Raw genomic sequence first — 57,671 nt, 5'->3', positions numbered from 1 at the left:
TTTAATGAAACAAAATATTACAAATAGTTTGGTAACTGATATTTCTAATATGAGTGATTTTTTTCTTCCAGTTTTGCAAAAACAATATTGTATTGCAATTAATTATGAGTAATTAGCAACTAAAATTGTTTTTAGGCTAAAACAAATTTTGGATGGAAATAGTAACGATAATGAACAAACAATTGAATTTTTAAATTATGAAATTAAAACTTTTTTAAAATAAATTTATATTTTAAAAAAATGTGTATTATAATCTTAATGGAAAAAATTCCATATCAAAATGTGAAAAATGCCAAAAAAACATATCTTACTGAAATAGAAGCATTAATTCCGTTATTAGGAGGAATTGATAATATTATTTCATATACACATTGTGTGTCTAGGCTTAGATTAGTGTTAAAAGACAATGATAAAGCCGATTCAAAAGGAATTGAGGAATTAGCAAATGTTAAAGGAACAGTCCAGCCAATTGGACAGTATCACGTTGTAATTGGAGCAGATGTTAATAATTATTTTCTTGAATTTCAAAAGTATTTGAAGTCTAAATCAGAAAACTTTAATACAGAACAAGCAAATTCTTCTTCAAAGAAGAAAACAAAATGATATCAACGCTTATTACAACATTTTTCTGAAATTTTTATTCCTTTAATTCCAGCGTTAGTTGCTGGTGGTTTAATTTTAGGGTTCCGAAATATTTTAGAAGCTAATTGAAGCGGACCGGGGACTTCATTAGTTAGTATTTCTGTTTTTGCAAAAGGGTTAAATGAATTTTTATGAATTCCAGCCCAAGCAGTTTTTTGATACATCCCCGCGACAATCTGTTGATCAATTTTTAATAAAATGAGTGGTTCACCAGTAATTGGAATCATTATTGGTTTAACGTTATTATTACCACCACTAGTTGACATTTATTCAGTTGCTGGTGAAGCTGGTAATTCATTGTGAATCTTTAATGTAGCGCCAACATTTGATTTTGGGGCTTGAAAGTTTCCTTGAAAAGTTTAGTATACTGGTCAGGTGATTCCCGCCATTGGAGTATCCTTCTTTGGTGTTTATTTAGAAAAAGGTTTAAACCGGATTATTCCGGCGGTTTTGAAACAAATTTTTGTGCCTTTAATAACTATTTTGTTATCGTTTACCATTGGATTATGTTTAATTGGTCCGGTTGGCTATATTATTGGAAGTGCAATCTAAATTGGGTTAATCTGGACATTAATTAATCCAATTGCCAAATATTTCTTTGATCCCATACTGGTATTGTTATATGCCCCAATTGTTATTACTGGGATTCATACAATGTTTAATGCTGTAATGATTAAAAATACTGCTCAAATTGGTGGATCATTTATTTTTCCAATCTTATGTATGTCAAATATTGCGCAAGGAAGTGCAACTTTAATGTTCACTATTAATAATCGGAAAGATCCAAAAATTAAGGAAGTTGGAATTTCTGCAACAACTTCTGCTTGGTTAGGAGTAACAGAACCAGCAATGTATGGAATTAACTTACGTTTCTTTTATCCGTTTTTAGGCTCAATTATTGGTTCAGCTAGTGGTGCCTTATTATTAATGGTTGCTGGTGTAACTTCGAACGGAATTGGGAATGGAGCATGATTAGGTGTTTTATCAATTCAGCCTTTTAGTCAAGTTAATGGTGTTAAGACATTTATTTTAACAGGATTTACGTGATTTATTATTGGTGGTTTATTAACAATGAGTGTAAGTATGACGCTAAATTGGTTTTTAGAAAAAGTTCCGCGTTTTGCAAAATTACGAAATGAATTATTAAGCATTAAAGGAAAAAGTTTACTTAATTGGTCGTATAAATTATTTTGGGGTCTTAAATTAATATCTTAGAAATTGTGGAATAATATACCACTTACTTATTTAGATTGTATTACTTTTAATTTTATTGTCAATATATTTTTCTATTTTTTTAAATTTTTCCACAACAAAAATACATTTTTATTAAAATTATTTAATTTCTTAGATAAAACTAATAAAAATATAAATTTTTTTGTAAATAATAATTTACAAAATTATTAACTGAATAATTAAATTTATTTTCTTCTAATGATTTATTACTATTAAATAAATCAATTTTATTTTTTAATCCCATCATACTAGCATTTAATTTATTTCTAATAGTTTTTTCACTATAAATGGCTTTTTAATCATAGTGCCTTTTCAATAATGAGAAATGTCACCTTCCATATGACAACCAATATTATTTCATAATGTTTGATTTTCAATTCCTTCTTTATTATTTTTAATTAATCTAATAGTTTTATTTAAAAAATCTAATTTAGCATCACTTATAAAAGATTTACTATCTTCTAAACACTGTAATAATTCTTCATATTTAGCATTAAAAAAATAATCCACTGCTTTATGATATGTTTCTCTATTTTCCTTATTTTTATTTTGATATGGATATAATTTTTTAAATCTACTTGTAAGATGAAATTTATCTATTGTATAGTGAATTTTATTTTTAGGAAAATATTGATGCATAAAAATTTTAGTATTTTTAATTCAAGGAGCACCATCACCTAAAATCATAATTTCAATATTAGGTATCATATTGAAATGAGTTTCAATTAAAGAAAATAATTTTATAAGAACTGGTTTTAAATTTGCTTCTTTTTTAAGATAATCTGGAATATTATCCATTTCAAAAACACCTAATTTATTTGCGATTACAGGCCTTTTTACAGTATATTTTTTTTCATCATATCCAGTGTGTACAGTAGATACTATCGTGTGTTTTTTATCTTTTTTCTTCCTTGTTTTGTTGCATCTAACATTTTCAAATAAGTACCATCCATTTGAATATATAAAGTATGTGGAATATCTATTTTTTATCAGTTTTATTAAGATAATATTCTTTATCAATTTTTGCATTTTTCATAATATTAGATATTGTCATTAAACTAATTTTTATATTTTCCATAGTATCTAAAATATCTTTATATCTTTTTTTCTCGATAATAAATGATAATATTTTTTCTTTAACAGTATTATCTATTCTTTGTCATTTTTCAATTCCTAAAATTTTATCCAAAGGAAAAATATATTCTTCTTTACCTGTTTCTGAATTAATTTTATAATATCTTCTTCTCTTAAAAGTTATTTTTCCATTTAAAATTACTAATGTTCTTTCAATTTTATCTTTTACTTTATAATTTTTAAATTCTTTTAAAGTTTCATCAATTTTATAATTTTTAAAAATTCATTCATCATAATCTTCTAAACTTTGTTGAATAATTTCAATACTCTGTATATATAATAAATTAATAAAATTCTTAAAAAAATTATTATCAACATTTATCATTTTCTTACCCTCTTTCTTAGTTTACGACTTTATCACAAAAATAATAAAAATGCAAAAAAAGGATAGTAATTTTTATTTAGTATGTTATAATTTAAATGTATTTAATAAATTAATTAACTGAAAGTAAAGCAATTTACTTTTTTTTATTTTGATGTAAAATATAGATAATAAAAAAAGAACCGTGTCAAGTTCTCCTGTACATGTTTTTCTCTACTTATATTTAACCATATAAAAGGAGTAAAAATGAAATAATTTAATCCAAATAAAGCAAGTTTGGCAACTTTTTATCGTAAAATAGAGCAATTTTGAGAAAATAAATCATCTAATAAACCATATACTTTGAATGATTTAACCAATGAATTCAACCTTTCTCGCAAGTGAAGATATGATACTTATGCGAGCGAGAAGATAGTTCCTTTACTTGAACGACAAGTTGATAGAATCGAAAGTGAAATAATTAATTTTATGATGAAATCACATGATGGTGCTAAATTATATTGACAACGAGCATTTAATTATAAATATTCACTGCAAGAAAAAGAACTTGAAAAAGAATTAAACTTAAATAATCAGCAACCAATAATAGTTAATTTACAAACTGATATTAGAGATATTAAAAAAGAAAGTGATAATAATGCTTAATCATTTTACTTATTTGTTAGAAACTCCTTATTGGTTATTACAAAATAGTAATGTTGGTAATAAATATCCATTTGCTAAAAAATATGAGTTAGTTAATGAAATTAATCAAATTGGAACACAATATAGTGGTAAAAATATTTCAAATATTAAAATGTTTGGTGAATTATTAAAAATTAGTTTATTAATTAAAGAACCAATTTGTATTATTGCTAGTATGTATTGAAGTAAAGATTTAAAAGATAGTGTCTTTCAAAACACATGAAATATGTTAGATGAAAATCATATTTCTTATACTATTAATTTATCTAATTTTACTTTTACTTTATCAAATGGTAGCAAAATATATTGTAAAGGTTTACATTCACCTAGCATGAAAGAAAAATTAAAAGCTTTTGCTGATTTAAATAAATATAAATTAGTTATTGATTGAAGAGAAGAATGTGATCAATTTCAACAAAAAGATTTAAGTGATTTAGAATTTGCTATTCGTGGTTATCAAAATAAAATAACAATTAATACATGTAATCCTGAAAGTTTAAAAAGATATATTGTTGGTTATTGTAATGAATTAATGCCTTTTGATGAAGAAATAATGCGTAGTAAATATGAACAAATTAAGTATATTGAAAAATGAAATATGAAGATTATTATTCATTATTCTGGTTGAAGACTTAATTATGAATTACCACAAGATAAAGTTAATGAACAATTAAGATTAGAACAATTAGATATTGAACGAGCAAGAGTGTGGAGTTGGGGTTTACCAGGTAATACTAGTGGGTCAATCTTTGCAAGATATATTGATATTATGCAAGCAACCGATATTATTCAACCAACTAAATTATTAGGTGGTGTTGACTTAGAAAACTCTACTAGTCCAAAAGGGCATACAACAGCCGCTAGTTTTTGATTGTATAATTCATTTGATAAAAAAGCATATAAAGTTGCTGAATATACACACTCAAATGCTACTCAACAATTTAAAGGACCATTAGAACAAATAAAAGATATTTTAGAGTTTTACAACAATCAATTAAATAAATATTTTAATTTAATACAGCAAGGTATATCAATCAATGTTGATGATGGTGCTTATGCAACATTAGAAAGTTTAAACCGAGAAAAATATAATTATTCTTTTGGTCAATATATGACATTTAAACCAGCACAAAAGCAGAAATTTAAAATAAGACATCGTGTAGAAGCATTTACAATATTAATAAATACCAATCAATTAAAATGATTATGAGAAAAATGCCCTGTAAGTAAAACTCAATATGAATTAATTCAATGAGAAGATAAACTAGATGCCAGAGAAGAAAGAATGTTAGATTTATATGATGATACATTTGATAGTGATTTTTATGCATTACACTTTGAATTAATACCAATGGTTAAACATAATATTTCAGCAGATTATAAATTATGACAACAAAGGGAGTGAATAAATTAATGAAAAAAGATATTTATGTAATCCATGACGAGCGTGTAATAAATGCAAAAAGACCATATATGTCGGTTTGTGGACAAGTTAAAAAAAGACTTTGTCAAGAATTAAATAAAGATAATATCGCAATGTGTAAATTAAATTTATATAACGAATATATTAAGAAATATCAAAAAATTAAAGTATGTGTACAAGTTTTAGCAAATGAACCAAATTTATTAACAGTAAATATAATTAATTATGCACTTATCTTAAATTTAAAGGAGCAAAATAACCATGAATAATGCTTTTCCTAGTTTACCAAACTTAAATGATATTAATAGTGTTTTAAAATTTTATAATTATGATTGAACAATTAATTTAGCAAATATTATTGCTCGCCATCAAATGCGATTAATAAATGGTAAAGATATTTTATTTAAGTCTCATCGTAAAGACATTTTAGAAAAATTAAATTGATGATATGAAACTTATAAAATAAAAGAAAAATTAGATAAAAATGAATTAACAGCAAGTTTAATGGGTAAAACTATCTTTGGTTTATTAGAAACTAGTGATGGAAATATTGATTTATGAATTAACCCTTTTAACTTTACATCTCGTGTAAGTAAAATAAATGAAATAGAACAAGGTGCTGATACTGATATTTGATTAAATTATCATCAATCAGATAGTGGTTTTATTTTAAATTTAATTTGTACCAAAGATAAAATAGTTATTAAAGGTTGACCTAAAAATAATGAAGTAGTTGTTGGGCAAAGTAAAACACAAATTAAAGATGATGTTAGACCCGTTTTGGTACAAGAATTTAAAAATAAATTAGGCATAGTCCCTTTTTGAGAAATAATAAATGAACCTAATCCTTTATTTTTATCAACATCAACCACTTTAAATCAATGACCAACTATGGCAAATTGTTATAAATTACAATTTGATTTAGAAGATAGTTTTAATATTAAATCAAAAGAACGATGAGCAAACCGTACACATTGATATGGTCAATTAGATGATAGTTTACTTGCTGCTTACAATAAAGGCAATAAAAAAGTATTACAAGATGCTTTTGATGATATTTTTATTCAATCAGGTCAATCAGCTGTAGATGGTCAATTATCCCAATCTTTACAAGTAGTACAAGGGACACCAACCTTAGAAACATATACTGAAGACCAAAAAGCAATTATTGAACAAGTATATATAGCATGTCATTTTTCTAGTCCTTTTGGTGATAAATCAGATAATGACCAAAATAAAACACAGTCATTATTAACTAAAACAAAAGATTTAGAAAAACAAGCATATTTACAAGCATATCGTAAACAATATTATACTAAGATGTTTGATACTGTTTTAAAATATTATGGTTTATGAGATGGCACTAGTGAACGCCCTTATGGATTTGATTTTGTTAGTGCTAGTTTAGTAGACCAAATGCGACAAAATGAATTAATTACTGCTAGATTAGATAATGGTACAATGGAGCCAATAAGAGCAATTGCTGAATATGATAATATTAATGAATTAGAAGCAGCAAAATATTTAGAAAAAATAGAAGCATGACAAGATAAAATGCAAACTAAAGAAATCGAACATAATAATAAATTACTAGAATATGATGAAACTGGTAATAATCAAAATGCTGTACAAGGTAGAACAGAAATAAATGAGAATTAAAAAATGAGTAGAATTAACCCAGGGGTTATAGAAGAATTAAGAAGACAAGCCCACGATACTTTAATAGATATTAGAGAAAACATACGAGATAATAGACATTGAATGGTATTTACTTTTAATGTTTATAGTTCATATATACCTGATACTGAAACGGGATGAAAACCTAATAATGCAAAGCCTAGTGATTATGGTAGTTATTCACGCATATTTGATAATATGGAAAGTACTATTGCTCAATGACAAAATAGTTTAAAAATAGTACAAAAATATAAAGGTGAAGAAATTAATATCTTAACAGTTGATGATTTTAGTAAACAACCAGTTAACTCAACTATATGAGCTAATAATGAAGCACCTTTTGCGATAAAATTAAAAGATGAAAATAATAATGTTTATTGAAAATTAATTGATGGTGAAAATATTCATAATATTAATAGAATGCTAGCATACTTAAAGCAATATAAATTAAGTTATTTTATGAATAATGATAATAAAGCCGATAATTTTTATACAAAAGAAGTCAAAGTTGGTAAATATTGAGATGCTTATATGATTGATGATAGAAGTTCAATTCAATTTGGAGAAGCCAAATTTGAACAAGTATTTACTCAGCAATCAACTGAAAGACAATATACTTTATTAATTTTAGATGAAGATGCTGATAAATTAAATATTAATGATTATTATAATTTTTATACTGTATTTAATGATCGTGGATTAAATATTGGTGGTGGTGATATTAATTCTGCCTCCCAAGATAGATAATGATTATATCCCTCTAATGTTATTAATTATTATTCACCTTATGATGGTAGTTTCTTATGACAAGAAATTACCTTTTCAAGTATTAATGACAAAATTAGTCATAGTGGTTTATCGGTAAGACAATTTATTCAAACCAGTGCTCCAGGAGAGGGTTGTTGTTTTCCTAAAATAACTTATGATGAAAAACTAAATAAAGGTATTGTTGAATTAGATGATATTTTACTAAAAGACCCAAGGGTTAGAGCAATGGCAGTTAAATTTTATGGTAATCCTATCTTTTTTGATATTCCAGTTATTGGCCGACCAATTATTAAAGGTAAATTTAATAAAAAAGTAATGAATTCAAGAGATTTATTAATGTATAATATGTTTCCTACACCACCAGACAAAATAAATACTTATGCATAACCTGAGTTAAGTTGATATAATATTCAAGGTATTCAACCAACAATGATAACTGGTTATGAAGATTGAAAAAAAGATATGGAAAGTAGATATGATTTTTGAAAACAAAAAAATAGTGAAGGTATTGTTATAACCGATCCTAGTACTACATCAGCAACCAATTCTACTGTTGGTAGAAATATTCATAAAGAAGATAAAGATTCTAAGTTTTATTGATCTAAAGATTGAAAAATAACACCACCAGCAAAAATAAAAACAAGCGGTGGGACAGTTGATAATATAATTAGTACACAAGCATCATCTTATTTTAGGAGAAAAGATGAATTTGGTAATACAGTTGGTAGTGTTCAAATTGAGTATAATAAAATGGGTGCATGTAATGTTTGAGATATTTTAAATATGAATAATTTTATTAATCACCAAACTACTGTATTACCTTTAAACTATACGCAAAAATTAGTTTTTAATCCCTTTACGATACCAGGTGGGGTTGGTAAATTCCTAAATTTTATTTCATTTGGTATTCCATGAGGTTGAGTAATTAATCAAAATGAAAAAACTTGACCTAATTTTCAATGACTTAATGGCTTTATGAGGCTAATATTTATAGTTTTTATAATGATGCATTTTGGTCTGAAAACTCAAAAGGTAAAGGTTATTTACCATTTGAAATATTTAGAGAACAAGGTAAGGATAAAGTTGGTGCTATTTTTGGTGCAAATGCTACTAGTTTAGGTTTTACTACTTTATTAACTGATAAATTAAAAGGTACTATTTTAATTAAGGATGGTAAACCAACTAGAAGAATTAGTTTATTAAACTCATAATTTAAAACAATTAAGTTTTAAAACTAACCGAGTTTATTTAATTAATGAACAAACAAAAGCAGTATATGCACAAACACCAGTTAGTGATAGTGAAAAAGATAATGATTGCGAATTCTTACAAACACCTGATGGAACAAATTGTAGTTATATAATTGATATGTTTTCAATCCAAGCATTATATAAAGGTAATTTTGAAATTATCTTTTATGCTGATAACCCATATACAAATAATGAAGAAGATTACTTACGCTTATCAGTATGAAGTTTTCGTGGTAAAACAAAAAGCGTATTAAATAATTATTTACGCGATATGACAACTAATTATAAAACTAGTTTCTTATTACCACATGATTATGAAATACCAACATTTAATTATCCACAGTATGTATTACCACCAGTTCCGTATAATTATAAACCATATACCAAATATATTATGCCTTCTGATGTAGTACTACCATTAAAAACTAAAATTACAGCACCAGCACAATGTAAGAAAAAAAATAATCCTAGAAGTTCTATTAATTTATTTTCTGATAAATTTTATAATGCTTATTATGAAATTGAGATTGATTTAAAACAAATTGACCCAACAATTCAAAGTATAAGTAAATTCCAAGATGCTTATAAAACTATTGAAATAAGTAATATAGGTAATTTACAAGTTGAATGTGGGCCACCAAATATAGAAAATTTTATTCCCAATCTAAATGTTGATTTATTAGAGGGTGACGAAGGATGTACAGAAAATTTTGGTTCATTATCAGATTTAATTTTACAAGAGAGCGGTCGTTCACAAACTGATAAAGTTAATTTTCCAAATACTTTTCCAATAGATACGAAAAAAATAACTAATACTATTCAGACTATTGATACTTTTAAAACTAATGGTTTACCAAGCGGAGACTATCAAAATACTTATGTTAATAGTAAAAAAAATATAAATATTAACTTTTTACTTCAAATAACAAAATTATCTGATACTGATAAAGATAAAATTAAAGAAATATATTTACAAGCATATTATACTAATGATGTAAAATTAAAAATTATATTTACAAAAGTAATGTTTGCTATTTTATCAGCAACACCATCAAAACTTTGAATTAAATGATATTTTGGTAATGATAAAGAAATTGTAATAAATGTTTCTAATCCAAATGTATTAGGAATTAGAAATAAAAGCGATAATCCAGTTAAAATTACAATAAAACCAAGGTAAAAAAACAAAAAAGAGATATAAATCTTTTTCTCTATTTTTACTTAACTTTTATATTACCATTTTCGTCAATATTTAATAAATCAGATATATTAGTATCTAAATTTCAACGATAAACAGATTTAAAATATGTACCATCATCTTTATTTCAATCATAACTTACAAATAAATTTTTATAAATAAATAAATCACCACCAAAATGTGATGTTTTAAGTTCATATTTATCATAATTATCTAAAACTTTTTCTTTTTGTTCAAAATGTTTAAATTTAATAATTCTTCAATTATCATTTTTATCACCACGCCATACTACATAATATCATTTATCATCAATATTCTTAAATGGTTTTTCTTGTGGTGTTATTCATTCTAAGTTGTCTCTAATTTGTTGATTTGTTGTATTTATTTTGTTTTCTTCTTTTAATTTTGCTAATTGTTCTTTGGTATATTCTTGTGGTGTATTACAAGCAACTAAACTTGTTGTACTTGTTCCAATTAAAGCGATTGTTCCTAAAATACTTAATAATTTTTTATGCATTATTTATTTCGCATACAGAAGAATTCAAACTAATAATTCCTGAAATAATTTTACCCAAAAGAGGCAATAAATTTGCGGCAGATGACATTTTTGAAAATAAACTTTTACATTTTTTTTCATTATTTAAGTTTAAAATTGAATTATTTAAATTATTAATATCTGATTTTAAATTTTGAACTGTATTATTTAATTCCTCTATTTTTCATTGATGCTCTATCAATCTTATAATTTGACTAAGATCTCTTATATATCCTTTGATTATTTCTTTTTCTACATTTTTAGCATTTCATTTTTGATTAGATACATATTCTTTTAAACTAGTTATTTTTTTTGGTAAATTCATATTATAGTCTTTTATATGATTTAATCATTCTATAACTAAAGGGTCATTATTTAATTTATCTGATAATTCTTTAAGCTTAATTTCAGTATTAAATGTTATATTATTTTTTATAGGTCCCCGAGAATAATAATCATCACCATTTTTAACTTTAATATTTACAGAAAAACTTTCAGAAAAATGAGAATAATCAGATTTTTTAACTATTTCTATTTTAGAAATATCTAAACCAGGTTTTTTTTCTTTAATTGCATTTAAAATTGTTTCATCGTTATAATCTTTTATTACATTTAAATTAAATATTTTTAAATCATTTTCTAATCTAGAAATATATTTATTATTTTGTGTGCTTCAATCGTCTCTTATATTAACTGATATCAAATGTGATCTAGGATCACAAGTAGAAATTGAAGCATTACAAGTTGAACCAGAACCCACTATTCTTATATGATGTTTTTTTGTCACTTTTCTGTCATTCATCATTTAAAACATTAAAAGAAAAAATTATTGTATCAACAAGACCATAGCTCGAAATCCCATCGTTTTTAAGGTTAAATTTTTTAAGTTTATCACTAATTAAATTAGATAAAACTTGTTTACCATAAGTAGAATGGTAATTTATTCCGAGATTATTATTCATTATAATAGATAATTTCTTCTCAAAGTTCTGGAGAAATAGAACAATAATGTCTAGTACCATTCGAAAAAGATCATCCCGTTTCACAATCACTGCCAACATCTCGTTTGCTTCTTTTTAAATTTTCTAATTATTATTTGTTAGTTGATAATTAATATCATTATTTAACTTTTCTTCTTTTTGATAAGGACTAGCAGCGATTGTTGTTGGCACAGCAGTTCCACTAATAGTTAACACACTTAATAAACTAAGTAATTTTTTCATACTTGTTTTCTCCTTTTCTAATCTTGAAACTTTTTATCAAGATCTAACTTCATTATATATATACATACAAGCAAAATTATCACTTATTTTAATAATTTTATCTTTAAAAATAACTCTTATTACGCGTTTTAAGGGGTAAATTAGGAATGGAATACATTAAGTTTATTTATTTTTTTATTGTATTGATAAAATAGTATAATATTATTATTTCAGTTAAATAAAAAAGAGAATGACCCGACATCATTTTTACTAGCATTATATATTAATAAATAATTATTTCAATTTCATTATAACACTTTTTATCTTATAAGTTTAGTATTTATATATAAAATATATTGTATTAATAAACTATTGGTGTATAATCAAGTCATAGGTTTAATCTTTTTCCGTAAAAAGAGTTTATGCTGACTTGTTAATCGAACAAGGATAAAAAAAGAGGAATTTATAAAATGGCACTTACAAAAGAACAATTAATCGAACAAGGTTTAAGTGAAGAAATTGCAGAAAATATCTTAAATCAGTTTAATAATGAAGCAAAGCAAATTAGAGCAAGTGTGCAAAAACGCGAAGATGTTATATCAAAAGAAGACTTTATTAAATTATCTAATGAATTAAAAGCATTTAAAGATATTCCATCTACTAAAATTGAAGATATTAAAACTAATTTAGATAAAGTTAGTGGTAATTCTTTAACTGAAAAAATGCAAACTTTAAAAGAATTAAAACCTGATTTGTTTGTACAAGAACAACTATCAGTTTCACCAACTAATTTTATTAAATATATGATTGAAAAATATACTGAAAATAAAAATGATGAAATTGAAACTATTAAAGAAAAAGGAGCCTATACTCCAGAAGATATTAAAAAATTAACTGATTATACACTTAAAAACCTTAGATAATAAGGGAGTGAAATTATGGCAACAATTAATTTGCCACAAGTATCTTTTACCTTACAAGGTAATACAACAGGTCAAAAAGCCTATGTTGATATGGTTAATGCTTTATTGCGTGGACCTTTATATAATGAATATGCAAGTATTATGCAGTATGCAACAGCAACCGCAGAACAAGTAGTGTGATTATCAAATGCTGGTCAAGCATTATATAATTTAACTCATCGTGTGGTATGACAAAATGATTATTCATTACCAAATGGCGGGATAACTCAAACGATGGGATTAACAAGAATTCCAGTTCCTATTGATAAAAGATTTAATTTAAAATTAATGAATGAAGCTTTTGACTTAGCATTAATAGAACAAAATATTAAAAATGGCGTTATTGCTGATGCTATTTCTAGTGTTGTCCAGAATAAATTTGTTAATTTAGAATGTGAATTAATTCAGGCTATTTATGATTATTGTTTAGCAGATGGTCAATATGAAGTAATTCAATTTCGTAGTTATACAGCCGAAAATGCAGATGATGCAAATAAAGCATTCTTTACATTAAATGAAACTTTAATTGAATTAACAAATCAAATTAGTAATTTATATTTTGGATTGCCAACCGATAAAATGTTTATGGTTTTAGGGCGAAGAGCCTATTTAGGATTAACACCTGCTTATTTAAAAGTAATTGGTTCACAAGCTCAATTAAAAGCAATGGTTAATGGTGAATTATATGAAAATACTGCAATGGGTATTCCAGTATCAAAAAGTTTTCATTTAGAAAAAACATATACAAAAGGACAAGTTAACCGTGATAAGGTTATAATTTTACTAATGTAAATGGCTTAATATTAATAAACAAGTATGAGCTTATCCAATTAATATGGATACTATTCAACAAGTTTTAGATAATGATACTGCTAACCCTAAATGAATTGGTAAAGTGCAATATGCAACACCAACTATTTTATATCCTAAAACATGTAAAAATTATTTAGAAAAAGAACCAACACAAGATGAAATTAATACTGCTAAAAGTAATCTAAATAAAACATTTAGAGTACCAGTTGATTATGAAATTCAATCATCAAATAAAATTGATTCTTCTAAAATTGATATTAGTAAAATTAATAAATTAGATCAGCCAATCGTTAATTTACCAGACCGAAAGATGTCAGTTATTGATGATTAAAACCAAAATTACAAGATGTTGTTTTAAAATCGGTAAAAGCAGTAAATAGTTCTTTAACTGAAAATGATTTTGATTACTATCCTTAAACCTAAAGGTGAAAACTGACCAATTGATATTACAAATGATAAAATTATTGAAGTTGTAATTGAAGGTAAAAACAAAGCAACTGGTAAAACAAACCCGATTTATGTAATAATTAAAAATTCTTAATAAACAATGAATTTACTAATATTACGAGTTTTAACTTTATTAGCAGAGAACTTAGGTAATAATGCAGTAATAAATAAATTTGTAAATTTAATTAATAAAGTTAATAAATTTGATTCATATTATGCTAATCCATTACAAAAAATTACAAATAAGATTGAAGATATTTATAAATGATTAGATCCGTTTACTTATGTAGATTTAATTAAAAAAGGATATCAAAAAGAAATTCAACAAACATTAAGTAAATTATAAAAAGATAATAATATTAAAAATAGAGAAAAATTTAAAAATGAAAATTATCTAAATACTAATTGACAACCTTTAAATAGTAGTTGACTTGATAGTGGAATGTTTAATATTACAAATAAATTAACTTTAACAGGTAATTTAACTATTTTAATATATACAAAAACAGCAAAACATCCTAAGTTTTATGGGCCTTATGTTTATCCTGGTGTTCCAGTTGAAGTTTGAAAATTATTAAGTAATGCAGTATCTAATGCTGGAACATTGTTTTGGCGTTATTGATTAAGAAAATGATTACCTAGTCATTTAAGAAATTATATTAAAAAAAGATTACCATAGACTGCACCCATTTTAGTAAGTACTAATAAAAAGTATTTACTATTTTTTTATTATATCTTTTTCTTTACGATTTGAATATCATGTATTTCATTTTATAACATCTTGTATATATTCTTCATGTGAATTATATATTTTATTATGGATTGTAGCTTTCTTAAGTATGTTAATGCTGAACCAATACTTTTAGCAGGATAAGTATTTTTACCCGTAAAAGGTCAATAAGTTTTAATTTCTTCTGTTTCTTTACATAAAGTTAATTCCATTTCAAAATATGGGGTATCATTAATTATTTTTAAAGTATCTTTTACATAACTTCAAATATATGTAATATGATGTTTTTTAAATTCTTTTTTAACTAATTCTAATACTTGTGCTTCACCAAAATAGTTATACATTACTCTACCATTCATTTGCGTTGTTTGATTTTTTCTAAATATAATGATAAATCGTGTTGTATTTCACCAATACTTGCTATTAATGTTTTTTTAGTTTTTTGTGGCATTTTCTCATTCCTCTCTTTCTTGTCATATTAAAATGGCTTCTTTAATTTGTTTTAAATTTTGTTTAGTAATATTAACTTTCTCTTTAATTACTATTTTTAATTTTGGATTAATAATTATCATTAATATTTTTTTATTATCTATACAAAAATCTTTTTCTAATAAATAATAAAGTTTTAATTGTCAAATATAGCGTTTAATATCAGTTTCTTCATTAGAACTAGTAATTTTTCAATCACATATTATATATTCATTATCAATAGTTATTCCAATAAAATCAGTTGTACCACACATTAAAGGGTTATAAAGTGTTTTTTCAGTTTCATAATGTTTAAATTTAATATCTTTAAAAGTTTCTTGATATAGTTTTGTAAAATTTTTAAATAATTCACGATGTGATTTTATTTCACAATCAATAAAGTCAATTAATTCATCATCAAAATTATTTTTTAATCAAACATCAATCATATTATGTAAACATATTCCGCGAGTTTGTGCTAATTTTAAAATATTACTATCAATATATGATAAATTTTTTGGCACTAAAATATTAACAATTTGACTTACACTAGGGATTAAAATACTATATTTATGTAATTTATCATTAAAAATATATAAAGGTTTAATCTCATTTAATTGCATCATTATCACCAAATAATTCTTTAATACTTTCTGAATTATAATTTATTTGTTTTTCTGCAATAATTTCATTTGATTTTTCAGATATATCTCTTTTTAATTCATTATTTGTATGTAAAAATTCATAATTAGATACTTGAACTATTCACTGTATTTTATTATCCTTATCTTTAAAAGATTGTAAAATACCAGTAATTGCAATTTGACTACCTTTTTGACAATATTTTTGTAAAGTAATTGCTTGTTTATTTCAAACTTGACAAGGTATAAAATCAGTTTCTTTCTGAGTTGAATAAGGTATTATTACTGCTAATTGAAAGATGCTATATTCTTTACCATTTTGTGTTTTTTTAATTTCAATATCTTTAGTTGTTCTACCAATTCCAATAAATTTATTCATTATTATATTCCTCTAATTCCATTTCTTCAATTAAATTATCAATATATTCATAAGCACTTTCTTCTGAATGACATTCTTCTAATGCTAAATTAAATAAATCTTCTTCAGTATAAACATAACCATTTTCATCTTTTCACATAATTATTTATCTCCTTTTCATGTAATATTGTTATCTTCTAAATCAATAATAGTTGTTAATCACTCTTGTTGATTTTCAACATTAGCGGTAATTTTTGCTTCTTCTAATGTATAAAAGAATTCTGTTTTTAAATCACCGTATTTACTTTTTATTATTAATAAATATTTTTTATTCATAATTTAATTTCTCCTAATTTTGTTTTCCTAATGCTCAATGTTCATCTGTCATATCTTCAAATGAAACTGGATAACTTTTAAGCATTAATTTTTGTAATTTATTTTCTATATTGCATTTAAAGAAATAACCTCAGTATTTTTGTTTAAGACAAATTTTATTTAACTTTTTCATATAAACCTCCTAAATTATTCCTTTAATTTTTTTATCAATTTGTAATATTTTTCATCCATCTGATGCTAAATCTAAAATATCGTTAATTTTGTAATGTTGCATATAAGAAACAATAACATCTCAATTATTTTTAAATAAATTTAAGTACATTTTTGCTCATTCTAAACATTGCAAATCATAATGCTTTTTATGATGTTTAATACTACAATCAACAGGTTGACAATTAACTCAATCAAATGATGTTGTTATTTCATTTCAAGTTTTATTAATATATTTACTTTTATATTCTGTCATTATAATTCCTCCTATTTTTAACTCGCTGGCACTCACTCCCAAGTGAAAGTGCCAAAGCGAGAATTAGTTATATAAGTATTTATCTATTTATTTATTACGCCATCCGCTTCACTGGGGGTGCGCGGTGGCGGTATATTGTTTGTTTAATAATCGACAGTTGTTTTTATAAGGTAATGCCAGAGAGTTTTCTCTCTCTTCATCCGCACAATTTCAGGTCAAAGCGTTCAGTTTTTAAAATAAATTCACTTGCACCTTGAAGAGCCTAATGCTGACTTTGTGGTTTTTATTAAACCGCTGTCACTTCTAAGAAGTAATATCTATCGCAAATTTATTTATAAAGTGACCATCTCAATATTTATTGTCGTTTGATGTTGACCTTGCACTTATCACGACTATCACTTTGTTAAAGCGTCTATTATTTCCGGGCTGATTACCGCTGGGCTAGACCGCCTCATGTGGAATAAAAACACTTAGTTATTTAAAATAACCGTTCCACACTGCATTAAGTTGTAATTTTAATAAATTAATTAACTGAAACAGAGAAAGGACAACACCTTAAATTAGGAGAAAAACAGGTACACTTTGTAAAGATTTCTAAGATATTTATAAATGTGTAAACAACTTAAATGGGGTATCAGAAAGTTGTGTAAAAAGTTTCTATTTTAAGAACTTAAGATGTTGCCCTTTCTCTGAATCAATTAAATTAATTAATAATTTTGGTTTTACAAATAAAAAAACCATTTTAGTAAATGGTTTAATTTATTATTCTTATTCAATTTCCGAGTTTTTTTCCAAAACCCCAATCTTTTTTATACGACCAAATTAAAATATATTATTGCAATTGATCCTGCCGGAATTGGGAAAACTGGGATTATTATTTATAATGTTTTGCAAAAGAAAATAATTAATAATATTACTTTTAATTCTAAAAATGAAGAAGAAGCAATAAATAATATGTATTTAATATTAAACAAATTTAAAAATAAAACTTGTTCTTATTTAAATAAAGTTATTGTAATAATTGAAGATTATCAACTTCATAAGGGTTTAAAAATAAAAAATCCACTATCTACTCCTAAATTTATTGGTGGTTTAAAAGTTTTATGTAAATATCTATTTAATTTAAATTATGTTTTACAATCACCAGTTGTTAAGAAAAATTATGTCTATAAAGGAAATATTAAAATGTCAGAGCATGAACACGATGCTTGGAAACATTTACAATATTTTTTAAAAAAGGAAGTGATAAATAATGACAGAAACAAAAAGTAATTTATCTAAAACAACAGCCACTACCAATAAGTGAAAAACAAAAAATAAAAGGGTTAATAAATTAGAATTAACTGTTAGATTACATGAAAATCCTATTAAAACTAAAATTAAGGCACTTGTTGCTGGTGGTTCTAAATAATCACCGACAATCTTAATACTAATCATTGTCAAATGGTGCTTTGCAGCAACTTGAAAAAAAGCAGTTCCTTCCATATCAACAACATCAATTTTATCTTTAAACTTTGTTTTAATATGGTTAAAATATTCTGCTTTATCAATGAAAATATCACTACTCCCTAAAACAGCTTGTTGACTATCTAATATTTTTGTTTCAGCTAACGTTAACATTGTTTCATTACTATGATAACTACTTACTTCTCCAGGAATTTGTCCAATTGCATATCCAAATGCTTGTGCATCAGCAAAAGTGTAATATGCTTCGGAAATAAGCAAAATAGTTAATGGCGGTAACCGTTTTTTTAAACTCACAACAGTTCCAATATTATAAATTGTTTTAATGGCATAATCATTAATTAAGGTTGTTAAACTCATCGCGGCATTTACTAATCCAATTTTACTAATTGCAAATAATCATGTTCCCTTTTGATATAATTTAATATCATCATACTTAATGATTTCAGTTGGTTGTAAAGCTACTATTGTTGCAGATAATTCAGCTTGCATTGCACTAATAACTAAATTCATCGTATTATTTTCCTCGCTTTCATTCTTTATAAGTTAATTTAAGTTTATTTCCTAACAAAGCAAGACCCGTTTGCATCACAGCACGTTCAAATTGCATTGTTAATAATGCTTGAAATGCTTTCATTAAATCTTGCTCTGCTAAAGCACGATAACTTTCAATACCAGGATAATTTCGTTCCGCACTAATTTTATCAGCAACAAAAATTATCATTTCAAAGGGTGTCATTTGACGATGACCAACAGTATGCCATTTTATTGCTGATAAAATTTCTTTATCAGTAAATAAAAGGTCATATTTTAAATAACAATATCCTGTATATGAATGTCAAGTTTGAATTGGTTCTTTTAAGAAACTTGGCAAATATTTTGTTAAATAAACCTCTTGTTTTTCTTTTGCTCATTGTTTTGTAATATCATGATAAGTTCCCACAATTAACGCTTTGTGAGAATCAAAGCCATGTCGTAATGCCAATTCCTGGGCCTTTTACCAACATTTAAACAATGTTGATAACGCTCAGCATCCATATTTTTAGCTAACCGTTCTGGCAAATATAATAAGTTATTATTGATATAATTTCTAATTGCGGGTAATTGTAAATTAACTTTTTTTCCTTCTCGTAACAACGTTGAAGATAAATGTAAATTATTAGTAAAAGGAATTAAAAGTGCTTGATATTGTCGCAGAACACTTTGTTTAATCTGATCATCTCGTTGAAAAATAATAAATGTCTGCATTTTTATTAGTTCAGCAATATTATTTCATTTCCCTAATTTTTGTAATTGATCAGACCCAATCATAAAGTAAAACTGATGCATAGGAAATTGTTGTTGTAATTTTAAAACAGTATCGTAAGTTGTGCTAGGTTTTGTGTTTTCTAATTCAATTAAATTAATTCTAACATATGATAATTTGCTAATTGCTAATTTAATCATTGCTAATCGATCGTTAGCGGGAGATAGTTTTCGTATTTTAAAAGGGTTTTGATTTGTTGGGATAATTCATACTTCATCAATATCTGTTTTAGTTTTAACCAATTTAATCATTGCTAAATGATCAGTATGAAATGGATCAAAACTACCCCCCAATAACGCTATCTTCATAATCCTTGCCTCCATCACCTAATTATTTTTTAACTTCCCCAAAAATGAAAAAGAAAGAATAATTATTCATCTTTGTTTTTAATTCCTAATTCAACCAAAAACATCTTCAACAGTGTCACGAATAATATGTTGAAATTGTTCAACGGATAAAGTAATTGTAAAATCATTATGTTGTTTTGAAACATAATAATATTCGTGCGATAATTTTTGTTTAATTTTAGTAATTTCTTTTTTATTCCCAGTAATTGCAATATTATCTTTTTTTGTTTGGTTTAACTTTTTATTCTTTTTTGGTTCACCTTTTTGATCTAATTCTAACTTATGATCATCACGATGTGAAATTTTAATTCGATCCATAATATATGCCATTCGATCATTAAAATTACGTTCTTTAATTTGATTTAACATTTGTTGGAATTCATTTGGCTTTAATTGCGAACTATCACGAAGATGTTTTAATCGCTCTAACCGTTCTAATAAATTTTCATGTTCATTAACATTGTTTTCTTCTTTATATTTACTTATTTGACTCCGAGCGTTTTGAACAAGACTATGAATATTATTAACATTTTTTTGATCAACAGTTGGTTTTGTATTAATTTTTAAATTATCATCTTCTATAGCTGATAATGGTGTTTCACTAACAAAATTTTCTCTAAAATCAATGCCACTTGCTGCTTCAATGTCATCATCAAAACTACTAGCTGACGCTAAATTAGCAATTATATCCTGTTTTTTCTTTCTTCTAAATCATTTAAACATATCTTTTCCTCTAACTTATATTATATATTATATAATAAATTATAAAATTTCTTGCAGTTTTTTCTAACAATGTTATGATTATAATGTAATTGACAGAGGTAGCTTATTATTTTTAATAAGTTTGAGAAATACTCTTAGAACCTGATCTAGTTAAAACTAGCGGAGGGAGTTCAAATTGATTATTTATTAATTCAATAAATTTAGTTTGATCCTCATTTTCACAGATGTTAATTATAAAGTTATTTGTGTAAGGAGATTTTTTTATATATGGAGCAAAATCTAATTTTTAAATGTACTGTAAAACAACAACAAATTGTTTTATGATACAATAAATTAACAATTTTTATTCCAATTAGTTTATATTTAGCTTTTTTAATCACTCTTAGTGTTTTACCATTAGCAACACTAAGTACCATTTTGCACTTAGCAAATGATCAAAATTTTAAAAATATATCAATTTTTTTCATTGAAATTTGTGTTTTTGGTTTAATTTTTAGTATTATATATACCATTAGTACTTGATTAACTACTTATGAAGAATATATTAATTATAAAATGCAATTTATTATTTTAAATATTATTAGTCTTAATATTCTTAATTTAATTAGTAATATTATTATTATTTATAGTTATGAAGTCAAAGTTAGTGATGTCCTTTTTTCAAAAGCAAGCAAGAAAAAACGATTCTTAATTAATTTAGGAATTTGAAAATGAAAAACATTTGATTTTGTGATTATTGCAATGTTTGCCGCAGTAACCCTTGTCTTAGCTTTTTTAGAAACACTTATTCCGATTTTACCACATGGTGGAAGTATCGCTTTAAAATATATTCCATTAACAATTATTGCTTTTATTCACTCAGCACTAGCTGGATTTATCACAGGAGCAATTAGCGCATTAATGTCGCTTTTATTTATTTCGTCAGGTTTTATTGTTTCACCGTGATCATATTTATTGGATTACTTTATTCCAATGATTGTGCCTATGATTGCTGGATTTATGCGTTTTAAGGTTAATAATGATAAAAAGTACATTACATATATTAATTATATTATTATTTGTTTTAGTATTATTAGTTTAATTTATGTTTCACAAGTTATAGTTGGCGCTCTAATTTGAACAACGTTATTCCCTGATTCAGTTTGACCAGGCTATACTAATTGATTATATTCAATTGTTTATAACTTTATTCATAATTTTATTTTTACTTATCCAATTATGCAAATTGTGATTTCGCTAGCGTTGCGGGGTTTAACTCCGGTCTTTTGACAACGTTATTTAAAATATGAAGGTTAAAAAACTTAAAAAACTAGGTGTTTTCTTCCCTAGTTTTTTTATTATTATGAAGGTTTATTTTTTTAATAATAATTCTCATCATGTGTCATGCAATTTGACTTTTGTTTGTTGATGATAAATTGGTTTAAATAAATAAATGAGTAACAATCATAACCCAATAATTGGAATTCCTAAAATAAAACTAATTAAGAACTGTCATGGTCGTGCTAAATCTTTTAATCCCAATGCTCAAGCAATATCACCAACAATATAATTCTCACCAAAATATTGGTTAAATAATTCCACTGTGACAATAATAATAATTCCGGTGATAAAACTAGTTTGAATTGTTTTTCGTGAAAACTGATAATTTGTTAAACCATATAAATAAACATACATAAAACCAAATAAAGTAAACGTATGACCAAAATAAAAAAAATAATAACTTCATTCCAATATTGTCGGTTGTTTACTTGGAAAAATTAATGTTAAAATTGGTCCCATAATTCCTAATGGAAAAAAACAATTTAAAAAAATTTTATTTGGGTAAAATAACATTATTAATGCTACTCAAGCGACAATCGTACAAGAATATAAGGTAAAATAATTTGAAAAATGTTGTTATCCGCCATGACTTAACATTTCTCACATCCGATCTGCTTCTACAATGACTAGCCAAATTGCAATTCCAACTCGTAAATAACAATACTTGGTTGTTTTTGCATAAAAATTTGGAAAAATTCATAATGTTGTTCATAACAAAAAAGATAAAATAATTGCTAAAACCCACGAAAAAATAACCATTTAATAAATTCCCCTTTTAGTTTTTTCTATGTCATTAATATTTTATCTTATTATCATGTTAATTGATATAAAACATGTTTTGATAATCAATTAGTTTTTACTAGATTTAGATGATAAAACTCTTGTACTTTTTGCATTCCAAGTTTTTTCATAACATTTTCTGATTGATGATTAAAAACACTGGTAAAACTATAAATCATTTGAAAAGGTAAATTATTTTTAGCATAATTTAAACATCCTTGTGCTGATTCAGTTGCAAAACCTTGTCCTCAAGTTGATTGTTTTAACCTCCATCCAATTTCAACACAGGGGGTAAAATCAGCGGGGAAAGTAACATTATTAAAACCACAAAAACCAAGAAATTCATGTCTTTATTTTGCTTCAACAACATATAAACCATAACCGTTGGTTTTAAAATCAGTTTGAATTTTAGCATAAAAATCAGTTGTTTCTGCAACTGATAAAACCTTTGGAAAATATTTCATTACCATTTTATCAGCATTTAATAATTGAAATGCTGATAAATCAGTAGGTTTTCACATTTTAATTATTAGTCGGGGTGTTTCAAATAAAATCATTTGGTACTCCTATTTCTAATTAAATCATAAATAAAAATTCAATTATCATTATTTTGATAATTGAATTTTTTTACTAATGGCATTAACAATATTTTCAACATTAAAACCAAAATATTCTAACACATCATGGAATGGTCCTGATTGACCAAAAGTATTGATTCCAAAGTTTAATCCCGTATTTGAAGTATAACGTTCTCAACCAAAGGTTGTTCCTAATTCAATCGAAGCAATTAACGCTGTTGGTTCCAACAATTTTGTTTTATAAGTAATATCTTGCTTATCGAATAATTCTCATGATGGCATTGAGACTACTTTTACATTAATCTTTTTATCATGCTCTAAATTTTTTGCAACAGCAATAGCCATACTTACTTCGCTACCTGTTGCAATTAAAACGACATTATTATGATGCTCTGAACCATAAACTTGATATGCTCCCTTTTTGACCATTTCAACGCTAGAATGTTCCAACTCTGGTAAATCTTGACGTGTAATTAAAATAGCACTTGGAGTATGACGAGACTGCAGCGCAAGATGATAAGCTCCTAGTGTTTCATTAAAATCTGCTGGACGAAAAACATTTAAATTTGGTTGACTTCGTAACATTGCTAATTGCTCAATTGGCTGATGTGTTGGTCCATCTTCACCAACAGCAATAGAATCATGTGATAAAACATAAACAACTGGGTTTTCCATTAGTGAACTTAACCGAATTGCTGGTTTCATATAATCAGCAAAAACAAAAAAGCCACTAGCAAATGGTAATAAACCACGATGTAAACATATTCCATTATTAATAGCTGTCATTGCAAATTCACGAACTCCATAGGATAGATTACGTCCCTTGCGATTTTCTGCGCTATAAACACCATCTGCTCCTTTTGCTTTAGTACTCCCACTTAAATCAGCACTACCACCAATTCAATTTGGAATAATGTTTGAAATGCGTTCAATAATAGCACCGCTACTAATGCGGGTTGCTTGCGGTTTCGTTGGTTTTAAGTCAAGAAATTGTTGTGGATCAAAAGTAAAGTTCCCGTGAATTGCTTCATCGACTTCTTTTCCTAAAGCTGGGTTTTCCTGACAAAATGCTTCATACATTTTTAACCATTGTTCATATTTTTTAATTCCACGATTTTTAACATTAACTTCAAAATCATCATAAATTTCACCAGGAATTTCAAATGGTTTTTCGGTTCATCCTAATAAATTACGAACGGTTTCAATATCTGTTCCTAACGGTGCACCATGAACTGCTGGTGTCCCTTGTTTCGTTGCTCCAAATCCAATTATTGTTTTTACTTCAATTAAAGTTGGTTTATCACTATTTTTTGCTTTAATAATAGCTTCGTTAATTGCTTCAACATCATTACCATCTTTAACAAAAAGATAATTTCAATTTGCTGCTTGAAAACGATCGCCAATTTTTTCACTTTGTGCAACATTAACCATATTATCTAATTGAACATCATTTGAATCAAATAGGACAATTAATTTATTTAACTTTCAATGTCCAGCTAAAGAAATCGCTTCTTGAGTTACCCCTTCTTGTAAATCACCATCACCACACAAAACATAAGTATAATGATCAAAAAGCGAATATTTTTTCGTATTATATTTTGCTGCCAAATGTGACTCTGCTAATGCTAAGCCAACTGCCGTTGCAATTCCTTGTCCTAATGGGCCAGTAGTAACATCAACCCCTGGTGTTAAATATGACTCAGGATGACCAGGAGTAATTGAATCAACTTGACGAAAATTTCGTAAATCTTCAATGTTAAGGTCAAATCCTGATAAATGTAATAAAGAATATAATAAAGCACTCCCGTGTCCTGCTGCTAAAACGAACCGATCCCGGTTAGTTCATTTATCAACTTGCGGATTAACATTTAGATGCTTAGTAAATAAAGTATAGGCCATTGGCGCAGCCCCAAGAACAATGCCTGGATGCCCTGAATTAGCTTTATTAATTGCTTCAATTCCTAACATTCTAATTGCATCAATTGATTTTTTCATTCTGTATTCTCCTTTTTTATACACTGTTTAATTAATATTCATATTAACATTGTACAACGAATTAAAAGAAAAATATTTATAATTTGTAAACTAATTATTTAAATCTTACTTTTTTCTAATTATTAATTTATAATAAGAAAAAGTTGGCATTTCAAAATAGAAAAAGAGTGAATTAGAGTGCACCCCAAAAAGTAAGTAAAGTAAAAAAAGACTTTGCTAAACTTTTAAAGGAGGTGCATTTTTATATGGCAAGAAAAGGTCAAAAATATAACAAATATACATCAGAATTTAGAACAAAAATCATTGAGGAAATTAAACAAAAAAGTTGTTGAGTAGTAGCAAAACAATATAATCTAAATGCAAATACAGTAGAATCTTGATGAGCAAATCATAAAAAAGGAAAATTAAACAATCATAAAGGACCTAAAATCTCTTTTGGTAAAAGAGATTTAGAATATTATAAAACAAGGTATGAATTATTAAAAAAGCTCCATGACTTTTACAATTAAGCAAACTAAGAATCGTCTCTTTTATTAAACAAAATTGTCATGAATATTCAATAAAATTATTATTAGAAGTAACGGGGTTAAAACGTAGTTATTGAGATAAATATAAAAATTATGACAGTAGCAAAAAAGATAAAGAAGCAATAAATGATATTGTAAAAGTCTATGAAGAAAATTTAAAACAATTTGGATATCGAAGAATTACTAAATATTTAAAAGAAGATTATGATATAAAATATAATTCAAAAAAAGTTTTAAGGATTATGCGTTATAATCAAATACAACCTGAATATGTAAGAAAAATGAGAAGAAAAATGAAATATAAACAGAATAAAGAAAAAAGTTTATTGCAATATCCTGATTTAATTAATCGTAAATTCAATGATATAAAAACAAGGTTTTCAGTGCTATATACTGATGTAACATATTTAATTTGAAAAAGAGAAAAATATTATCAATCAACAATTATTGATGGATATACTAAAGAAATAGTTGATGTAAAGTGATCTAAATATAATGACAATAAATTAGTAATAGATAATTTAAATGATGCAATTAATAAAATAAAATTAATAAAAAAAGATCTGAATGGAATAATAATTCATTCATACCACGGATATCAATACACATCCGCTATTTATCTCGATAAATGTGTATCTAACGGTATTATAATTTCAATGGGGAAAAATTACCACTGTGCAGATAATATTGTTATAGAAAGTTTTCATTCATTACTTAAGAAAGCTACAATCCATAATAAAATATATAATTCACATGAAGAATATATACAAGATGTTATAAAATGAAATACATGATATTCAAATCGTAAAGAAAAAGATATAATAAAAAAATAGTAAATACTTTTTATTAGTACTTACTAAAATGGGTGCAGTCTAACCCCCTCTTTTTTTTATTCTTGTTCGAATAACAAGTCAGCATAAGTCTTTTTAAGGCGGGAAGCATAAACCGTAAATTACTTTTTTGTTAAAAGAATAAACCGTTAACTTTATTTTACACTATTATTTTACTAATACAATACTTTATGTATAAATTATATTAAAAAAACTTAATGTATTTTGTTGCTAATTTATCCTTTAAAACGCATAATAAGGGTATTTACATTTAATTATATTTTTATATAATTTAACTAATAAAAGAGGGATATTACACATGAAAAGATTATTAAGTATTATTGGTGCAATATCATTAGTCGGAACAAGTACAACAAGTTTAGTTGCTTGTAATACAAAAGAATATTCATCCGAAAAATTAAAAGAACTTAAAGAGAAAAACAAAATAAATACAACTGATGAAAATGTTAAAAACAATTTAGAATGAATATCACCACAAGAAAAACCATTTAATAAAGTTGATAATAAATGGTATTATGTTATCTGAAAAGGTAGAAATTGAAATATTACCAAGTTTAAAAATGATGAAGAAATAATACCTCCAAAGCATGAATATGAATATAAACTTCTACAGGAAAAAGAAGAATATAAAATTCAATTACGCTATTACTCACATAATGATACTAAGATTGATTTAATTATTTTTAAATCAATTAATGAACCAACTTTAATTTGAGGAAAAAACAGTAATAATTTTAAATCAATTTATCGTTGAAATTTAGATACTAAGGAATCTAACTTAATTATTGATAATAAAGGTAATGTAAAAGTTAAATAAAAATGTATTGTGTAAATTCAAGCAGCAAATTCTGTCTCTTGTTAATCTGATAATAACATCATTTAAAATAAATGCAACTATTTTTTTAAAAAAATTAAATTATTTGTAAATTTAATCTATTTTAAGCATATTTAAACACACTGAAAAATAATTTATTAAATTTTTCAAATAAATTTATCTAAAATTCTCTAAAAATACTTCTTTAGCTGTTCTTCAATTCAAACAAGGTCTTAATTTTTCATTCATAACATTAACTACTCAATCTATTTCTTGTTGCGTAACATTATTAAAATCTGTTCCTTTAATATATCGTTTTCTAAATTCACGATTCATTCTTTAAATTAATGGTTTTTGTTTTAGTGAACCTGGATCACAAAAATAAATATTAGAACCAGTAATATTTTCCATTTCTTTAAATTTACTAAATTCTTTTCCTCTATCAGTTATTATTCCTTTAATTTTTCCAACTAAACCATTAATTCTAACTATATGTTCAAGTTTTTCTAAAACTTCATTAGCAGTATGTTCTTCTAATTTCATAGCAAAGTATTTTTTACTTGATTTCTCTGCCAAAACCAAACAACTAGATTGATGGTCTTTACCAACTACCGTATCCATTTCAAATCAACCAACATTAGATTGTTTATTTTCAATATCTCAAATTGACCCAAATCTTTCATCTAATTTTCCACGATTATCAGATCTTTTCTTTGTTCTATTTCTTCTGCCACCATTTAATAAATTTTTCTTTAACAAACCCAAAAGACCTAAATAAATTCATTTATAAAATGTTTTAAGACAAGCAGGAAATTTGACACCAAACTTTATTAAAAATCGTTGAATAATTTCTGCTGGTGAATCGTAAAGAATATTAAATCGTAAATTTAAAAATTCTTGTTGTTCGTCTGTAAATGCGGGCAGTTTTTTAATACATTTTTTTCTTTTTTGTTTATAATCTTTTTGTGCTTCATATGGATTATAATCTTCTACCTTTTTAAATCGATTTATTTCTCTTTTAATAGTATTAACTGCACGACCCGTTTGTCTTGATATTTCAGATAAATTAAGTGTGCCATTTTTCTTTTTACAACTATCAGATAACAATAAATCATTAAATAAATTTCGTTCATCATATTTTACATGTGTATATTTTTGCATTTTTCTGTCTCCAATTCTTTTTAAAATATTTATAACATTAAATTAAAAATTATTGACAATTATTTTTATAAATATATAATTTAAATAATAAACAGTAAGTAAATTCTGTCTCTTAAAGCTGTTTATAAAAAAATAAAGTAATTAAGTTTACTTTTTTTTATTTTGGTGTAAAATATAGATAATAAAAAAAGAACAAAATATTATATTAAGTTCTTTGATATATTGATACAGTTTTATGGGTTTTTATTCTCTTTTATTTAATCATATTTATTAAATAATAGCAATTTTAATATGCAAAAAGGAGTAAAAATGAAAGAATTTAATCCAAAAACAGCAAGTTTAAGCACATTTAAGCGTAAAATAGAAGAATTTTGAGCCGATAAGAAACATAATATTCCCTATACTTTGAATGATTTAACCAATAAATTCAACCTTTCTCGCCATTGAAGACAAGAAATTTATCGGAGCGAAAATATAGTTCCTTTAATTGAAAGACAAATTAATAGGATTGAAAGTGAGATAATTAATTTTATGATGAAATCACCTGATGGTGCTAAATTATATTGACAACGAGCATTTAATTATAAATATTCACTGCAAGAAAAAGAACTTGAAAAAGAATTAAACTTAAATAATCAACAACCAATAATAGTTAATTTACAAACGGATATTAGAGATATTAAAAAAGAAAGTGATAATAATGCTTAATAATTTTACTTATTTGTTAGAAACGCCTTATTGGTTATTACAAAATAGTAATGTTGGTAATAAATATCCATTTGCAAAAAAATATGAGCTCGTGAATGAAATTAATCAAATTGGCACACGATATAGTGGTAAAACAATTTCAAATATTAAAATGTTTGGTGAATTATTAAAAATTAGTTTATTAATTAAAGAACCAATTTGTATTATTGCTAGTATGATGTATTGGAGTAAAGATTTAAAAGATAGTGTGTTTCAAAATATATGAAATATGCTAGATGAAAATCATATTCCTTATACTATTAATTTATCAAATTTTACTTTTACTTTATCAAATGGTAGCAAAATATATTGTAAAGGTTTACATTCACCTAGCAGGAAAGAAAAATTAAAAGCTTTTGCTGATTTAAATAAATATAAATTAGTTATTGATTGAAGAGAAGAATGTGACCAATTTCAACAAAAAGATTTAAGTGATTTAGAGTTTGCTATTCGTGGTTATAAAAATAAAATAACAATTAATACATGTAATCCTGAAAGTTTAAAAAGATATATTGTTGGTTATTGTAATGAATTAATGCATTTTGATGAAGAACTAATGCGTAGTAAATATGAACAAATTACTTATATAGAAAAATGAAATATGAAAATTATTATTCATTATTCTAGTTGAAGACTTAATTATGAATTACCACAAGATAAAGTTAATGAACAATTAAGATTAGAGCAGTTAGATATTGAAAGAGCAAGAGTTTGGAGTTGAGGTTTACCAGGCAATACTAGCGGTTCAATCTTTGCGAGATATATTGATATTATGCAAGCAACAGATATTATACAACCAACTAAATTATTAGGTGGTGTTGATATTGCTAATGCTACTAGTCCTAAAGGACATACAACAGCAGCTAGTTTTTGAATATATAACTCATTTGATAAAAAAGCCTATAAAGTTGCTGAATATACTCATTCAAATGCTACTCAACAATTTAAAACTGAATTAGAACAAGTTAAAGATATTTTAGAGTTTTATAACAATCAATTAAATCAATATTTTAATTTAATACAGCAAGGAATATCAATTAATGTTGATGATAGTGCTTATTCAACATTACAAAGTTTAAATAGAGAAAAATATAATTATAGTTTTGGTCAATATATGACATTTAAACCAGCACAAAAACAAAAATTTAAAATAAGACATCGTATTGAAGCTTTTACAATGTTAATAAATACTAATCAATTAAAATGATTATGAGAAAAATGTCCTGTAAGTAAAACCCAATATGAATTAATACAATGAGAAGATAAACCAGATGCCAGAGAAGAAAAAATGTTAGACTTATATGATGATACCTTTGATAGTGATTTTTATGCCTTACACTTTGAATTAATACCAATGGTTAAACATAATAGTTCAGCAGATTATAAATTATGACAACAAAGGGAGTGAATAACTTAATGAAAAAAGATATTTATGTAATACATGATGAGCGTGTAATAAATGCAAAAAGACCATATATGTCTGTTTGTGGACAAGTTAAAAAAAGACTTTGTCAAGAATTAAAAAAGATAATATCGCAATATGTAAATTAAATTTATATAACGAATATATTAAGAAATATCAAAAAGTTAAAGTATGTGTACAAGTTTTAGCAAATGAACCTAGTTTATTAACAGTAAATATTATTAATTATGCACTTATCTTAAATTTAAAGGAGCAAAATAACCACGAATAATACTTTCCCTAGTTTACCAAACTTAAATGATATTAATAGTGTTTTAAAATTTTATAATTATGATTGAACGATTAATTTAGCAAATATTATTGCTCGCCATCAAATGCGATTAATAAATGGTAAAGATATTTTATTTAAATCTCATCGTAAAGACATTTTAGAAAAATTAAACTGATGATATGAAACTTATAAAATAAAAGAAAAATTAGATAAAAACGAATTAACAGCAAGTTTAATGGGTAAAACTATCTTTGGTTTATTAGAAACTAGTGATGGAAATATTGATTTATGAATTAACCCTTTTAACTTTACATCTCGTGTAAGTAAAATAAATGAAATAGAACAAGGTGCTGATATTTGATTAAATTATCATCAATCAGATAGTGGTTTTATTTTAAATTTAATTTGTACCAAAGATAAAATAGTTATTAAAGGTTGACCTAAAAATAATGAAGTAGTTGTTGGGCAAAGTAAAACACAAATTAAAGATGATGTTAGACCTGTTTTGGTACAAGAATTTAAAAATAAATTAGGCATAGTCCCTTTTTGAGAAATGATTAATGAACCTAACCCTTTATTTTTATCAACATCAACTACATTAAACCCATGACCTACAATGGCAAATTGTTATAAATTACAATTTGATTTAGAAGATAGTTTTAATATTAAATCAAAAGAACGATGAGCAAATCGTACACATTGATATGGAATATTAGATGATGATTTAATGAGTGCCTATAACAAAGGTAATAAAAAAGTATTACAAGATGCTTTTGATGATATTTTTATTCAATCAGGTCAATCGGCCGTTGATGGTCAATTATCCCAATCTTTACAAGTAGTACAAGGTACACCAACCTTAGAAACATATACTGAAGACCAAAAATCTATTATTGAACAAGTATATTTAGCATGTCATTTTTCTAGTCCTTTTGGTGATAAATCAGATAATGACCAAAATAAAACACAGTCATTATTAACTAAAACAAAAGACTTAGAAAAACAAGCATATTTACAAGCATATCGTAAGCAATACTATACTAAAATGTTTGATACTGTTTTAAAATATTATGGTTTATGAGATGGGAATGGTGAACGAGAATATGGTTTTGATTTTATTAGAGCTAGTTTAGTTGACCAAATGCGACAAAATGAATTAATTACAGCCAGATTAGATAATGGCACAATGGAGCCAATAAGAGCAATTACTGAATATGATAATATTGATGAATTAGAAGCAGCAAAATATTTAGAAAAAATAGAAGCATGACAAGATAAAATGCAAACTAAAGAAATCGAACATAATAATAAATTACTAGAATATGATGAAACTGGTAATAATCAAAATGCCTTACAAGGTAGAACAGAAATAAAGGAGAATTAAAAAATGAGTAGAATTAACCCCGGGGTTATCGAAGAATTAAGAAGACAGGCCCACGATACTTTAATAGATATCAGAGAAAACATACGAGATAATCGTCATTGAATGGTATTTCCTTTTAATGTTTATAGTTCATATATTCCTGATACTGAAACAGGATGAAAACCGAATAATGCTAAACCAAGTGATTATGGTAGTTATTCACGAATATTTGATAATATGGAAAGTACTATTGCTCAATGACAAGGTAGTTTAAAAATAGTACAAAAATATAAAGGTGAAGAAATTAATGTCTTAATGATTGATGATTTTAGTAAACAACCAATTAATTCAACGATATGAGCAAATAATGAAACACCGTTCGCTATAAAATTAAAAGATGAAAATAATAATGTTTATTGAAAATTAATTGATGGTGAAAACATTTATGATATTAATAGAATGTTAGAATACTTAAATCAATATAAATTAAGTTATTTTATGAATAATGATAATAAAGCCGATAACTTTTATACAAAAGAGGTTAAAGTTGGTAAATATTGAGATGCATATATGATTGATGATAGAAGCTCAATTCAATTTGGTGAAGCTAAATTTGAACAAGTATTTACTCAACAATCAACCGAAAGACAATATACCTTATTAATTTTAGATGAAGATGCAGATAAATTAAATATTAATGATTATTATAATTTTTATACTGTATTTAATGATCGTGGTTTAAATATTGGTGGTGGTGATATTAATACTGCTCCACAAGATAGACAATGATTATATCCATCAAATGTTATTAATTATTATTCACCATATGATGGTAGTTTTTTATGACAAGAAATTACCTTTTCAAGTATTAATGACAAAATTAGTAATAGTGGTTTATCAGTACTACAATTTATTCAAACAAGTGCTCCCGGTGAAGGTTATTGTTTTCCTAAAATAACTTATGATGAAAAATTAAATAAAGGTATTGTTGAATTAGATGAAGTTTTATTAAAAGACCCAGGGGTTAGAGCAATGGCAGTTAAATTTTATGGTAATCCGATCTTTTTTGATATGCCAGTTATTGGTCGGCCAATTATTAAAGGTCAATTTAATAAAAAAGTTATGAATTCCCGAGATTTATTAATGTATAACATGTATCCCACTCCCCCTGATAAAATCAATACTTATGCTGCCCCAGAAGTAAGTTGATATAACATTCAGGGTATTCAACCAACAATGATAACTGGTTATGAAGATTGAAAAAAAGATATGGAAAGTAGATACGACTTTTGAAAACAGAAAAATAGTGAGGGTATTGTTATAACCGACCCCACCACTACATCAGCAACTAATTCTACTGTTGGTAGAAATATTCATAAAGAAGATAAAGATTCTAAATTTTACTGATCTAAAGATTGAAAAATAACACCACCAGCAAAAATAAAAACAAACGGCGGTACAGTTGATAATATTATTAGTACCCAAGCATCATCATATTTTAGAAGAAAAAATGAATTTGGCAATACTGTTGGACAAGTTCAAATTGAATATAATAAAATGGGGGCATGTAATGTTTGAGATATTTTAAATATGAATAATTTTATTAATCGCCAAATAACAGTATTACCTTTAAACTATACGCAAAAATTAGTATTTAATCCTTTTGTGATACCGGGTGGAGTTGGTAAATTCTTAAACTTTATTTCATTTGGTATTCCTTGAGGTTGAGTAATTAATCAAGATGAAAAAACTTGACCTAATTTTCAATGACTTAATGGTTTTATGAGTGCTAATATTTATAGTTTTTATAATGATGCATTTTGGTCTGAAAAATCAAAAGGTAAAGGTTATTTACCATTTGAAATATTTAGAGAACAAGGGAATGATAAAGTCGGTGCTATCTTTGGAGCAAATGCCACTAGTTTAGGTTTTACTACTTTATTAACTGATAAATGCAAAGGTACTGTTTTAACTAAAAATGGAAAACCAACAAGTGAATTAATTTATTCAACTTATAATTTAAAACAATTAAATGAAAAAACTAACCGAGTTTATTTAATTAATGAAAAAACAAAAGCAATTGACGCTCAAACACCAGTTAGTGATAGTGAAAAAGATAATGATTGTGAATTCTTACAAACACCTGATGGTACAAATTGTAGTTATATAATTGATATGTTTTCAATTCAAGCATTATATAAAGGTAATTTTGAAATTATCTTTTATGCTGATAACCCATATACAAATAATGAAGCAGATTATTTACGATTATCAGTATGAAGTTTTCGTGGTAAAACAAAAAGTACACTAAATAATTATTTACGCGATATGACAACTAATTATAAAACTAGTTTCTTATTACCACACGATTATGAAATACCAACATTTAATTACCCTGAATATGTATTGCCACCAGTACCATATAATTATCAAGTTTATACAAAAGATATCTGAGATGGTAACACAGGACAAGCATTAAAAACTAAAATTACAGCACCAGCACAATGTAAGCAAGGCTATCCCCCATATCTTAATTTATTTTCAGGTCAATTTAATGAAGGTTATTATGAAATAGAAATTGATTTAAAACAAATTGACCCAACAATTCAAAGTATAGATAAATTTATTAGTTCTTATAAAACAATAGAAATAAGTAATCTTAATAATATGTACATATGATGTAATAAACCAAACATAGAAAACTTTATTCCCAATAGAAATGTTATGCTAACTTATGGTGAAGGTAAATGTAATAATAATGCAATTATTTTACAAAATGTAGAAATAAAACAAGAAGGTTTACCGCAAATTGATAATGTTAATTTTGATAATACCATAACCTTATATACTGACAATATAAATAATGATATTAAAACATTCGCTACTGCTTATACTAATGGTTTACCAAGTGGGAATTATAAATCTTACTATAAAATTAAAGATAATGTAAAAATGGATTTTTTACTTCAAACAACAAAATTATCTAATAATGATAGCAATAAAATTACAGAATTATATTTACAAACATATTATACTAATGATGTAAAATTAAAAATTAGATTTTCAAAAATATTATTTGCAGATTTAGGTTTTGAAATGGCTCTTTATATAAGTTGAGGCAATGATAAAGATATTATATTAGATATTAATAATCCAAATGTTTTAGGTATTATAAATAAAAGTAACAACCCCATTAAAATTACAATAAAACCAAGATAAATAGAAAAAAAGATATTAATATCTTTTTTTCTATTCTTCGCTAACTTTTACATTATTGTTTTCATCTAAAACTAATTCAGGTATATTATTATCTAAATTTCAACGATAAACTGCTTTAAAATAACTTCCATCATCTTTATTTCATTCTTTTCAAGTTTTATAAAAACTTCCTAAAATTCCATCAGGTCTTATCATAAGTCTATATTCACTATTGTTTAAATCTTTAATAATTACTCCATTTTTTAAATTTTTTATATTATTATTATTATATCTTGCAATATTTCAATTTTCACTTTTTCATACAATAAAATATCATTTATCATCCACTTTATTAAATGGTTTTTCTTGTGGTGCTATTCATTCTAAATTATCTCTGATTTCTTGATTAACAGTATTTATTTTGTTTTCTTCTTTTAATTTTTCTAATTCTTCGGGTTTATATTCTACTATGTTATCACAAGCAACCAAACTTGTTGTACTTGTTCCAATTAAAGTGATTGTTCCTAAAAGACTTAATATTTTTTTCATATTTTTATTTCCTTTCTATTAAATTTTGTTAATTTAATTAAAAATAGAAATAAAATTAATTATTTTTATTTGTTTTAAACTTAATAGCAATTTTATTTGTATTTATCCTATAACTTTTGGAGCACAAGATGATGTACCACCCACCAATCCACCTATAATTGCTGAAAGAGGACCACCCTCAGCGGCAGTTAATGCCCCTCCTCCAATCGATAAACCAGTTTCTAGCACATCTTTAACTGTTCCGAAACATTTTTTACCAGTATTACTTGTGGCAGTTCATGTTCAATTTGCTCCATCTTTAACAGCTGTTATGGTTCAATTACTAGCATCGCTGATTGCGGTGGCTGTTCAATTTGCCCCATCTTTAACAGCTGTCACAGTTCAATTTGCCCCATCAATTATTGCTGTTTTTGTTCAATTAAAAGCACTTTCCGCAGCACCTCCTACTCAATTAACAGTATCTTTAGCAGCAGTACCCACTCATTCACCAGCATCAGTTATTGCACCACCAATTCAACTAAAAACATCTCTTTTATTTCTGTTTAATTTTTCTAAATTATTTGTTTGTAAATAATTAATATTACTATTTTTAATAGTTTCTTCTTTTTGATAAGGGCTAGCGGCAATTGTTGTTGGTACAGAGGTTCCACTAATAGTTAATATACTTAATAAACTAAGTAATTTTTTCATACTTGTTTTTCTCCTTTTCTTAATCTTGAAACTTTTTATCAAGATCTACTTTCAGTATATATATATATATATATATATGCAAGCAAAATTAGAAATTATTTTAAATTTTATCTTGTTAAATACCCCATTATTACACGTTTTAAGGGCTAAATTAGGAATTAAATATATTAAGTTTAATATTTTTTTTGTATATAAAAAGTATTGTATTGGTAAAATAGTATGATATTATTAAGTTAGTTAAATAAAAAAGAGAATGACCGGACATTAGAGTGCACCCCAAAAAGTAAGTAAAGTAAAAAAAGACTTTGCTAAACTTTTAAAGGAGGTGCATTTTATATGGCAAGAAAAGGTCAAAAATATAACAAATATACATCAGAATTTAGAACAAAAATCATTGAGGAAATTAAACAAAAAAGTTGTTGAGTAGTAGCAAAACAATATAATCTAAATGCAAATACAGTAGAATCTTGATGAGCAAATCATAAAAAAGGAAAATTAAACAATCATAAAGGACCTAAAATCTCTTTTGGTAAAAGAGATTTAGAATATTATAAAACAAGGTATGAATTATTAAAAAAGCTCCATGACTTTTACAATTAAGCAAACTAAGGAATAGAGTGCACCCCAAAAAGTAAGTAAAGTAAAAAAAGACTTTGCTAAACTTTTAAAGGAGGTGCATTTTATATGGCAAGAAAAGGTCAAAAATATAACAAATATACATCAGAATTTAGAACAAAAATCATTGAGGAAATTAAACAAAAAAGTTGTTGAGTAGTAGCAAAACAATATAATCTAAATGCAAATACAGTAGAATCTTGATGAGCAAATCATAAAAAAGGAAAATTAAACAATCATAAAGGACCTAAAATCTCTTTTGGTAAAAGAGATTTAGAATATTATAAAACAAGGTATGAATTATTAAAAAAGCTCCATGACTTTTACAATTAAGCAAACTAAGAATCGTCTCTTTTATTAAACAAAATTGTCATGAATATTCAATAAAATTATTATTAGAAGTAACGGGGTTAAAACGTAGTTATTGAGATAAATATAAAAATTATGACAGTAGCAAAAAAGATAAAGAAGCAATAAATGATATTGTAAAAGTCTATGAAGAAAATTTAAAACAATTTGGATATCGAAGAATTACTAAATATTTAAAAGAAGATTATGATATAAAATATAATTCAAAAAAAGTTTTAAGGATTATGCGTTATAATCAAATACAACCTGAATATGTAAGAAAAATGAGAAGAAAAATGAAATATAAACAGAATAAAGAAAAAAGTTTATTGCAATATCCTGATTTAATTAATCGTAAATTCAATGATATAAAAACAAGGTTTTCAGTGCTATATACTGATGTAACATATTTAATTTGAAAAAGAGAAAAATATTATCAATCAACAATTATTGATGGATATACTAAAGAAATAGTTGATGTAAAGTGATCTAAATATAATGACAATAAATTAGTAATAGATAATTTAAATGATGCAATTAATAAAATAAAATTAATAAAAAAAGATCTGAATGGAATAATAATTCATTCAGACCACGGATATCAATACACATCCGCTATTTATCTCGATAAATGTGTATCTAACGGTATTATAATTTCAATGGGGAAAAATTACCACTGTGCAGATAATATTGTTATAGAAAGTTTTCATTCATTACTTAAGAAAGCTACAATCCATAATAAAATATATAATTCACATGAAGAATATATACAAGATGTTATAAAATGAAATACATGATATTCAAATCGTAAAGAAAAAGATATAATAAAAAAATAGTAAATACTTTTTATTAGTACTTACTAAAATGGGTGCAGTCTAGTTTATAAAATGGCACTTACAAAAGAACAATTAATTGAACAAGGTTTAAGTGAAGAGATTGCTGAAAATATCTTAAATCAGTTTAATAATGAAGCAAAACAAATTAGAGAAAGTGTGCAAAAACGAAAAGATACTATTTCAAAAGAAGAGTATTTAAAAGTTGCTAATGAATTATATGAATTAAAAGCATTTAAAGATGTTCCATCTAATAAAATTGAAGATATTAAAACTAATTTAGATAAAGTTAGTGGTAGTTCTTTAACTGAAAAAATGCAAACTTTAAAAGAATTAAAACCTGATTTGTTTGTTGAAGAACAACTATCAGTTTCACCAACTAATTTTATTAAAGATATGATTGAAAAATCGGTTGAAAATAAAAATGATGAAATTGAAACCATTAAAGAAAAAGGAGCATATACTCCTGAGGAAATTAAAAAATTAACTGATTATACACTTAAAAACCTTAGATAATAAGGAGTGAATATTATGGCAACAATTAATTTGCCACAAGTACCTTTTACATTACAAGGTAATACAACAGATCAAAAAGCGTATGTTGATATGGTTAATGCTTTATTGCGTGGACCTTTATATAATGAATATGCAAGTATTATGCAATATGCTACTGCAACAGCTGAACAAGTTGCTTGATTACCAAATGCTGGACAAGCATTATATAATTTAACTCATCGTGTGGTATGGCAAGATGATTATTCATTACCAAATGGTGGGACAACTCAAACAATGGGATTAACAAGAATCCCAGTTCCTATTGATAAAAGATTTAATTTAAAATTAATAAATGAAGCATTTGATTTGGCATTAATAGAACAAAATATTAAAAATGGTGTTATTGCTGATGCTATTTCTAGTGTTGTACAAAATAAATTTGTTAATTTAGAATGTGAATTAATTCAGGGGATTTATGATTATTGTTTAGCGGATGGTCAATATGAAGTTATTCCATTTCGTAGTTATACAGCAGAAAATGCCGATGATGCAAATAAAGCATTCTTTAAATTAAATGAAACTTTGATTGAATTAACAAATCAAATTAGTAATTTATATTTTGGTTTGCCAACAGATAAAATGTTTATGGTTTTAGGTCGAAGATCCTATTTAGGATTAACACCGGCTTATTTAAAAGTAATTGGTTCACAAGCTCAATTAAAAGCGATGGTTAATGGTGAATTATATGAAAATACCGCAATGGGTATTCCAGTATCTAAAAGTTTTCATTTAGAAAAAACATATACAAAAGGACAAGTTAACCGTGATAAAGGTTATAATTTTACTAATGTAAATGGTTTAATTATTAATAAACAAGTATGAGCATATCCAATTAATATGGATACTATTCAACAAGTTTTAGATAATGATACTGCTAACCCTAAATGAATTGGTAAAGTGCAATATGCAACACCAACTATTTTATATCCTAAAACATGTAAAATTATTTTAGAAAAAGAACCAACACAAGATGAAATTAATACTGCTAAAAGTAATCTAAATAAAACATTTAGAGTGCCAGTTGATTACGAAATTTCATCATCAAGCAATGTTGTTAATATTAATAAAATAGATATTAGCAAAATTAATAAAATAGATAATCCAATCATTAATTTACCAGACCCTAAAGATGTCAGTTATGGATGATTAAAACCAAAATTACAAGATGTTGTTTTAAAATCGGTAAAAGCAGTAAATAGTTCTTTAACTGAAAATGATTTTAATTACTATCCAAAACCCAAAGGTGAAGACTGACCAATTGATATTACAAATGATAAAATTATTGAAGTTGTAATTGAAGGTAAAAACAAAGCAACCGGTAAAACAGACCCAATTGATGTAGTAATTAAAAATTCTTAATAAACAATGAACTTATTAATATTACGGGTTTTAACTTTATTAGCAGATAATTTAGGTAATAAGTTAGTAATAAATAAATTTGTTAATTTAATTAATAAAGTTAATAAATTTGCTTCATATTATGCTAATCCATTACAAAAAATTACAAATAAGATTGAAGATGTTTATAAATGATTAAATCCGTATACTTATCTTGATCTAATAAAAAAAGGTCATAAAAAAGAAATTCAACAAATATTAAGTCAATTAGAAAAAGATAATAATATTAAGAATAGAGAACAATTTAAAAATGAAAATTATCTAAATACTAATTGACAACATTTAAATAGTAGTTGACTTGATAGTGGAATGTTTAATATTACAAATAAATTAACTTTAACCGGTAATTTAACTATTTTAATATATACAAAAACAGCAAAACAGCCTAAATTTTATGGACCTTATGTTTATCCTAGTGTTCCAGTTGAAATTTGAAAATTATTAAGTAATGCTGTATCTAATGCTGGAACTTTATTTTGACATTATTGATTAAGAAAATGATTACCTAGTCATTTAAGAGATTATATTAAAAAACGATTACCACAAGAATTAAAAGAAAAATATCCAAAAGGAAATATTAAATTAACATTACCAACAGTTCAAAAACTACAACAAATTAAACGCTTTATTAATAATTTAAAGATTGGACATTTTAATTTTAATTTTGCTGGTGAAATTAATAATAAAAAATGATATCGTGAACGCCGAAGTGATGTTAAAAATATTAATAATTCATATAAAACACCAGTTAATAATAAATTTTATCAAGTTAATAAGTCTATTAAAGCAATTAATAAAATCAAAAGAAAAGTTAATAGTTATAAACCGTCTAATTTAAGAAATAAATATCGTAATCAATTAAGGAGTGTAATATATGGAAAATAATTTAAGTAATTTGTTATTTATAACAGTTGAAGATGTTAAAGCAAGTAAACTTTGACAACCCATTAATGATCGTAAACAATCTGCTTACAATGATAATTTAATTTATAATGCTATTTTAAAAACTAGTTTATGAATGGATAGATTATCTGGTGGCACAATTTCCGATAAAATAAATAAAAAATATTTATTTCCCTGAGTAAAAAAAGATAATACTAGACTGCACCCATTTTAGTAAGTACTAATAAAAAGTATTTACTATTTTTTTATTATATCTTTTTCTTTACGATTTGAATATCATGTATTTCATTTTATAACATCTTGTATATATTCTTCATGTGAATTATATATTTTATTATGGATTGTAGCTTTCTTAAGTAATGAATAAAAACTTTCTATGAAATTATAATACCGTTAGATATACACATTTATCGAGATAAATAGCGGATGTGTATTGATATCCGTGGTCTGAATGAATTATTATTCCATTCAGATCTTTTTTTATTAATTTTATTTTATTAATTGCATCATTTAAATTATCTATTACTAATTTATTGTCATTATATTTAGATCACTTTACATCAACTATTTCTTTAGTATATCCATCAATAATTGTTGATTGATAATATTTTTCTCTTTTTCAAATTAAATATGTTACATCAGTATATAGCACTGAAAACCTTGTTTTTATATCATTGAATTTACGATTAATTAAATCAGGATATTGCAATAAACTTTTTTCTTTATTCTGTTTATATTTCATTTTTCTTCTCATTTTTCTTACATATTCAGGTTGTATTTGATTATAACGCATAATCCTTAAAACTTTTTTTGAATTATATTTTATATCATAATCTTCTTTTAAATATTTAGTAATTCTTCGATATCCAAATTGTTTTAAATTTTCTTCATAGACTTTTACAATATCATTTATTGCTTCTTTATCTTTTTTGCTACTGTCATAATTTTTATATTTATCTCAATAACTACGTTTTAACCCCGTTACTTCTAATAATAATTTTATTGAATATTCATGACAATTTTGTTTAATAAAAGAGACGATTCTTAGTTTGCTTAATTGTAAAAGTCATGGAGTTTTTTTAATAATTCATACCTTGTTTTATAATATTCTAAATCTCTTTTACCAAAAGAGATTTTAGGTCCTTTATGATTGTTTAATTTTCCTTTTTTATGATTTGCTCATCAAGATTCTACTGTATTTGCATTTAGATTATATTGTTTTGCTACTACTCAACAACTTTTTTGTTTAATTTCCTCAATGATTTTTGTTCTAAATTCTGATGTATATTTGTTATATTTTTGACCTTTTCTTGCCATATAAAAATGCACCTCCTTTAAAAGTTTAGCAAAGTCTTTTTTTACTTTACTTACTTTTTGGGGTGCACTCTATTGTAAATCACTTTCATTAATAACAAAATTTTTTAGTTTTTTTGCTTTAACATCTAATTCTAATTGTTGCAATGTGTTTAATTCAACATTATTTTGATCAACGCCACTCCGTTTATACTTAAAAAGATATGGAATAAATACTCTTGAACAAATAAAAGACAGTAATAAAACAATTGTGAAAAAGATAATTACTAATAAAATTTTAAAGAAAGTATAATTATATTGTCTTAGTTTTCGTAAGCTTTTTTTGTAATTTGCCTCCATAGTTTCACCACCAATTTGCTATTTAATATATAATCACTAATTATACAACAAAAAAAGAGGGAAATCTTAATTTAGTTAATATTTTTTGCATTATTTAAAATTATTTTTATTAATTTATTTAGAATATTCTTGTTCTTTTTTGTTAAGATACCCCTCAATTTCAAGTGCTTTTTTATATTCTAACTTTTTATTACAAAGTTCATATCATTTTTGCGCATATTCATCTACATGGATTAAATAGGAAATATAATTCTTACACGTTTTTTTATTATTTGCACTATTTTTTAATTTAAAAGAAAAACCTTCTTTATTTTGATAAATTTTAGTATCTAAATTATACATATCTCAAATTTTTTTGATATGAGAAGCAACATTTTATGAAATTGAGATATTTCTAATAAGTCATAAAAGTCTTTTTCCTCTTCTAAGATATCTAACATGATTGCTTGTAATGGCATATTTAAAATCTTTGCAGTTTTATTAATAATGTTTCTAATTATATACACAAATTTAAAAAAATTTATATTATTATACTTACTATTTATTTTATTGAATAACTTTTCATCATATGTTTCTTCTAAATTATCATAATCTTTAAAAATATAATCAGAATCCCCAACTGAAAATATCGGAACAATATAAACTTTAAATTGGTTTTTCCCAATAATTTGCATTGACCTATTTTTATTTTCTACTTCCTCACCTTTTCGAATATTTTTTTTCAAAAAAATAAAAATATCTGCTTTTATTTTTTTAAATTTTTCAATATTTAATTTATTTTCAAAATATTTTATTGAAATATCTAAATCGTTATCGTTTAACCTTCTTTTAAAGGTAACAGTTTTTGTTTTTACTGAACCCTTTAAGGCTATTTGATTTTTAGAAATAAAATTATTTTTAGTTAAAATAGATTCAATATCCTTAAATCTTTCTAACATTCTTTTATATTTAAAATTAAAATGACTGTTCTTTTTAAATTCTTTATATAACCATATATATGTCATGAATTTATTCTCCATCTATTTTTAACATTTACCCTTAATATATATAAAATGTTCTTTAAATCAATGTATAATTTCCATAGTCTTTAAAATAATATTATCATTTATTTATTTTTTTTAAATAAGATTTTTATCCTACTTATTTTTAAAAATTATTATAATTGAGCTCAACAACCTTACCAAAAATTATCAAAAAATAATACTAAATAACATATTTGTTAATAATTTTTAACACATTATTTTTAAATATGTTATTTAATATCTATAAAAGGAAGGAATTTATTTATGTTAATTGCGCATCGAGGTTTTCGTAGTCCCGCCGGAGAAAATCGTATGGTTGATTTTATTAATGCATTAAAAACTTGTCCTGGAGTTGAATTCGATATTAGGATGACGAAAGACCATCAAATCATTATTTTTCATGATCATAATTTTAAAAGAATTGGAAATGTTAATGAAACTGTTCGTCATTTTACTTATCAAGAAATTAAGAATTTTGAATTCTTTAAAAAAAATCCCGAATTTTTACCGCCTTTATTTATTGATGATTTTATCAATAAAATTGCAGAACAATATCAAGTAATTAATGTTGAAATCAAACCAGATCGTTATAATGAACAAGAATTTACTTTAATCAAACAAGCATTATTATTGTTACAAACAAAAACAAAAGCTGAGATTATTGTTTCTTCGTTTGGCCATGAAGCTTTAAAATTTATTAGTACTTTAAGTAGCCCTTTTAAAAAAGGTTATTTAATTGAGAGTTTAAAAGATATTGATCAAACTTTAATCACCAAGTTTGATTATTTACACCCGTCAATTGCAACAGTAAAACAAAAAAAGAATATTGCAATTATTAAAAACCTTAATCTACCATTAAATATTTGAACTTTTAAAAATGAAAAAGATCTTAAAATTATTAATAATTTATATCCCCAAGATTTTATTCATAGTTATATTAGTGACATTGCAACTTTAAATCCCACCTTAAAATAATAGTTTTATTTTGAAAGGAAACAAAATGGAAACATCAGAACAACAGAAAAAAATTAGTAGAAAAACAATATGAATTATTGCCCTTTTAGCACTAGCTGATGTCTTAGTAATGGCAGTCCCATTCTACTTAAAAAACGTTATTTCTTCGGTAAAAATTTCAGAAGGATTAGGAATTAGCGCATCGCAGTTTTCCCAAGCCAATGCTATTTATGGATACGTAGCATTATTAAGTTATTTTCTTGGCGGTTATTTTGCTGATCGCTTTAATTTAAAAAAGTTAACCTTAATTGGCTTAGCAGGAATTGGAGTTGTTAGTATTTGATATGGCTTAATTCCTTTTATTACTAGTGGAAAAATTATTCAAGTTTATGTTATTTTTTCCTTATGAAGTTTTATTACTTGTTTTATTTTTTGAAGTGCCCTATGAAAATTATTATCAGAACAAGGAACTCCCGCTGAAAACGGTAAACTAAATGGAATTCATGGAAGTTTAAATGGATTAATCGGAACGGTTTTAATTGCGATTGCTTATTTAGTATTTTGATTATTTGAAAATGTTTGAACAGAATCATTGGGGAACTGAGCTTTTAGTGCGCTTGTATTTATTTTCTCGGGGTTGATTTTTATTAATTGTATTTTATTATGAAAATTTGTCCCTGATTTAAATCACAATTCAAATCAAAATAATAATTTTGATATTAGAGAATTAGGTAAAACATTAAAGAATTTTAAATTATGAATTGTTACTTTATTAATTATGGGAGTTTATATGTACCAATCTGGTTTAAGTGTTTTTGTGACTTTTATGCAAGATGCTTTAAAGATTATTCCAATTATTGTCGTTGTTGTGGGAATTATCCGAACATATTTCTTCCGGTTTTTATTTAGCGCTCCTGCTGGCAAATTAGCTGATCGTAACCAAAAATATATTTTATTTATTGTAATTGGGTTAAGTTTAGCTTCTTTAATCACCATTGCTGCCATCAGTTTACCTGGTTATTATGAAACCTCATTTGAGGAACTGTCATCAACTTGAAAAATTGTTATTCAAACCTTAATTATTATTCTATATTTGACATTAGGAATTATTTGTTGAGCATTAGTTACCAACCGTTGAGCAACAATTTATGAAATTAATATTAGTCAAAAAGAATATGCTGCTTCGGTTGGATTAATCTCCTTTATCGCCTTTTCACCTGATGCCTGGTTTTGACAAATTGATTCAATTCTGTTAAAAAATTATGGTACTGAAGCAGGCTATCTAACTAATAAATTAGCAAACCAAATTAGTTTAGCAATTATTACGGGGATTGGTCTTTTTGCCGCCCTCGCAGGAATGGTATTATTGTTAGTTCTAAAAAAAGAAAAACAAGCAAAGCAACTTGCCACCCTTTAATCTTAAAAATAAAAAGAACTGTAAACGACAGTTTTTTTTATTAAATAACATTTATTTTATTTTGTTTCATCTGGTTCTTGTAAATCTCCTTCGGATTGATACGCTTCCTGGCGAATATGTTTAGCATCCTGATAATTTGAATTATCTTGCGATTGATAAATTTTTTGATTTCGAACTAAATAACGATCTAATTCAGTTTGAATTTCTTTAACAACATAATTTCAATCATCAGTTACAGTAAAGGGAGAATCCAATACTTCTTGTAATTGTGGGTTTGTTTTTAACCGTGCCTGATATTTTTTTCAATAGTAGGTGTAATATCAAATAACGGCAAACATAATCACCCCAACAATATAAGCAATTTCTAATGTATTAGAAACAATAGTTGCAATTGCTTTTGAAGAGTCAGTATTTAATTGATTAATCGCCGTGTGATATGAACGCCCTAAATCAACAAAGAATTGGACAAATTGTCAAATTAAGAAAACTAACACTAATGATCAAGCAATTATTTCTCAAATTTTTACCCGCATTTTTTTCGTAAATCCTAACTTTAAAGCAACCATTATCACAAACGAATAAATAATAATCATAATTAATGATGCTTCCCCAGTAATTGCAGCATACGATAATACAGCATTACCACCCGTTGCTCCTTGAATAATATCGGGAATAAATAACCAAATCACGGAAAAGATAAAAGTAATAATTAAATTTAAAAATGAAGCTTTAAAGGGAATCCCATCCTTATTTAACTCTTGATATTTACTTGGCATTAAACCCTCCACTGCAAATGGTTCTAAAATGGCCCCCGAATATAAAACATTTTGCATTCCAGCATTTGCTTTTAACGAAATGGTACAAATTAACATAATAATAACACCAGCATAATAAATTCACTGCCCAACATGATTTGATTACCTAATAAGCGAAAAATCTTTAAATTTGGATTATTGGTAAATGCTCCAGCAATTGCCCCTAACATTAAAATGGTAACAATAATATAAAAGATAATTGCTAATGCCATTGTTCAAATAATACTACGGCCAATATTACGTTCCGGATTACGAACATTTTTTCCAATTGTAGCATATGTCTCAAATCCTAAAAAGAAAAAGAAACACGAGGTAAAAGCAATTGAAAAATTAGTTGGATTTAAGGTTGTGTACTTTGAAATAACATTAACATCCCGGGCCGAAGTTCCATTAATAATAAATAAGGTAATTAATGCAATAATTAATAATCCCGTTGAACCTCATTTAATATAACTAGAAGCATTTAAATAACGCTTTAATAATCGCATTCCTAAAAATAAGGTACATGATACTAACATATAAACAGCAATTCCAATTGCATCTCAAATTAAGTTTGCCCAATTACCTAACATATCTTTTGTATCAAGAAAGGTTCCTGAACCAACAAAGTTTAAACGAATCATTGACACAATTTGTGATGTAACAATAATTGGTAATGTCGTATATTGTAAAAATGAAATTAATCATCCCCAAAATTTTCCAAAGTTTGTTCGAACATAAATATAACTAGCCCCATTTCCAGCGGGGTGCACTTGTGATAACTCATTAAATGCTCAAGCACAAGTTCCAGCTACTAGTCCTTCTACTAAAAAGATTCAAATCATATGCATTCCTAAAAATTGGCCTGTTTTATCAACTTCTGAAAACATCATTGTTGCATAAACCGAGGTAAAAGCAATTCCACAAGTATAATTAAACCCTAATCAAACTAATTCTGGCAAAATAAACTTCTTGCTCTGAGCAATCGCTTTCTTTTGTTCTTTCATTTTTTATGGCCTCTTTTCTAGTTTTTACGAAATATAAAAACATTATATCGTTTTTTCAAATATTTTTTAATAAAATTAATAATTTTTTAATTATAACAAGTAAATTGTTAACAATTCCTTTACAACTAACAAATTATTTTCCAAATAAAAGTTATTTAGAAAACTTTTTCTGTGCTTTTGTTGTCTTTTTTAATTGCTGTAAATTATGCGCTTCAATTAACATAATGTCTGTTACTTTCTCATGACCATTAAAAATAATTAACGCTGTAATTAAACAGAAGACTGGCCCAACAATTCAAATTCATGTAAAGAACATCAATGCAATCATTAACAATGCTCCGGCAATTCGAGCACCAATTTTACCACGTAAAGCAAAAACAAAACAAGTAATAAATCCAATTAAAGCTAAAATAGAAATAAAAATAAAGGCAACCAAGACACGAGCATCAATTTTGTATTGATTTATAATTTCAATCCCGTTAATTGATTCAATAATGCCTTCATTAATAGACGCAGAAATAACATAAAGAATATTAATGCCAATATTAAAAGTTAATACAATAATACCAATAATAAAACCCGTAATTGTCACCTTATTAGTTCGCATCACATATTGAATTGGTACAATTTTCACATTCTTATTACGATAATAACGGAAGTATAATAAATTATTAATAAAAATATAAAAGTATTGTAATGACACAGCAACAACACATATCACAACCAACGCGGTTACAACCATAATATCGCCACCCGGCTGAAAGTAATTTAAGAAAAAGTACGGAAATAATGTGTTTGGATCTTTGCCATCTAAATGTCGATAAGTTCCGCGGAAAAGAATAATTGTTAAATACAGCACCATATATAACATGATTAACCATAATCATTTTTTATGATGATCTTCATAATAGTAATAATGATCACCTGTTGTCAAAACATAACTAGTAATCATTGTTACGGGCATAACTAAATGTAAAATAATTGTTGCAACCCAATGATAAGGACGATATTGATGGGCCTGGTCTTTTTGACCAACAATCCCAATTCAAAAGACCAACATTGTAATGGTAATATATGTTGTAACTGCTAATTGAATAATATAATGTGGTTTTGTATTTTTAAATTTTGATTCAAATAAATATAAGAAAAAGTACAAGGCAACAATATAATTTGTTTGTGTTGTAAAAAATGAATAATAATTTGAAACCCGCTCACCATAACCTAAATTCGCAAATTTTGGTTGTGGATAATAAATTGCCATTATCAAATCAAATAATAAAAATAAACTCAATAAAATTAACGTTGCTAAACGTAAATAAAAATGTACCCGGGGATTTCACCTAAACACACAAAGACTCCTTCATAGTCAATAATATTTATATTTTAGCCTTTTTTATCCTAAATTTTATCCTAAATCACAAGTAAATACAGGGAAAAATGTTGTGAAAACCCCACACATTTAAGAATTTAGCTTATACCGTTAATAAAATTATAACAAAAAACTAAGTTTAATATTAATTAAAATAAAAAATATTATTCTGGTAAAACTTGGAATAAACCTATAACTTTTTTATAAAGTTTATCAATATAATTCACATAGTCAGTGTTAATATCTGAAATACAATTACTACAAAAATCAAAAAAAGCATTTTTTGTAAATCAAAAAAAGTGAACTTTAAATTTAAAAGATGAAAGCAAATAAGTTGGAAAAGTTAAAATATCTTTGATTCTAATCATTGACGCCTCTGTTTTTTCTTTTTCAATAACTAGCTGATTAACTTGCATAAATCTCAAATTGTCAGTTAATTCTGTTGATATAAATATTTTATTTTTTCTTTTTTTGGCAATTTGTACATTTATATTTTTTTATTCCATAACTAATCATAATATTTATTACTTTAATTAAATATCTTTCAAAATATATATTCATATTATTTATTTTTTGCAGTTTGGAATAATCATTTGGACCATATCCTATTCATTGACTAAACTCAAAATCCTGAAATTTTGGATAAAATTCACTTTTATAACTTTCATTAATATCATTCACTTTATCTACCAATTTTAATTTCATATTATATTTAGAAAGTAAATATAACAAATTAATTATTGAGATTAATAATACTGTTATTGCTACTATAATTATAATTATTTCATTTTTACTCATTTCTTCACCCATAAAAATTATACACTATTTAAATAATTTAAATCTAAAATAGCTCAAACAACATTCAGCTGCATTAATCATATCCAATTTATTTACACCAGGTTTTTCGTCACGGATATTAGTTTTTTCATTATTATTACTGTAAATTGTAAATGCTAACCGATAAAAAGTTAACTAAATTAATAGTTAACTTTTTTAAGTTAACTATAGAGGAGGTTGAAATTATGCAAACAAAGCAATATTTTATTTTGCGGTTGTTAGTGAAAAAGTATGGTAAAGATAATGTTATTAATACTGTCAATAAGATTGCAAAAGATATTGAAATTAAAAAGTAAAAGAATAAATTATTCCGCGTAATTTATTAGCGGATAATTTATTCAATAATAATGTTTTTAATGGAGCAAAGCGACAACGAGCGGAGCGAGTTTGCAAATTTCAATTTTTTAATTTATTGAAAGGAGTTATATTATGCCAGTTTGATTAACGACAATATTTAGTGTTGTTATTATATTGGGTATTTTTGCTTGAATTAGTTTATCGATTTATCAAAAAATTCGCCAAATTCGAGGTAAGAAAAAAGAAAAAAAGAAATTGAAAACAAGGAGGATAAGAAATAATGTTGGGGATGTATTTAACAACAGCAATTAATTTTTTAGCAGTTGGTGATAAGCCTACTATTTCAGATGGAATGGGTTCTATTTGAAGTGGTTTAGGACAAGCAATGATGAAAGTTAAAGAAGCAATTTATGCTGTATTACCACAATTAATGACCTTTTTAGGTGATGCGTGAATTATTTTAATTCCATTTGGTATTTTTGTTATCATTAAGATTTTAAACTTTTTCCGTGTTATGGTTAAAGGATTTTAATATTTATTATAACTAATTATTTGTATTAGTTAAGGAACACTGGTTTATTTATATTTTATTAATTTATTATTTTATATAACTATTATTTTAAAACTTAATAGTATTTTTCAGTGTGCCAATTTGTATTTTTGTTTTTTATTACATTGTTTATTAATATTGTTTATTTAACAAAAATTAAGTTACATTAGTATAACAATGTTTATAACATCCGACTTATGTTTTGCTCGTTTACCTTCTGCTGTTCGTTCTACTGATTTTGTTTTTCAAATTTCATAATCCGTAATATCTTGGAAAATGCCAATTCGCATAATAAAGAAACGATTAAAAAAATTAAATCCTTTTTTAGCGATAGGTTTTTTCAGTGAAATTGGAATAATAATACCACTTGCTAATTGGCAAATATTATTTCAAATCATACCCTCACGTTGAGCTGTAAATAAAGCACGATGTCCAAAATGTCTTGCTAAAACAATTCATGGAATTTTACCACTATGAACTTTTTTCTCATCATGAGGACTAGTTCAATCAATATATAAATAACTTTCATCAAATAAAATAACACTATCATCTAGGGGAACTGGTTTTGTTCTATCTGTAAAATCTAAATTTTTAAATGTTAAAACTTTAACTTTATCATCTTCTAACGGATAATTACTATAAATCTTATCTGTTAATAGTTTCATAGTTTGTGATAAATAAGTTAAAAGTAAAGTTTTTCCCGTTCCTAATTTACCAATAATTACCGATAACGGATTATCTCAAACAAAATTTACTAACCGAAAAGCATTTAATTGATAAAAAATATTTTTTCATAATCACCAAACAAAATAAACACATTGCAAAGCAAACAATAATCAGAATACTAAACCAGTATAATTTAATGAAATTATTCAAAATAACAAATCAATTAAACTAAACAAAATCATTGAACCACTAATATAACAATAATTTTTTAAGAAAAATATAAACTTTTTCATTTTATCTCCAATAGTTATTTATAATTAAACTAGTATTACTATTGTTTTCTCTCCCCACAAATCAGAAAGGAGAGTGATAAAAATACTTAGTATTTTTTTATCAATACTACGGACATTCACACCAATAATGCCCTATATATTATTATTTTTAGGTTTTAATCCTTTTGGAAAAGAATTATTCATATCAAAATAATAATATCAATATTTATATAAAAATTTGTGGGGAGAGAAAACCATAATAATAACAAAATGTAATTATTTAAAACAACTACTAACTATTTTAAAAACCATTCACAATAAAAACCATGTTAAAAATAAAATCACAATTCAAACACCAATCATAAGAGTTAAATATTCATTTTGAGTTAAATTCCAAGTTGTAATACTTTCAACGTTAGATTTGTCAATAAACAAAAATACATGAGTAAAAAACTCTTTTAATTTTTCTCAATCTTTTGTCATAATTTAAAAGCTTCATATTTTTTGAATGATTTTAAAAAACATTCCAAAAAATAAAACAATAAATAATACAAATGATATGACATATAAAAATTCAGGAGCATTTGAACCAATAATATAACTAACAAATTGAACTCAATAGTCATATAAACTCATTTAATTTAAACTTTCTAAATCATTGATTAATTGTTGCACTTTTTCATCACTTCAATTTGTTAAATTATTATTGTTAGTTGTTTTTACTTTTTGAGGTTCACCAGGAAATATTGCTTTTTTCATTTGTGTAAAATAATTTTGTTTATATTGATTATACAAATTAATTATTTCTGTTCCAGTTAAATACTTTCAAATATGTCGTTTTAAATTTTCATCATATTTTACAATAGGATAATAATTATCATAAATCAAACCGATTGCTACTTGTTCTGAGTGTTTTTCACTGGGATAAATAAATTTATTACTCAATCAAAAACTAATGTGACGATTATGATTAGGTAAATTTATAAAACTTGCTTTATCAGTTTGAAAAACTATAAATTCTCTTCGAATAAAATAATTTTCTACATTAATATTCTTCTTATAAAAACTCATAAAAACACCCCACTTTCACACATATAACTCATTTTTTCTAGTATAAATACCGGCAAAGAATTCACTTTCAATTATTTTCGAAAAGATTGAAAACCGTTATAACCAATAAATCATTCTATATCAATAACTTTTATAATATTATATTTACACAATGCCGGATTAGGGCCACTTTTATAACTTGGTTTCTGATAAATTACTCAAATCAACTCGCTTTCTATTACACTTCATTGAACAAAAATTTAATTTAAAATACAAAGTACCAATAAATTTTTTATTTAAAATAGAATGACAAATTTGACATTTACGTTTAATAAAAAATATTAAAATTCCTAACATTATTTTCCCTCCTTAACTAATTCTAAAAAAAATATTTTAGTACGTTAGTTAGGAACTATTGAGTTACCTAATTGTTTTTGAATTTGAAATTTACTATTAACACTCAACATTTTTCTAATCTTTTAATGTATAACCCATTAATAAAGTCATTTCATCAGTTGTTAAATACCTGTATTTATCATTTAATAAAACCTTAGTTCTATCAGCTTTTGTAGTTAAAGTGGGGTATAACTTTTCATCAGCCTTAGGACAATAATTTCAACTATTGTTTGTGCCTTTTAATCGAATAAAACCATTATGGAAAGTTGTTCGTTTTGGAATTTCTTTATTTCCTGGAATATTTCAATTTACAATATTGGTAGTAAGAAAAAAGTTGAGGTTTTATAAAAATTATAAATAACATAATTAGAAATAAAATTAATTAATCGCTTATTAGAGCGATTTTTTATTTTGAATTAATCGTTAGATAGTATCTTTCACACTTAATAAAATAGGTTTTTTATGAAAAAATCCATCCTTTCTTTTCTGAAAAATTTTTAAGTATTTATTTTACTTAATTATTAGTTAATTGTTAAATATATTACTAAAAAATACATTTAATAAGCAAATAATTAAAAAAGATAATGAGATAAAAAATAATAAAGATACTATCTAACGATTAATCCAAAATTAAATCTTTAAAACTTAATATTTTGATGCTTAAAGATGGATAACCCATCTATGGCACGAAGCTTTAAAGAAAGTGTGAAAGCGAATGGATTTTACTCCTATTTATTTCTTTAATTCTCGGCAAGATTAGTCCCTTGCGAAATGTCAGAGCGCGTGTTTTTTGGCTTGTTTTCATAAAAAGAGTGCTGTTAAACCGAAAAAAACAATATCGGACACTAAAAAAAACAAGCGGGTTGGAGCTCCAAAAGGTTATTTTCTTTATATAAAGTTGTGTAGGGATGGATGAAGTGTAATTAATAACTGGGTAAACTTTTTTACTTCCGTAGGGGGATAAACTATGTCTAAATATCCTACCGCCCCCGCTCACCCCCGAAGTGAAGCGGGCGGCGAATTAAGTAAGTACTAAAATAAATTACTAAATATCAAAATATTAAATAATAAAAAAATATTATGTTTTTTACAGAAAGGAAAATATTTGATGAAAGCAAATTATAAGCGTTTTAAACAATATAAAAAAACAAAATGTTGTAGTACAAAAAAACACAATAAAAAAATTGAAAGTAAATTACAAGAATTAATGATACGAGATTATCCAGTAACGGTAAATGATATTAATGATGAAATTTGGGCAAAAAATAAAAAGAATTGAGAGTATAGAAAAAATGACAGAATATAAAAGTTTGTATATTAATAAAACTTGAATGAAATAACAACTTCATTTGATTGAATTAATTGTAAACCAGTTAATTGTCGTATTTCGCATCATAAAAATCATTATGATTTACAGTGTTAGAATGAGCAAAAATGTATTTAAATTTATTTGAAGATAAATGAGATGTTATTATCTCATATATGCAACATTACAAAATTAACGATATTTTAGATTTAGCGACAGAAGGATGAAAAATATTACAAAATTGAGAAAAAGATAAAACAAATCAATTAAAATATATTATTGCAATTGATCCCGCTGGAATTGGGAAAACTGGTGTTATTATTTACAATGTTTTGCAAAAGAAAATAATTAATAACATTACTTTTCAGTCTAACTTTGAAGAAGAAGCAATAAATAATATCTATTTAATATTAAATGAATTTAAAAATAAAACTTGTTCTTATTTAAATAAAGTTCTTGTAATAATCGAAGATTATCAACTGCGTAAGGGATTAAAAATAACAAACCCATTATCTACTCCTAAATTCATCGGTGGTTTAAAGGTTTTATGTAAATATATATTTAATTTAAAATATGTTTTACAATCGCCAGTTGTTAAGAAAAATTATATTTATAAAGGAAATATTAAAATGACAGAGCATGAACAAGATGCTTGGAAACATTTACAATATTTTTTAACAAAAGGAAGTTGATAAAAATGGCACAAACAAAAAGCAATCTACCTAAAAAATTAATAACTAATAAACCTAAAATAAAAAATAAAAGAGTTAACAAATTAGAACTAACTGTTAGATTACATGAAAATCCAATTAAAACTAAAATTAAGGCACTTGTTGCTGGTGGGGTTGAAGTTGATGCTTGCTCTGCTAAATGTCAATGAGAGGGTTAAATTATTCAACATTATCAATATATAATCCAACAATTGTATCTGAATTTTTGAAATTAAAAAAAGATGATGAGATAAAAATTAAAGGATCAGTATTTAATCAGTTAAATATAAAAACTAAACGCTATTTTTTATCTTTTCGAGTCGATAGTTTCGAAATTATACAAAAGGCAATTAGAAAAAGAACAAATTTTAAAAAATAAGGAAGTGAAAAAATGGTAAAAAATGTAAAATATGTTCTTATTGATGAAAATAATGAACCTATTAAAAACGAAAATGACAGTTTTAATATTAAAACTGCAGAAGTTATTTTAGAAAATTATGAAGAAATTAATGAATTTAATGCAAGTAGTTTAGAAAATAGCAATCAACAAATCAATGAATTACAAACAAAAAACACTAAATTAATTTCACAATTAGAACAACAAACCATGCAATTAAAACAAATTGAAATTAATAACTTCAATAATTCTTTAACTGATAATGAAGAATTTAAAAATGTCTTATTAAAATCTTATGATATTACTGATGATATTGAAGTTATTAAAACACATTTACAAAGTGTTTATGATGAATTAATTAAGGTACAAACAGTTAATACTGGTGGCGTACCAAAAACAGAAAACAAAAAAAACAATATTTTAGATACAGACAATGTATTTAATAAATAGAAAGAAGGAAATAAATTATGGCACAAAATCCACAAAGAATTTTCGGAGATATTACTAATCAAGCAACACAAAGAGACGAGAAACATTTGAACAATGATATTTACAAACTTATCAACAAAAATTTAGTTGAGAAGCATTATTTGCGTGAAAAGAAGCCAATAAGTTTTGTTTAACATATAAAAGAAAGAAAAATATTAAATATAATGAAGGTTTGGGAGCAAACGGTCAAGTATTTAATACTGATGATAACCTACTAAAATATTCAACAGTGGAATTTGAAGATGGAATTGTTGAATTAGATACAATTTTAACTTTTGCTCGTAAATTAGACCCCATAGAAAGTGATTTTAATCCTAATCTTTGGGCTGCTGATATTGAACAAGCAATGGATACTGAAGTTGCTTATAAACGCAATAAAATTTTAGAAATTATTAATAACGGAACAGTTACAACTATTCAAGGACAAAAAGCAGATG

General features: G+C 25.2%; 81 protein-coding genes, 6 pseudogenes and 1 riboswitch (1 of these 88 running past the window's edge). Of the genes and pseudogenes, 49 read left to right on the top strand and 38 right to left on the bottom strand.

Annotated features, from left to right (window positions below):
* From NL276_RS03515 to NL276_RS03500, 4 genes are all read left to right on the top strand, one after another.
* Positions 1–112, top strand: partial view of a LacI family DNA-binding transcriptional regulator gene (locus NL276_RS03515; protein WP_253301201.1) — the 3' portion only. It extends 767 nt beyond the left edge of the window; the window shows 112 of its 879 coding nt (coding positions 768–879); the start codon falls outside the window, past its left edge; the stop codon is at positions 110–112.
* 146 nt (positions 113–258) lie between these two features.
* Entirely contained in the window at positions 259–1,005 is a 747-nt protein-coding gene (locus tag NL276_RS03510; protein ID WP_253301200.1) for a PTS transporter subunit EIIB, read from the top strand.
* 12 nt (positions 1,006–1,017) lie between these two features.
* Entirely contained in the window at positions 1,018–1,194 is a 177-nt protein-coding gene (locus NL276_RS03505) for a hypothetical protein (protein WP_253301199.1), read from the top strand.
* Positions 1,195–1,257: 63 nt separating this feature from the next.
* Positions 1,258–1,857, top strand: a complete 600-nt coding sequence (locus tag NL276_RS03500; RefSeq protein ID WP_253301198.1) for a PTS transporter subunit EIIC — start codon at positions 1,258–1,260, stop codon at positions 1,855–1,857.
* 139 nt (positions 1,858–1,996) lie between these two features.
* Here NL276_RS03500 and NL276_RS04975 read toward each other — a convergent pair whose 3' ends face one another.
* The 3 genes from NL276_RS04975 to NL276_RS03490 all read right to left on the bottom strand — a co-directional run bounded on the left by NL276_RS04975 (position 1,997) and on the right by NL276_RS03490 (position 3,334).
* Entirely contained in the window at positions 1,997–2,122 is a 126-nt protein-coding gene (locus NL276_RS04975) for a hypothetical protein (protein WP_256468761.1), read from the bottom strand.
* Between the two features lie 8 nt (positions 2,123–2,130).
* A complete protein-coding gene (locus tag NL276_RS03495) occupies positions 2,131–2,673 on the bottom strand; it encodes a UPF0236 family transposase-like protein (protein WP_253301197.1) in 543 nt (180 codons plus the stop codon).
* Positions 2,674–2,854: 181 nt separating this feature from the next.
* Positions 2,855–3,334 (bottom strand): UPF0236 family transposase-like protein, encoded by a 480-nt coding sequence (locus NL276_RS03490; protein ID WP_253301196.1) that lies wholly within the window; start codon positions 3,332–3,334, stop codon positions 2,855–2,857.
* A gap of 273 nt (positions 3,335–3,607) precedes the next feature.
* Here NL276_RS03490 and NL276_RS03485 point away from each other — a divergent pair, with 273 nt between their 5' ends.
* The 8 genes from NL276_RS03485 (at position 3,608) to NL276_RS03450 (ending at position 10,313) form a co-directional block, all read left to right on the top strand.
* Positions 3,608–3,976, top strand: a complete 369-nt coding sequence (locus tag NL276_RS03485; RefSeq protein WP_253301195.1) for a hypothetical protein — start codon at positions 3,608–3,610, stop codon at positions 3,974–3,976.
* Positions 3,969–5,429 carry a PBSX family phage terminase large subunit gene (locus NL276_RS03480; protein WP_253301194.1) on the top strand — a complete coding sequence of 487 codons (1,461 nt, stop codon included), beginning with the start codon at positions 3,969–3,971 and terminating at the stop codon, positions 5,427–5,429. Before NL276_RS03485 ends, NL276_RS03480 begins: the two co-directional genes overlap by 8 nt.
* The gene (locus NL276_RS03475) at positions 5,429–5,707 is read left to right on the top strand and encodes a hypothetical protein (RefSeq protein WP_253301030.1); all 279 of its coding nucleotides are present in this window, start codon (positions 5,429–5,431) and stop codon (positions 5,705–5,707) included. Before NL276_RS03480 ends, NL276_RS03475 begins: the two co-directional genes overlap by 1 nt.
* Complete coding sequence (locus NL276_RS03470) at positions 5,700–7,097, top strand: hypothetical protein (RefSeq protein WP_253301193.1); 1,398 nt, start codon at positions 5,700–5,702, stop codon at positions 7,095–7,097. Before NL276_RS03475 ends, NL276_RS03470 begins: the two co-directional genes overlap by 8 nt.
* 3 nt (positions 7,098–7,100) lie before the next feature.
* Positions 7,101–7,862 (top strand): hypothetical protein, encoded by a 762-nt coding sequence (locus NL276_RS03465; RefSeq protein ID WP_253301192.1) that lies wholly within the window; start codon positions 7,101–7,103, stop codon positions 7,860–7,862.
* Positions 7,863–8,108: 246 nt separating this feature from the next.
* Positions 8,109–8,270: a hypothetical protein gene (locus tag NL276_RS03460; protein ID WP_253301191.1), complete on the top strand. Its 162-nt coding sequence runs from the start codon at positions 8,109–8,111 to the stop codon at positions 8,268–8,270.
* Between the two features lie 42 nt (positions 8,271–8,312).
* The gene (locus NL276_RS03455; protein WP_253301190.1) at positions 8,313–9,002 is read left to right on the top strand and encodes a hypothetical protein; all 690 of its coding nucleotides are present in this window, start codon (positions 8,313–8,315) and stop codon (positions 9,000–9,002) included.
* Positions 9,003–9,251: 249 nt separating this feature from the next.
* Positions 9,252–10,313: a hypothetical protein gene (locus NL276_RS03450; RefSeq protein ID WP_253301189.1), complete on the top strand. Its 1,062-nt coding sequence runs from the start codon at positions 9,252–9,254 to the stop codon at positions 10,311–10,313.
* A 37-nt stretch (positions 10,314–10,350) separates the two neighbouring features.
* Here NL276_RS03450 and NL276_RS03445 read toward each other — a convergent pair whose 3' ends face one another.
* From NL276_RS03445 to NL276_RS03435, 3 genes are all read right to left on the bottom strand, one after another.
* A complete protein-coding gene (locus NL276_RS03445; RefSeq protein ID WP_253301188.1) occupies positions 10,351–10,848 on the bottom strand; it encodes a lipoprotein in 498 nt (165 codons plus the stop codon).
* Positions 10,841–11,668, bottom strand: coding sequence for a hypothetical protein (locus NL276_RS03440; RefSeq protein ID WP_253301187.1), 828 nt, complete (start codon positions 11,666–11,668; stop codon positions 10,841–10,843). Before NL276_RS03440 ends, NL276_RS03445 begins: the two co-directional genes overlap by 8 nt.
* A gap of 283 nt (positions 11,669–11,951) precedes the next feature.
* Positions 11,952–12,089, bottom strand: a complete 138-nt coding sequence (locus tag NL276_RS03435) for a hypothetical protein (protein WP_253301186.1) — start codon at positions 12,087–12,089, stop codon at positions 11,952–11,954.
* Positions 12,090–12,538: 449 nt separating this feature from the next.
* Between NL276_RS03435 and NL276_RS03430 the strand changes: the two genes are divergently transcribed.
* The 6 genes from NL276_RS03430 (at position 12,539) to NL276_RS03405 (ending at position 14,969) form a co-directional block, all read left to right on the top strand.
* Positions 12,539–12,991 carry a hypothetical protein gene (locus NL276_RS03430; protein WP_253301185.1) on the top strand — a complete coding sequence of 151 codons (453 nt, stop codon included), beginning with the start codon at positions 12,539–12,541 and terminating at the stop codon, positions 12,989–12,991.
* A 15-nt stretch (positions 12,992–13,006) separates the two neighbouring features.
* Positions 13,007–13,822 (top strand): hypothetical protein, encoded by an 816-nt coding sequence (locus NL276_RS03425; protein ID WP_253301184.1) that lies wholly within the window; start codon positions 13,007–13,009, stop codon positions 13,820–13,822.
* 43 nt (positions 13,823–13,865) lie between these two features.
* Positions 13,866–14,174, top strand: a complete 309-nt coding sequence (locus tag NL276_RS03420) for a hypothetical protein (protein ID WP_253301183.1) — start codon at positions 13,866–13,868, stop codon at positions 14,172–14,174.
* Between the two features lie 63 nt (positions 14,175–14,237).
* A complete protein-coding gene (locus NL276_RS03415) occupies positions 14,238–14,384 on the top strand; it encodes a hypothetical protein (RefSeq protein ID WP_253301182.1) in 147 nt (48 codons plus the stop codon).
* A gap of 6 nt (positions 14,385–14,390) precedes the next feature.
* Positions 14,391–14,636: a hypothetical protein gene (locus tag NL276_RS03410; RefSeq protein WP_253301181.1), complete on the top strand. Its 246-nt coding sequence runs from the start codon at positions 14,391–14,393 to the stop codon at positions 14,634–14,636.
* Positions 14,637–14,732: 96 nt separating this feature from the next.
* Positions 14,733–14,969 (top strand): hypothetical protein, encoded by a 237-nt coding sequence (locus NL276_RS03405; RefSeq protein ID WP_253301180.1) that lies wholly within the window; start codon positions 14,733–14,735, stop codon positions 14,967–14,969.
* A 92-nt stretch (positions 14,970–15,061) separates the two neighbouring features.
* On the opposite strand, the gene NL276_RS03400 is transcribed toward NL276_RS03405, so the two are convergent.
* The 7 genes from NL276_RS03400 to NL276_RS03370 form a co-directional block, all read right to left on the bottom strand.
* The gene (locus NL276_RS03400) at positions 15,062–15,379 is read right to left on the bottom strand and encodes an ERF family protein (RefSeq protein ID WP_253301179.1); all 318 of its coding nucleotides are present in this window, start codon (positions 15,377–15,379) and stop codon (positions 15,062–15,064) included.
* 75 nt (positions 15,380–15,454) lie between these two features.
* A complete protein-coding gene (locus NL276_RS03395; RefSeq protein ID WP_253301178.1) occupies positions 15,455–16,111 on the bottom strand; it encodes a hypothetical protein in 657 nt (218 codons plus the stop codon).
* A complete protein-coding gene (locus NL276_RS03390; protein ID WP_253301177.1) occupies positions 16,092–16,508 on the bottom strand; it encodes a single-stranded DNA-binding protein in 417 nt (138 codons plus the stop codon). The genes NL276_RS03395 and NL276_RS03390 overlap by 20 nt, the downstream gene beginning before the upstream one ends.
* Positions 16,501–16,647 carry a hypothetical protein gene (locus tag NL276_RS03385; RefSeq protein WP_253301176.1) on the bottom strand — a complete coding sequence of 49 codons (147 nt, stop codon included), beginning with the start codon at positions 16,645–16,647 and terminating at the stop codon, positions 16,501–16,503. Before NL276_RS03385 ends, NL276_RS03390 begins: the two co-directional genes overlap by 8 nt.
* A gap of 2 nt (positions 16,648–16,649) precedes the next feature.
* Positions 16,650–16,823 carry a hypothetical protein gene (locus NL276_RS03380; protein ID WP_253301175.1) on the bottom strand — a complete coding sequence of 58 codons (174 nt, stop codon included), beginning with the start codon at positions 16,821–16,823 and terminating at the stop codon, positions 16,650–16,652.
* A gap of 13 nt (positions 16,824–16,836) precedes the next feature.
* Positions 16,837–16,995 (bottom strand): hypothetical protein, encoded by a 159-nt coding sequence (locus NL276_RS03375; protein WP_253301174.1) that lies wholly within the window; start codon positions 16,993–16,995, stop codon positions 16,837–16,839.
* 9 nt (positions 16,996–17,004) lie between these two features.
* On the bottom strand, positions 17,005–17,289 hold the full coding sequence (locus NL276_RS03370) for a hypothetical protein (RefSeq protein WP_253301173.1): 285 nt from the start codon (positions 17,287–17,289) through the stop codon (positions 17,005–17,007).
* Between the two features lie 888 nt (positions 17,290–18,177).
* On the opposite strand from NL276_RS03370, the gene NL276_RS03365 reads away from it, so the two are divergent.
* Entirely contained in the window at positions 18,178–18,561 is a 384-nt protein-coding gene (locus tag NL276_RS03365) for a hypothetical protein (protein WP_253301172.1), read from the top strand.
* Here NL276_RS03365 and NL276_RS03360 read toward each other — a convergent pair.
* The 4 genes from NL276_RS03360 to NL276_RS03345 all read right to left on the bottom strand — a co-directional run bounded on the left by NL276_RS03360 (position 18,520) and on the right by NL276_RS03345 (position 21,129).
* Positions 18,520–19,266 (bottom strand): 5'-methylthioadenosine/S-adenosylhomocysteine nucleosidase, encoded by a 747-nt coding sequence (locus NL276_RS03360; RefSeq protein WP_253301171.1) that lies wholly within the window; start codon positions 19,264–19,266, stop codon positions 18,520–18,522. The genes NL276_RS03365 and NL276_RS03360 overlap by 42 nt on opposite strands.
* A gap of 4 nt (positions 19,267–19,270) precedes the next feature.
* Entirely contained in the window at positions 19,271–19,696 is a 426-nt protein-coding gene (gene yqeK / locus NL276_RS03355) for a bis(5'-nucleosyl)-tetraphosphatase (symmetrical) YqeK (RefSeq protein WP_253301170.1), read from the bottom strand.
* Positions 19,697–19,698: 2 nt separating this feature from the next.
* The gene (nadD, locus tag NL276_RS03350) at positions 19,699–20,382 is read right to left on the bottom strand and encodes a nicotinate (nicotinamide) nucleotide adenylyltransferase (protein WP_253301169.1); all 684 of its coding nucleotides are present in this window, start codon (positions 20,380–20,382) and stop codon (positions 19,699–19,701) included.
* Positions 20,383–20,445: 63 nt separating this feature from the next.
* Positions 20,446–21,129: a hypothetical protein gene (locus NL276_RS03345; protein WP_253301168.1), complete on the bottom strand. Its 684-nt coding sequence runs from the start codon at positions 21,127–21,129 to the stop codon at positions 20,446–20,448.
* An 84-nt stretch (positions 21,130–21,213) separates the two neighbouring features.
* Positions 21,214–21,314: riboswitch (TPP riboswitch) on the top strand.
* A gap of 82 nt (positions 21,315–21,396) precedes the next feature.
* Here NL276_RS03345 and NL276_RS03340 point away from each other — a divergent pair.
* A complete protein-coding gene (locus tag NL276_RS03340; RefSeq protein WP_253301167.1) occupies positions 21,397–22,425 on the top strand; it encodes an energy-coupled thiamine transporter ThiT in 1,029 nt (342 codons plus the stop codon).
* Positions 22,426–22,479: 54 nt separating this feature from the next.
* Here NL276_RS03340 and NL276_RS03335 read toward each other — a convergent pair whose 3' ends face one another.
* The 5 genes and pseudogenes from NL276_RS03335 to tkt form a co-directional block, all read right to left on the bottom strand.
* Entirely contained in the window at positions 22,480–22,962 is a 483-nt protein-coding gene (locus NL276_RS03335; RefSeq protein ID WP_253301166.1) for a TMEM164 family acyltransferase, read from the bottom strand.
* Between the two features lie 63 nt (positions 22,963–23,025).
* On the bottom strand, positions 23,026–23,208 hold the full coding sequence (locus NL276_RS03330; protein ID WP_253301165.1) for a hypothetical protein: 183 nt from the start codon (positions 23,206–23,208) through the stop codon (positions 23,026–23,028).
* Positions 23,209–23,258: 50 nt separating this feature from the next.
* Positions 23,259–23,561 (bottom strand): annotated as a pseudogene (locus NL276_RS03325) (GNAT family N-acetyltransferase); the annotation flags it as partial.
* A gap of 18 nt (positions 23,562–23,579) precedes the next feature.
* A complete protein-coding gene (locus NL276_RS03320) occupies positions 23,580–23,786 on the bottom strand; it encodes a GNAT family N-acetyltransferase (RefSeq protein ID WP_253301164.1) in 207 nt (68 codons plus the stop codon).
* Positions 23,787–23,834: 48 nt separating this feature from the next.
* Positions 23,835–25,802 carry a transketolase gene (gene tkt / locus NL276_RS03315; RefSeq protein ID WP_253301163.1) on the bottom strand — a complete coding sequence of 656 codons (1,968 nt, stop codon included), beginning with the start codon at positions 25,800–25,802 and terminating at the stop codon, positions 23,835–23,837.
* 245 nt (positions 25,803–26,047) lie between these two features.
* On the opposite strand from tkt, the gene NL276_RS03310 reads away from it, so the two are divergent.
* From NL276_RS03310 to NL276_RS03300, 4 genes and pseudogenes are all read left to right on the top strand, one after another.
* Entirely contained in the window at positions 26,048–26,311 is a 264-nt protein-coding gene (locus tag NL276_RS03310; RefSeq protein WP_253301010.1) for a transposase family protein, read from the top strand.
* Positions 26,278–26,598, top strand: a pseudogene (locus NL276_RS05215) (IS3 family transposase); the annotation flags it as partial. The gene NL276_RS03310 and the pseudogene NL276_RS05215, both read left to right, overlap by 34 nt.
* A 12-nt stretch (positions 26,599–26,610) precedes the next feature.
* Entirely contained in the window at positions 26,611–27,162 is a 552-nt protein-coding gene (locus tag NL276_RS03305) for a DDE-type integrase/transposase/recombinase (protein WP_253301162.1), read from the top strand.
* A gap of 316 nt (positions 27,163–27,478) precedes the next feature.
* Complete coding sequence (locus tag NL276_RS03300) at positions 27,479–27,997, top strand: lipoprotein (protein ID WP_253301161.1); 519 nt, start codon at positions 27,479–27,481, stop codon at positions 27,995–27,997.
* A gap of 174 nt (positions 27,998–28,171) precedes the next feature.
* Here the strand turns inward: NL276_RS03300 and NL276_RS03295 are convergent.
* Positions 28,172–29,155 (bottom strand): annotated as a pseudogene (locus NL276_RS03295) (IS30 family transposase).
* Positions 29,156–29,464: 309 nt separating this feature from the next.
* Between NL276_RS03295 and NL276_RS03290 the strand changes: the two are divergent.
* The 6 genes from NL276_RS03290 (at position 29,465) to NL276_RS03270 (ending at position 36,178) form a co-directional block, all read left to right on the top strand.
* Positions 29,465–29,863 (top strand): hypothetical protein, encoded by a 399-nt coding sequence (locus NL276_RS03290; protein ID WP_253301028.1) that lies wholly within the window; start codon positions 29,465–29,467, stop codon positions 29,861–29,863.
* Entirely contained in the window at positions 29,856–31,319 is a 1,464-nt protein-coding gene (locus tag NL276_RS03285; RefSeq protein WP_253301160.1) for a PBSX family phage terminase large subunit, read from the top strand. Before NL276_RS03290 ends, NL276_RS03285 begins: the two co-directional genes overlap by 8 nt.
* Positions 31,319–31,453, top strand: coding sequence for a hypothetical protein (locus NL276_RS04970; RefSeq protein WP_256468760.1), 135 nt, complete (start codon positions 31,319–31,321; stop codon positions 31,451–31,453). The genes NL276_RS03285 and NL276_RS04970 overlap by 1 nt, the downstream gene beginning before the upstream one ends.
* Entirely contained in the window at positions 31,411–31,596 is a 186-nt protein-coding gene (locus NL276_RS03280; protein WP_253301159.1) for a hypothetical protein, read from the top strand. Before NL276_RS04970 ends, NL276_RS03280 begins: the two co-directional genes overlap by 43 nt.
* Positions 31,597–31,699: 103 nt before the next feature.
* Positions 31,700–32,980 carry a hypothetical protein gene (locus NL276_RS03275; protein ID WP_253301158.1) on the top strand — a complete coding sequence of 427 codons (1,281 nt, stop codon included), beginning with the start codon at positions 31,700–31,702 and terminating at the stop codon, positions 32,978–32,980.
* 3 nt (positions 32,981–32,983) lie between these two features.
* Positions 32,984–36,178 carry a hypothetical protein gene (locus NL276_RS03270; RefSeq protein ID WP_253301157.1) on the top strand — a complete coding sequence of 1,065 codons (3,195 nt, stop codon included), beginning with the start codon at positions 32,984–32,986 and terminating at the stop codon, positions 36,176–36,178.
* 30 nt (positions 36,179–36,208) lie between these two features.
* On the opposite strand, the gene NL276_RS03265 is transcribed toward NL276_RS03270, so the two are convergent.
* Positions 36,209–36,706, bottom strand: coding sequence for a lipoprotein (locus tag NL276_RS03265; RefSeq protein WP_253301156.1), 498 nt, complete (start codon positions 36,704–36,706; stop codon positions 36,209–36,211).
* Between the two features lie 102 nt (positions 36,707–36,808).
* Positions 36,809–37,396: a hypothetical protein gene (locus NL276_RS03260; RefSeq protein ID WP_253301155.1), complete on the bottom strand. Its 588-nt coding sequence runs from the start codon at positions 37,394–37,396 to the stop codon at positions 36,809–36,811.
* A 336-nt stretch (positions 37,397–37,732) separates the two neighbouring features.
* Between NL276_RS03260 and NL276_RS03255 the strand changes: the two genes are divergently transcribed.
* From NL276_RS03255 to NL276_RS03225, 8 genes and pseudogenes are all read left to right on the top strand, one after another.
* Positions 37,733–37,996 (top strand): transposase family protein, encoded by a 264-nt coding sequence (locus NL276_RS03255; RefSeq protein ID WP_253301010.1) that lies wholly within the window; start codon positions 37,733–37,735, stop codon positions 37,994–37,996.
* An 84-nt stretch (positions 37,997–38,080) separates the two neighbouring features.
* Positions 38,081–38,344 (top strand): transposase family protein, encoded by a 264-nt coding sequence (locus tag NL276_RS03250; RefSeq protein WP_253301010.1) that lies wholly within the window; start codon positions 38,081–38,083, stop codon positions 38,342–38,344.
* Positions 38,311–38,631, top strand: a pseudogene (locus tag NL276_RS05210) (IS3 family transposase); the annotation flags it as partial. The gene NL276_RS03250 and the pseudogene NL276_RS05210, both read left to right, overlap by 34 nt.
* Before the next feature lie 12 nt (positions 38,632–38,643).
* Positions 38,644–39,195, top strand: a complete 552-nt coding sequence (locus NL276_RS03245) for a DDE-type integrase/transposase/recombinase (protein WP_253301039.1) — start codon at positions 38,644–38,646, stop codon at positions 39,193–39,195.
* 51 nt (positions 39,196–39,246) lie between these two features.
* Positions 39,247–39,708, top strand: a complete 462-nt coding sequence (locus tag NL276_RS03240; protein ID WP_253301154.1) for a hypothetical protein — start codon at positions 39,247–39,249, stop codon at positions 39,706–39,708.
* A gap of 15 nt (positions 39,709–39,723) precedes the next feature.
* Positions 39,724–41,106: a hypothetical protein gene (locus NL276_RS03235; protein WP_253301153.1), complete on the top strand. Its 1,383-nt coding sequence runs from the start codon at positions 39,724–39,726 to the stop codon at positions 41,104–41,106.
* 6 nt (positions 41,107–41,112) lie between these two features.
* Positions 41,113–42,030: a hypothetical protein gene (locus tag NL276_RS03230; protein ID WP_253301152.1), complete on the top strand. Its 918-nt coding sequence runs from the start codon at positions 41,113–41,115 to the stop codon at positions 42,028–42,030.
* Positions 42,020–42,262, top strand: a complete 243-nt coding sequence (locus NL276_RS03225) for a hypothetical protein (protein ID WP_253301151.1) — start codon at positions 42,020–42,022, stop codon at positions 42,260–42,262. The genes NL276_RS03230 and NL276_RS03225 overlap by 11 nt, the downstream gene beginning before the upstream one ends.
* Before the next feature lie 168 nt (positions 42,263–42,430).
* On the opposite strand, the gene NL276_RS03220 is transcribed toward NL276_RS03225, so the two are convergent.
* The 6 genes and pseudogenes from NL276_RS03220 to NL276_RS03200 all read right to left on the bottom strand — a co-directional run bounded on the left by NL276_RS03220 (position 42,431) and on the right by NL276_RS03200 (position 44,720).
* On the bottom strand, positions 42,431–42,802 hold the full coding sequence (locus NL276_RS03220) for a DDE-type integrase/transposase/recombinase (protein WP_253301150.1): 372 nt from the start codon (positions 42,800–42,802) through the stop codon (positions 42,431–42,433).
* A gap of 12 nt (positions 42,803–42,814) precedes the next feature.
* A pseudogene (locus tag NL276_RS05205) lies at positions 42,815–42,961 on the bottom strand (helix-turn-helix domain-containing protein); the annotation flags it as partial.
* Positions 42,962–43,101: 140 nt separating this feature from the next.
* Complete coding sequence (locus NL276_RS03215; RefSeq protein WP_253301010.1) at positions 43,102–43,365, bottom strand: transposase family protein; 264 nt, start codon at positions 43,363–43,365, stop codon at positions 43,102–43,104.
* Positions 43,366–43,434: 69 nt separating this feature from the next.
* Positions 43,435–43,701, bottom strand: a complete 267-nt coding sequence (locus tag NL276_RS03210; RefSeq protein WP_253301149.1) for a hypothetical protein — start codon at positions 43,699–43,701, stop codon at positions 43,435–43,437.
* Between the two features lie 114 nt (positions 43,702–43,815).
* A complete protein-coding gene (locus tag NL276_RS03205; protein ID WP_253301148.1) occupies positions 43,816–44,043 on the bottom strand; it encodes a hypothetical protein in 228 nt (75 codons plus the stop codon).
* Positions 44,031–44,720 carry a hypothetical protein gene (locus NL276_RS03200; RefSeq protein WP_253301147.1) on the bottom strand — a complete coding sequence of 230 codons (690 nt, stop codon included), beginning with the start codon at positions 44,718–44,720 and terminating at the stop codon, positions 44,031–44,033. Before NL276_RS03200 ends, NL276_RS03205 begins: the two co-directional genes overlap by 13 nt.
* Positions 44,721–44,987: 267 nt before the next feature.
* Between NL276_RS03200 and NL276_RS03195 the strand changes: the two genes are divergently transcribed.
* Together NL276_RS03195 and NL276_RS03190 are read left to right on the top strand one after the other, a co-directional pair.
* The gene (locus NL276_RS03195; RefSeq protein ID WP_253301146.1) at positions 44,988–45,698 is read left to right on the top strand and encodes a glycerophosphodiester phosphodiesterase; all 711 of its coding nucleotides are present in this window, start codon (positions 44,988–44,990) and stop codon (positions 45,696–45,698) included.
* Between the two features lie 25 nt (positions 45,699–45,723).
* Positions 45,724–47,094, top strand: a complete 1,371-nt coding sequence (locus NL276_RS03190; protein ID WP_253301145.1) for an MFS transporter — start codon at positions 45,724–45,726, stop codon at positions 47,092–47,094.
* A gap of 56 nt (positions 47,095–47,150) precedes the next feature.
* On the opposite strand, the gene NL276_RS03185 is transcribed toward NL276_RS03190, so the two are convergent.
* The 4 genes from NL276_RS03185 to NL276_RS03170 form a co-directional block, all read right to left on the bottom strand.
* Positions 47,151–47,966, bottom strand: coding sequence for an amino acid permease (locus tag NL276_RS03185; protein WP_253301144.1), 816 nt, complete (start codon positions 47,964–47,966; stop codon positions 47,151–47,153).
* Positions 47,960–48,895 carry an APC family permease gene (locus NL276_RS03180; RefSeq protein WP_253301143.1) on the bottom strand — a complete coding sequence of 312 codons (936 nt, stop codon included), beginning with the start codon at positions 48,893–48,895 and terminating at the stop codon, positions 47,960–47,962. Before NL276_RS03180 ends, NL276_RS03185 begins: the two co-directional genes overlap by 7 nt.
* Before the next feature lie 151 nt (positions 48,896–49,046).
* Positions 49,047–50,156, bottom strand: a complete 1,110-nt coding sequence (locus NL276_RS03175) for a hypothetical protein (protein ID WP_253301142.1) — start codon at positions 50,154–50,156, stop codon at positions 49,047–49,049.
* 564 nt (positions 50,157–50,720) lie between these two features.
* The gene (locus tag NL276_RS03170; RefSeq protein WP_253301141.1) at positions 50,721–51,074 is read right to left on the bottom strand and encodes a hypothetical protein; all 354 of its coding nucleotides are present in this window, start codon (positions 51,072–51,074) and stop codon (positions 50,721–50,723) included.
* A gap of 456 nt (positions 51,075–51,530) precedes the next feature.
* Between NL276_RS03170 and NL276_RS03165 the strand changes: the two genes are divergently transcribed.
* Together NL276_RS03165 and NL276_RS03160 are read left to right on the top strand one after the other, a co-directional pair.
* Complete coding sequence (locus tag NL276_RS03165) at positions 51,531–51,710, top strand: hypothetical protein (protein ID WP_253301140.1); 180 nt, start codon at positions 51,531–51,533, stop codon at positions 51,708–51,710.
* Entirely contained in the window at positions 51,679–51,930 is a 252-nt protein-coding gene (locus NL276_RS03160; RefSeq protein WP_040092696.1) for a hypothetical protein, read from the top strand. Before NL276_RS03165 ends, NL276_RS03160 begins: the two co-directional genes overlap by 32 nt.
* 203 nt (positions 51,931–52,133) lie before the next feature.
* On the opposite strand, the pseudogene NL276_RS03155 reads toward NL276_RS03160, so the two are convergent.
* The 3 genes and pseudogenes from NL276_RS03155 to NL276_RS03145 form a co-directional block, all read right to left on the bottom strand.
* Positions 52,134–52,907, bottom strand: a pseudogene (locus NL276_RS03155) (hypothetical protein); the annotation flags it as partial.
* Positions 52,908–53,162: 255 nt separating this feature from the next.
* Entirely contained in the window at positions 53,163–53,369 is a 207-nt protein-coding gene (locus tag NL276_RS03150) for a DUF2649 family protein (RefSeq protein ID WP_253301138.1), read from the bottom strand.
* 153 nt (positions 53,370–53,522) lie between these two features.
* On the bottom strand, positions 53,523–53,957 hold the full coding sequence (locus NL276_RS03145; RefSeq protein ID WP_253301137.1) for a DUF3627 domain-containing protein: 435 nt from the start codon (positions 53,955–53,957) through the stop codon (positions 53,523–53,525).
* A gap of 1,483 nt (positions 53,958–55,440) precedes the next feature.
* Here NL276_RS03145 and NL276_RS03140 point away from each other — a divergent pair.
* The 7 genes from NL276_RS03140 to NL276_RS03110 all read left to right on the top strand — a co-directional run.
* A complete protein-coding gene (locus tag NL276_RS03140) occupies positions 55,441–55,638 on the top strand; it encodes a hypothetical protein (RefSeq protein WP_253301136.1) in 198 nt (65 codons plus the stop codon).
* A gap of 128 nt (positions 55,639–55,766) precedes the next feature.
* Positions 55,767–56,333: a hypothetical protein gene (locus NL276_RS03135; protein WP_253301135.1), complete on the top strand. Its 567-nt coding sequence runs from the start codon at positions 55,767–55,769 to the stop codon at positions 56,331–56,333.
* Positions 56,334–56,335: 2 nt separating this feature from the next.
* The gene (locus NL276_RS03130) at positions 56,336–56,527 is read left to right on the top strand and encodes a hypothetical protein (RefSeq protein WP_253301134.1); all 192 of its coding nucleotides are present in this window, start codon (positions 56,336–56,338) and stop codon (positions 56,525–56,527) included.
* Complete coding sequence (locus NL276_RS03125; RefSeq protein WP_253301133.1) at positions 56,515–56,727, top strand: hypothetical protein; 213 nt, start codon at positions 56,515–56,517, stop codon at positions 56,725–56,727. Before NL276_RS03130 ends, NL276_RS03125 begins: the two co-directional genes overlap by 13 nt.
* A 12-nt stretch (positions 56,728–56,739) precedes the next feature.
* A complete protein-coding gene (locus NL276_RS03120; RefSeq protein ID WP_253301132.1) occupies positions 56,740–57,195 on the top strand; it encodes a hypothetical protein in 456 nt (151 codons plus the stop codon).
* A gap of 17 nt (positions 57,196–57,212) precedes the next feature.
* Positions 57,213–57,368, top strand: coding sequence for a hypothetical protein (locus tag NL276_RS03115; protein ID WP_253301131.1), 156 nt, complete (start codon positions 57,213–57,215; stop codon positions 57,366–57,368).
* A gap of 38 nt (positions 57,369–57,406) precedes the next feature.
* Positions 57,407–57,671: hypothetical protein (locus NL276_RS03110; protein WP_253301130.1), on the top strand; the 265-nt coding region annotated here is incomplete at its 3' end.

This window comes from Spiroplasma endosymbiont of Phyllotreta cruciferae (assembly GCF_918697755.1).
Note: the sequence above shows the minus strand (reverse complement) of the source record. Positions and strands in the feature narration are given on the sequence as shown.